We start from the raw sequence: 56,758 nt of genomic DNA, 5'->3' as shown, positions 1-56,758 counted from the left end.
GATGTGGGCGGGTTTGACGGAAAGGAAAGGCGCGGGGTTATCACTTCGTTTCACAGGTTTTTGGACGCGCGTGAGTGAATAGATCCGGGGCTGGGGCAGCGCTGTTCATCGGCTTCTTCGGGCCCCTCAGGTTCTGGTTCGCGCCGAATTGTGATAGGGTGCTTAGGGGCAAAACTCAGGCATGCGACCAATCACCTCGGGCTTTCGGACTGTTCAAAGCAGGAGAAGACCATGGCTTTTACAGATTGGTATGTTGAAGGAGAGAGTTTCGGGAACTGCAACTGCGGCTATGCCTGCCCCTGCCAGTTCGAAGAGTTGCCGACCCATGGCGATTGCCGGGGGTTCGAAGTGCTGGAGGTGACCAAAGGGCATTTCGGTGACACCGACCTCAGCGGGACCAAAGCCGCGCTGATCTATGCCTGGCCGGGGCCGATCTTTGAGGGCGGCGGCGAGATGCAGGTGATCGTTGATCCCGCAGCAACCCCGGCACAGCGCGACGCGCTGGAAAAGGTCTTTCACGGTGAAGAAACCGAAGAGATGGCGACGCATTGGTATGTGTTCAGGGCAATGTGCGAGACGGTTCATGACACGCTTTACCTGCCGATCGAATTCGAGATGGACCTCGAAGAACGCACGGCCAGCGTTACCGTTGGTGATGTTCTGAAATCCACCGGACAGCCGATTCAGGCCCCGCATGGCGGCGGCGCGCATCGGGTGCGCATCGATATCCCCGGCGGGATCGAGTTTTCCATTGCCGAGATTGGCAGCGCCTCGACCCGCTCTGATGCCGCGATAAAGCTGGACCTGAAGGACAGCTATGGCCAGTGGCATCTTCTGAAACATGGGCCCGGCGGGGTTGCTCACTGATCGGCACCCCTGTCAGGCGGCGTGCGCAGATGTGTTCGGGACCGATGACCAGCAGGGCAGCGTCAGATCCGCCTTCAGCACCCGAACCTCAAAGGGTTTCAGCACCGGCAACGCGGTTGACCCATAGCCACCGGCACCGCAGGCCAGATCCGGGAACAGGGTGAACAGCTCGCGCCTTGTGGCGGGAGCCATCGCGCCCAGTGTCGTGTCGCCGGGATAGAAGGATTCGGACCAGACCCCTTCGACATTCACCAACTCATGCCGGTCAAAAAGGATATGGACATACTCGACCCCTTGCGCGGGCAGCTCCTGAACGATTGTCCGCCCGTTGATCAGCCCCTTGGCCGGGGCCAGCATCGCGGTCTCGCAATGCATCAGCTCCATCATCGCCGAGGTGACGGCGATCCGGTGTTGTGGCGAGACGACCAGATCACGGTTGGGGCTGTTTGGCCCGAAACATCCCGCCATGATCCGAACCGGACAGAGATGAGGGTCCTGTTGCAACTCCTGCGCTGACAAGCGACGCCTGCCGACCCAGCGCACCGGGCGGATATGGCCCTTGGCAGTGACAACCGGGTCGCCGGGGTTCAGGGTTTCGACCCGGCGCAGCCCGGCGGGTGTCCGGATCAGGGACCCGGCGGTAAAGCACACGAAAGACGGCAGGGTCTGATAAGTAGTTGGCGCTGCCGTCCCGCCAAAGCTGGTCCCCGTGATCGTATCGTTCAGCTGCGCCTGACCCGAGGTGACGATGATGTAGCGCGGGTTCGAGAACTGAACCAGAATGAAGGTGACAGGCGCCCCGTTCACCGTCCCCGAATAGCTTTCGAAAGTGCTGAAATTCTGGCTTGTCCCGGAAAAACCGGGCAGGGCCGACAGATCAAGCTGCGCGCTGTCAGGGTCGGGATCCTGCAACAGGGCGTCATTGTCGGTGATATCAACGGAATAAGCGGCAGTAATATCGACGCTTTTATTGCTGTAGGGGTCTGCGCTGATTTCGAAAACGGTTATCGAGGCCACGGTCGAAAAGCATCCCTGAATGCAACATGATCATCCTTATGGTTGAGTAAATACACGCATGAAGTGTTAATAATTGATTTACCAAGCCACGGGAGGCCCGACACTCCTGACCGCGCGGACAAAAAAAGCCCCGGTCGAAACCGGGGCCTTTCGCATTCAATCAGAGGGTGGGCAGATTACTCTGCGCTTTCCTCTTTCTTTTCTTTCTTCTCGGGAACGATCTCTTCGCCGGTTTCCTGGTCGACCACTTTCATCGAAAGGCGAACCTTGCCGCGATCGTCAAAGCCCAGCAGCTTGACCTTCACTTCCTGACCTTCCTTCAGAACATCCGACGGATGGTTCAGGCGGCGGTTTTCGATCTGGGACACGTGGACCAGACCGTCGCGCTTGCCAAAGAAGTTCACGAAGGCACCGAAATCGACGATCTTGACCACCTTGCCGGTATAGACCTGACCTTCTTCCGGCTCGGCCACGATCGACCAGATCATGTCATAGGCCTTCTTGATCGATTCCCCATCGGGCGATGCGATCTTGATGACGCCATCGTCGTTGATGTCGACCTTGGCACCCGAAACCTCGACGATCTCGCGGATGACCTTGCCGCCCGAACCGATCACTTCACGGATCTTGTCGGTCGGGATGTTCATGGTCTCGATGCGCGGCGCGTGGACCGAGAACTCGTTGGTCTCGGACAGGGCTTTGCCCATCTCGCCCAGGATGTGCATCCGGCCGTCCTTGGCCTGTGCCAGGGCGGTTTCCATGATCTGAGGCGTGATGCCCGCGACCTTGATGTCCATCTGAAGCGAGGTGATGCCGTTTGCAGTACCCGCAACCTTGAAGTCCATGTCGCCCAGGTGGTCTTCGTCACCCAGAATGTCGGTCAGAACTGCGTAAGACCCGTCATCTTCCAGGATCAGACCCATGGCCACACCTGCAACCGGGGCTTTCAGCGGAACACCCGCATCCATCATCGACAGCGAACCGCCGCAGACAGACGCCATCGAGCTGGAGCCGTTGGATTCAGTGATCTCGGACACCACGCGGATGGTATAGGGGAAGTCGGTCGGCGCAGGCAGAACCGCCTGAAGCGCGCGCCATGCCAGCTTACCGTGACCGATTTCGCGACGGCCGGGCGAACCCACTCGGCCCACTTCACCCACCGAGTACGGAGGGAAGTTGTAATGCAGCAGGAAGTTCGATTTGAAGTTGCCGTGCAGCGCATCGATGAACTGCTCATCGTCGCCGGTGCCCAGCGTGGTCACGGCCAGCGCCTGAGTTTCACCGCGGGTGAACAGGGCAGAGCCGTGTGTGCGCGGCAGCAGCGAGGTTTCGGCTTCGATGGCACGCACATCGGTGGTCGAACGACCGTCGATGCGCTTGCCGCCCTTGACGACGTCACCGCGCAGAATACCGGCTTCCAGCTTTTTCATCGCCGAGCCAAGATTGGCGTCTTCCAGCTGTTCCTCGGTCAGCGCTTCCTTGATCGCTTCACGGGCAGCGGCAACAGCGGCGGTGCGCTCCTGCTTGTCGGTGATCGCGAACGCGGCGCGCATCTGCTCTTCACCGGCAGCCGAAACAGCGGCGTAAAGCTCCGAGTAATCGGGTGCGACGAATTCAAACGGCTCTTTCGCGGCGTCTTCGGCCAGCGAAATGATCAGGTCGATGACCGGCTGGATCTGTGCATGCGCAAAGGTCACGGCACCCAGCATTTCGGCCTCGGACAGCTCATAGGCTTCCGATTCCACCATCATCACGGCGTCTTTGGTGCCGGCAACAACCAGATCCAGACGCTGTTCAGGGTTCAGGCGCAGGTCCTGCATGTCATCCACGGTCGGGTTCAGGACGTATTCGCCATCCACGAAACCAACGCGGGCACCGGCGATCGGGCCCATGAACGGCGCGCCGGAAATGGTCAGTGCAGCCGACGCGGCGATCATCGCGACGATGTCGGGATCATTGACCAGATCGTGGCTCAGCACGGTGCACATCACCAGAACTTCGTTTTTGAAACCGTCAACGAACAGCGGGCGGATCGGACGGTCGATCAGACGCGCGGTCAGCGTTTCTTTCTCGGTCGGGCGCGCTTCGCGCTTGAAGAAGCCACCCGGAACCTTACCGGCGGCGTAATATTTCTCTTGGTAATGTACGGTCAGCGGGAAAAAGTCCTGACCAGGTTTTTGGCTCTTGGCAAAGGTCACGTTGGCCATGACGCTGGTTTCGCCCAGCGTGGCAATCACGGTGCCGTCGGCCTGACGGGCAACCTTGCCGGTTTCCAGTGTCAGCGTTTCCTCGCCCCACTGCATCGATTTCTTCGTTACATCAAACATATGCGTATCCTAGAACGGAGCACTCCCGCCCCTGCGGGTCTCCGGTTTTGCATGGCGGCCCCATTGCCGCCGACCCCATTTATCTTCCGTTCGAGTGCCGGGGTCAGGGCACAACGTCTCAGATACCGCGCGCATACATGAGAATGCGTTGGAAGGAAAGCGAAACCGAAAAAGCTGGCCGGATCATGCTGAGGCAGGTCCTGACCTCTCGCAGCGCGTCGCAAGGCACAGGGGCCGCATGATGGCGCGCTGCGTGCCATTGCCCCCGTCCGGGAAATGGCCTGACAGAACCGGATCACTGCGCTAACCTCACTTTCATCGGGGGTGCGAATGAAAAGACGGCTTACGACAGTGCTGGCGGCTGACGTTGTCGGGTACTCAGCGCTTATGGATCAGGACCGGCAGGGTACACTTGCAGCGCTGAAATCGTTCCGAGACGACACGCTCACTGCCCTGCTGGAATCCCACAACGGCACATTGATCAAAAGCATGGGGGATGGCTGGATCGCTGAATTCCAGTCAACGTCCGACGCGTCGGATTTTGCGATTGCCCTGCAATCCTGCGACAAGCCCGAAGGGCTGCGGCTGCGCATCGGTATTCACACGGGCGAGGTCATTGCGGAAGGCGAAGACATCTTCGGTGATGGCATCAATGTCGCTGCCCGGCTCGAAGCTCTGGCCAAACCCGACCAGATCCTGATCTCGGACACGGCGCATCACAGCCTTGACCGGGGTGATGCGGGCCTGTTCGGCGGCGGCGGGCAGGCCGAGCTGAAGAACATCACGCGCCGCGTTGGTGTCTGGTGCTGGCCAAAGGGCTCAACCGCCAATCTTGCAACACCCGCCGACACCCGCCCGGGGATCGCCGTCCTGCCCTTCGACAACATGTCCGGCGACCCCGAGCAAGAGTTCTTTGCCGACGGCATAACCGAAGACATCATCACGGAATTGTCGCGCTTTCGCTGGCTTAAGGTCGTGGCCCGCAACTCGTCCTTCATCTTCAAGGGAAAAACGACAGATATCCGCCAGGTCGGCCTGGCGCTCGGGGTTCGGTATGTGCTGGAAGGGTCCGTCCGCCGCGCGGGACAGCGTGTCCGGATCACCGGTCAGTTGATCGATGCGGAAAATGGCAGCCACCTGTGGGCCGATCGCTTTGACGGGGTGCTGGACGATATCTTCGAACTTCAGGACAAGGTCACGCAAGAGGTCGTCACGGCGATCGAACCTTCGCTGCGCCACGCCGAAACGAACCGGTCCCGCGCCAAGCCGACCGAAAACCTCGAAGCCTATGAACTCTATCTTCAGGCGCAGTCGCATTTTCATCTGCTGACAGATGACGCCAATCGCGAAGCCATCCGGCTGACGACGCTGGCGCTGGACCGCGACCCGGATTACGCCGCTGCCGCAGGGCTGCTGGCCTGGCTGCACATTCAGCGCCTTGTTCAGGGGCTCGACCCCATCGGCGAAGGGCCCAGGGCCGCCATCAGCGCGGCAGAACGCGTTCTCATGAGCGACCGCGCCGACGGCATTGCCATGGCTTATGCAGCGCATTCAATCTCGATGCTGGCCCGCGACTTGCCGCGCGCGCGGGCGGCGTTCAAACAGGCTCTGGCCGAAAACCCCAATGCTGCAAGCGTCCACATGCTCGCCTCCATCAACCTGTGCATGTTGAACCGGTCGGACGAGGCATTGGAACACGCAACACATGCCATTGAACTCAGCCCGAAAGACCCGATGCGCCATGCGGCACATATCGCCCGGGCAAGTGCGCTTTTTCAGCTGCGCCGGTATGACGAGGCCGCCGCCGCCGCGCGTGACGCTCTGGCCGTTCGGTCCGGATTTGTCATGAGCCACCTGATGCTTATTGCCGCCTTGGGCCAGATGTCCGATGCCGCAGCGGCGCAGGCGGCGATAAGCGACCTGCAAGCGCTGCGCCCCGATATCACCGCTTCCTCGGATCAGACCAGCCTGCCGGTCTTTACCGTTCCGGCCTGTGCGGAAAGCTGGCGCGAAGGGTGGAAAAAGGCCGGTCTTCCCGAATAACGGCTGATCTACAGATACGCGTTCAGCTGCTGTCACGAAACTCCGCGCGCGCGCCGGCTGGCGGCCTCCGGATGTTCAAGTGTGATGTTCACCACAGAGAGAATTCAAAACTCGTCTATTGTGCAGGCTTATTGTGTCAAAGTTAATGAAAGTAGGTTTACCCATGAAGCTCCATTCCGCCTCTGGCATTTCATTTAACCCTGATGTGTTCGACGAGTCATTCATCGAAATGCTCGACAAGCTCCCCGAGGACGCGGTCGAGGACATCGACCTTGATGCAGGCCCGAAGATGCCGCTGATGACAACCCCCGCCGCCGAACCAAGTGCGGCGGACGTGGCCGCGATCATGGAAAGCGCATGGCAAGAGCTTTATGCCTCAGACGAAGGGGCCGATATCCGGGCGCTACCGGCCGACCAGCAGGCGCAGATCAAGGCACGGTTCCTGTCCCCCGACCCGATACCCGAGGCCGAAGCCGCCACGGTTCCCGTCGATGCCGCGCCATTTTCGGTGCAGGAAACCGCGGACAGCCTGATCCTGATGCAGGGGGACACGCCGCTTTTGGGGGCACCGCTGGGCACCAGCAGGAAAAAGCGCAAGAAGGCCGCGCTGAACACCTTTATCGGGGCCGCCGCCAAGGCCTTTGCCGATATCATCACGATGGCCATGGCGGCACTGGGGGTTTATCAGGCGCTCGGAACCAAGACGGTCACGCGGGCCGGGGCCGGGATTGCCGTCAAATGCAGCGGACCGATCAGCCGCCACGCCGGTGCAATCGCCAAGGCCGGAACGGCGGGCAGCGATCTGGCCATGATGAAGGCCATGCTGGGCGTCGCCAAGGCGTCTGTCGGGTTCACCAAACTTGCGGGCATCGTTCTGACCGACATGAGCGGCCTGGAAAAAGCCGCCGCGATTGCCACCTGCGTCGGCGGCATGACTCTGGCCGTCGCCTCGGCAAGCGGGTCGTTCTGGGTGTCGATGCTGGCGATGGTAACCGCAGTTGCGATGTTCGTGATCGACACCGCCTTGGCGGTCGATACCTACAAAAAGTGGCAGGCGATCTGACCCGAAATCAAAAACGCCCGCCAATTGGGCGGGCGTACAAATCTTACAATCCGGGGTTCAGAACCGGTACAAAACGTAACAAATACGTTTAGCGGCGGATGCCCAGCTTTTTGATCAGGTCCTGGTAACGCGCCTCTTCCTTGCCCTTCAGGTAGTCCAGCAGCTTACGGCGCTGAGCAACCATTTTCAGCAGACCACGACGACCGTGGTTGTCTTTCTTGTGGGTCTTGAAGTGCTCGGTCAGGGTGTTGATGCGCGAGGTCAGGATAGCAACCTGGACTTCTGGCGAACCGGTGTCGCCTTCTTTGGTTGCGAATTCTTGCATGACACGTGCTTTTTCAGCGGCAGTGATCGACATCGGGGTCTCCTTTGAAAGGTTAGAGTTGATGGCGCAGGCCGGGATGTCGTCCAGCACAGGCCCATGGAGAAAACCGCACCGATTCCGATGCGGATGGGCGCGTATAAGCGCATTTGACCCAAATGGCAAAGGGTTTCTGCGGGCTCAGACCATCTGCCCGTATTGTGCCAACTGCGCTTCGGTGATCAGCTGAATGTCAGCCGCTGTCATTCCTTCGGCACCATATACCTGCGCAACTTCCTGGCCATCTATGAAAACCCTTGTCAGGTTGGCGTTTTCGGCGTCGGCCTCAACCTCGATTGCCGGGTCGGTCTCATCCTCCCACGTCACCAGCAGCTTGTCTTCGCCGGGTTGAAATCCCATTACGGTCACCTGATCATCACCTGGGTTCAGCACGATGTCATCAGCCCCGTCTCCGCCCGTTACCACGTCTTTGCCGCCTGCCAGAATGGTATCGTCACCCGCTCCGCCGTTCAGGAAATCCCTTTCGGCGGCCCCCTCTTCGATCCCGAAAACAAAGTCGTCTCCATCCCCGCCAAAGACAGTATCCTCACCTTCGCCCCCGTTCAGAACATCATCCCCGAACCCGCCCTGCAACGCATCATCCCCTGCGCCACCGTCCAGCTGGTCGTCGCCCTGACCGCCAAACAACTCGTCCTCACCCGCACCGCCATCCAGAGTGTCGTCCCCAAAGTGACCGTAAAGGGCGTCATCCCCGTCCTCACCGAATAAGAGGTCGTCATCCGCCTCACCGTGCAGGACGTCATTTCCCTGCCCGCCCGATATCTCATCCGCGCCGTCGCCCCCGTGCAGAACGTCGTTGCCCTTGGCACCGTTTATCGTGTCGTCCCCGCCATAGCCGTTGATCTGATCGACACCGTCCTGCCCGGTAATCACGTCCGAACCATCGCCGCCAGCAATCACGAGATCGCCTTCAAATTCCGAGATCACAGTTCCGGTGAAGGGCGCCTCGCTACTGTCCGGTGAGGGTTCGGTGTTAGCGTTTTCCGGGTCTTCGACACCCTCGCCGATGACAAGAAATTCACCGGTACCAACCTCGGCCGAAGGTTCACCTTCCGGGTTTTCATCCGGCGTGTCGTCCTCTTCGATCAGAAAATCGCTCATCGCGTAAGCAGCGCCACCGATGGCGGCCAGTCCAAGCAATCCGGCCAGAAACATGGAACCCCTCCGAAAGCATGATGTTCCGAGGGTGGAATATCCCATGTCGGCCGTCACCGGGTCAAAGGTAAACCTTTGAAATGGTTAATCCTTTGTCACCAGAGTTCTGGCTGCTGAGTATAGGCGATATAAAGCGGATGTTTGGGGTGGCCGTCCTTGGTCAGGCCCAGATGGAACAGCGATTGGCCGGTGCCGCGCAACAGGGTTTCCACCGCAGGGCCACGCTCCAGATGCGCGCCATGCGTGCCCCAGGCCGCGATGACCTGATCGGCCCATTGCACGCCGTCCAGAATGGCCGCGTCATTCTCGGGCCCGACCGGATCGGCGGCAGCCCGCATCTTGCGCGGGTCGGTGTCGCGCCACGCAAAGATGTTCGTGACCTGAAACGCCCCGAACCCCAACGCGCGTGCGCGCCGTTCACAGCGTTCAACCGTCGGATCGTTCTGCACCTCGGTCGCGGTTGACGGGTTCAGCATCACAAATAATGCCTTGCGCCCTTCAGGGTCCCAGATGCGGGTCAGGCTATAGCGGTATTTCTCGCAATTGGAGTATATGGCGGTCGAGGGCGCGTCGCCCTTGGTATGGGAACGGGTGATCATGCCCTTCGCCTAACACGGCTCTCAGTCGACGAACACCCGGCTGGGGTGCAATTCACCGGATTTATAGATGCCAACGGCCACGGCCTTGCCGTCGAATGATGCCCAGGCCTCGTCGCCGTATTCAATGTCTGAGGCCAGCACCATGCCCGGATTGCCATTGCGCAGACGGGTTGCCCCCTCGGCGGTGCATTTCAGCTCGGGCAGGTCGGACAGGCCGGTTTCCAGCGGGTGCAGATATTCGTCCAACGCGGTTGTTTTCGCCATTTCGTCGATCTGTTCGATGCTCAACCCGTCTTCGGCCTCGAACGGGCCGGACCAGATGCGGCGCAGTTCCTTGACGTGGGCGTGACAGCCCAGCGCCTCGCCCAGATCGCGGGCAATCGAACGGACATAGCCGCCTTTGCCGCAGGTCATCTCCAGCACCACATGGTCTTCGTCGGGGCGGTCGACAAGGATCAGTTCCTCGACCCAGAGGGGGCGGGCGGTCAGTTCCACATCTTCCCCATCGCGGGCCAGTTTATAGGCGCGTTGGCCGTCGATCTTAACCGCCGAGAATTTGGGCGGCACCTGCATGATGTCACCCAGAAACGGGGTCAGCGCCTGTTTGATGTCATCATCCGAGGGGCGCGCATCGCTTTGCGCGATCACTTCGCCCTCGGCATCGTCCGTGTTGGTGGCCTGCCCCAGACGCACGGTAAAAGTATAGGCTTTCAACGCATCGGTGATATAGGGAACGGTCTTGGTCGCCTCGCCCAAGGCAATTGCCAGAACGCCGGTCGCCTCAGGGTCCAGCGTGCCCGCATGGCCCGCCTTTTTGGCATCCATCGCCCAACGCACCTTGTTGACCACGGCGGTCGAGGTCATGCCCGCGGGCTTGTCCACCACCAGCCAGCCGGAAATGTCGCGACCCTTGCGTTTGCGTCCCATCATGCACCTTGAATCTTGCTAAGGCGCGCGAGTTAACGGATCACTCTGCCGCTGTCAATTTGCGGGCGTTTCTTCGACGACGCCGACAATCGGCCCCAGCGAGAATCCCAGATCCGAGCGGTTGCTGGCCCGCTCATACATTCGCGAGATGTTGCCGTCGAAAAACAGCGCGTTTGGCGTGCCAAGCACATCGCGGAACAAACGTCCGAACTCGTGGAAGGTGACATAATCTTCCGAGATCGCAAACACCGCCCGTGTACCATCGGAACTGGTGCCGACCCCATTTCGAACATAAAGCGAGGTCGAATCAGGCAGGAAGCGCGGGTGCAGTTCTCCGTCGATCACCAGCATGGGACCGGATTGGGTGGCAAAGCGGCAGGTGGGCGCCTGATCCACGTATTCAAGCGTTTCAAACACATCTGCCCGGCCTTCGCGGATGCAGAACACGCCATTGGGCAGCAAACCGAAGTTGCCGGGGCCGGGGTTGGTGATCACACGCATCTGCTCCTGGCCGTCCTCGACATAATGGCCAACGGGTGAACGGTCGTCGTGGTACATGCCCGCGTTCATCGCAAAGGTCAGCCGTTCGCCTTCCGGGGCCAGCACTTCGTTGACCGCCGAAAAATGCCCCAATACCTGACCGTCTTCACCGTTCAGAAACAGCCGCAGATCTTCATTGGCGGCATCGACGTTGCAAACCGTATAACGTTTGTCCTCATGGGTCAGCTTTTCACAAGTGACCGCGCCTGCCTGCGCGGCCCAAAGAAGCGTCGCCAATGTGACAAACGTGCGGATCACTCGTCCAGATCGCGGCGCACCGCGTCCTGTTCGAACATGCGGCGGGTGTCGTCCAGACGGTCGAACGTGTCATCCAGCCGAAAGCGCAGATCGGGCGCGAATTTCAGGCCGACTTTCTTGCCGACCATGCGCCGCAGCTCACCCTTGTTGCGGGCCAGAAGTTCGATCACGTCCTCCTGCCCTCTGCCGCCAAGGGGCAGCACATAGGCGGTGGCGATCTTCAGATCGGGCGAGGTACGCACCTCACCCACGGTGATCGACATGCGATTCAGGTCGGGGTCGTGGACATCTCCGCGCGCCAGAACTTCGGACAGGGTGCGGCGGATCAGTTCGCCGACACGCAGCTGCCGTTGGGACGGGCCGGGGCCATCATGGAATTTGTTCTTTGCCATAATCCCCGATCTAAGCGCAAAGCGGGGCTTTGCCAAGCGGGCGCGAACCGGGTAGGAGGCTTTGAGCCGACTTAACGAAAAGGACCAGCGCAATGACCCATATTCCGGGGATCGTCATCACAGGGGCTTCGGGCCGTATGGGGCAGATGCTGATCAAGACCGTGTCGGACAGCGATCAGGCGCGTCTGGTCGGCGTGGTCGAACGCAAGGGCCATGACTGGATCGGTCAGGATGTGGGCACGGTCATGGGCGGGCAGGCGCTGGGCGTTACCGTCACCGACGACCCGCTGGAGGCCTTTGCGCAGGCGCAGGCAGTGATCGACTTCACCGCGCCCGAGGCGACACTGGACTTCGCCGCGCTGGCCGCGCAGGCGCGCTGTGTGCATGTGATCGGCACCACCGGCATGTCCGACGAACAGATCGCAGCACTGGAACCCGCGTCGCGCCATGCGGTGATCGTACGAGCCGGAAACATGAGCCTTGGCGTCAACCTTCTGGTGCAATTGACCAAAAAGGTCGCAGCTGCGCTGGATGAGGATTTCGATATCGAGATCATCGAAGGTCACCACCATCACAAGGTAGATGCACCTTCGGGCACCGCCTTGATGCTGGGAGAGGCCGCAGCCGAAGGGCGTGGCGTTGAGTTGTCGGACGTGTCCGACCGGGGTCGGGACGGCATCACCGGTGCGCGCAAGCGTGGAGATATCGGTTTTCACGCTATTCGCGGCGGCGACATCGTGGGGGAACATGATGTCCTGTTCGCCGCCCCTGGAGAACGCATCGTCCTGCGCCATCTGGCCACCGACCGCGCCATCTTTGCCCGCGGCGCGTTGAAAGCGGCGCTGTGGGGGCAGGGCAAATCCCCCGGTCAATATGACATGGTGGATGTGCTTGGGCTGTAAGCCATAGACGGGCCGCTCGACGGCGTTACACTCGGGCGTATGGGGAACCTGACATCACGTGTGATGACCGGATTGGTGCTGGTCCTGTTCTATCTGACCCTGCTGCCCTTCGTCGCGCAGGGGTTTGACATGATCGGCGTCGGGCTGTCTGAGAGCGCGGCACAGAAAAGCTACTTGTTTGCCTATGACCAGAGTGTCGCTAATGCGGCGATGATGTTGCATATCCTTGCCGGAACGGTGTTGGTGGCTCTTGTGCCGCTGCAGCTGCTGAAAGGGCTTCGGCTGAAATACAATCGGTTTCACCGCGGCTTGGGTGTGGCTCTGATTGCGTCGGCTTTGATCACCGGACTGGCAGGAATGACCTATATCCCCCTGCGGGGAACGATCGGTGGACCGATGATGTCTGCAGCGTTTTTCTTGTATGGGCTCTGCCTGTTCACTGCAGCTCTGATGGTGGCGCGCATGGCTATATTCGCGGATCGTGCTGGCCATTGGGCATGGGGTCTGCGTCTGTTCTGGCTGGCGCTGGGGTCGTGGCTCTACCGTGTGCATTATACGGTTTGGTATCTGTTGACCGGCGGGTTGGGGTCAGAGCCTGATTTCTCGGGCCCTTTCGATCAGGTTCAGAACTTCGCGTTCTTCGTACCATACCTGCTGGCTACGCAGATTTGGATCGCGCGTTGCCGATCTGCTCATCGGGGGGCTCTGATCACAAATCCCTGATCTTGTCGGCGCGCAGCGGGCAGGCGAGGTAGACGCCAAATTCCTGACCGATATCAGCGCTGACGCGGGCGTGCACCGCACCCTGCCGATCGAGGAACCGCTGGTTGTCTTCAACCGGGAATATCCCCTCGTGCCAGATACCGGGATGGATATACAGCCCGCGCGAACCGTCGCACCAGAACGCCACCACCTTTTCTGGTGTCAGGTTGTCGCCGGGCAACGCGGCAGGAATGATGAAGGGCTTGTTGTCGAGCGGCCAGAACATCTGCCCGCCATCCGGGTGGTAGTTCATGTGCCACAGCAGCACCTGATCGCGGGGCGCTGTTTGGCGGCTTGTCTGTGCCTGCTGCGGATCGGTGGACCAGCCGAGGACATAGTGGCCATTGACCGCTTCGTTCTCGCCATAAAGCACGTCGCCCTTCCACTCACCGCGAAAGGTGCCTTCGACCCAGCCGCCTTCGTCGCCGGTGCCTTCATCGATCGGCCGCCACCCCTGTTGTGGCCAGCGGGTGATCTCGATCTCGAACCCTTCGGGATCATCGACCAGACACCCATAGCCTTTGACCGAGGCGTCCGTCGCGCGGATCAGGGGAACCTCGTGCCAGGGCAGCGAGGGTTTGGTGCTGGCTTCAAAGATGTATTCCGGGGCGTTCATGCGGCCTCCATGTGCTTGTCGACCATACGCTGCACCATCGGCGCAAAATGTGCAAAGTCCGGGGTTTCCATATCCGCGCGTTTGCCGGCCTCATCCAGATAGCGGACCTGAATGATCTCTTTCAGGTTCGGGTTGGCTTCGAACGCGGCAACTTCTTCGGCGCTCATCGGACCACCTTGCAGTTCCAACGTGTGAACCGACGCCGCGGACAGGCGATTGAAATACTCGGGTTTGGTGGCACAAAGATACCGCTTGGCTGCCACGTGATAGCGGCAGCAATCGGTGATGACCGAGGGGAAGAACTGCTCCAGCACCTCGGCGCCCGCGTCCTCATGATGACGGTCTTCGGTGTCGTCGGGGTGGTAGGTGCCGAACTCGGATGTGAAATGGCCGATGTCGTGCAGCAAGGCGCCCACGATAATTTCCTCGGGCAACCCGTTCTGCTCGGCAATGGTTGCACCTTGCAGCATGTGCTGGGCCATGGTGACAGGCTCGCCCAGATATTCTTCACCGCCGCGGCGCGCAAAGATGTCGCCGATGAAGGCGACGATATTGTCCCGGTTCAGGGTCGAGAAATCAGGTTTCATTCCGCCGCCTCCGGTTGCGCCATCTCCATCGCCGCCAGTGTGGACAGCAACCCGTCCTTGTCGGCGTAACATCCCTGCAACCAGCGCGATCCGGCCCCGGAATAGCCAAGCCGCGCGTGCAGGACGCGGGTGTTGTCGACGATAAAGCTTTCCCCCGGTTCCAGTTTGAACGACACGCCCATCGCCGGATCGTCGATGATATCTCCCAGTTGGCGATAGGCGGCGTAATAAGCCTCCATCTTGTCAAACGGCACATCCACAAAGGGGGCGGAAGAGCGGTTGTTGAAGCGGATGCCGATCAACTCGCCATCCGGCGACAACTCGATCATCGGGCGGCGCGACCGCAGGCAGACCCCGTCCGAGCCCTTGTACTCGAACCGCGCCGGATATCCAGCCAGCAGGGCAAAGCCTTCGGGGTTTGCGTCACGCAGTTTTTCGATGGCGCGGAAGCCGTCAACAACGATGGACTCTCCACCTTCAGCCGAGTTTTCCAGACAATAGAGGATTTGCAAGGTCGGCACCGGGTCGCGATAGGGGTTGTCGGTATGCGCCTGAAGGCCAAGCCCGGTATAGGCAAGGTTGGTCGGGTTCACCTCGGTCCGCACCTCGAAATAGGGGCCATAATTGGTTTCGCGGACATAGCCGAACAGGTCAGCGACCTTCAGCAATGATTCAGGCTCGGTCGGGCCGCCGGTCAGCTTGGCAAAGCCGAACTCGGCCACAGCGGCCAGCCAATTGCGCTTGGCCGCCGGGCTGGCATGGACCTCGTTCCAATCGCCGCTGGGCGCGGCGATGCCACTTTCCCAGGTCGTGATGCCGGGGGCGATGCGACCCAGCGCAATGTCATGATCGCGGTCGTAGCTGTTTTCGGCCAACCAGTCCGCCGGGAAGGTGACGGTTTTGCCCTCAGGCTGGAACGTGACTTGCAGGTCGCCCGCGACCACCTCGGCTGAACTGACCGAGATGTCGGCAGGAATATCGCCGATGGTGATCAGGCGCTGACCGTTGCCCGGCGCTCGGGTATCAGCGTCCAGCGCGTTGTCGCGCAGCCAGATGGCGTGGAAACGGGCCTTGGCCCCGGTGTCAAACGCGACTGTAACAATCGAGGTGTCGTGGGTGGCGGTGCGCAGCATTGGGGGTCTCCTGTTCGGCGCGAGCTTTGGTTGAGCAGATACGCCGTTCGTGGCATTACGACAATTAATCCTTATTTCGGCTGAGGCTTGGAAAAACTAATGGCTAAGAATAAGACCGGATTACCGCCGCTGGATTGGTTGCGCGTGTTCGAAGCCGCTGGGCGGCTTGGCGGGTTCTCGGCGGCTGCGAAAGAGTTCGGGTTGACGCAGGCCGCCGTCAGCCAAAGGATCGGCAATCTTGAGGCGTGGCTGGGCCGGTCCCTGTTTGTGCGCGAGGCGCGCGGCGTGTCGCTGACGGTCGAAGGTGAAAGCTATCTGCCGTTGGTGCAGGACAGCCTGCTGGCGTTGGAACGCAACACTGAGGATCTGTTTGGAAAATCGCCACGCGAACTCAGGGTCGCCGGGTTGTCATCAAACATCCACGCCCTTGTTGTACCAGCCCTGCCTGTGTTCCGAAATCTGCGCCCCGAGGTGCGGGTGATGACCGACTCGGTTGCGCGCCGGTCGTCGCTGGATGAGGAACGCACCTGGCTGCAAATCCGCTATGGTCGCGGCGTGTGGGCCGGGCGCGACGCGGCATTGATCGCGCATGAGGTGCTGGTGCCGATGGCCGCGCCGGGCGTTGAATGGGGTGCCCCCCTGATCGATCTGCGCGGCGAGCGTCCGGGCTGGCGCGAGTGGGTCCGGAAATGCGGGCATGGCGACGTCGCGCTATCACATGTCAGTTTCGATTCGATGGAACATGCCGTTTCGGCGGCAAGGCGCGGGATGGGGGTTGTGCTGGGCTCGGTTCCGCTGGCGTCCGGTGATCTAAGGGATGGCCGGTTGCGCAGGTTAGAGCTGCCAGAGCTGCAGACCAAGGACGGGTATTGGCTGACATGGCCCGAAGATCGGGTGCAGTCCAGAAAACAGCGCGCCCTGATCGATGATTTTCTGAAGGCCCTGCGCGGCTGAGGGCCTAGAAATCGATGGCGATGCCTTTCTTTTCCCAATCGCCGTAACGGGCGGGGTCCAGCCCATCGCGCCCTCCCAGTTCCTTGGGCATTTCCCTGGCCTCGGCCTGGGCTTTTTGGCGGCGTTCTTCCGCTTCGGCCAGCGCGCGTTGGGCGGCGGGGGGCAGGTCTTTGCGGTCGTCACTCATGACATCGGGTTCCTTTCCGTGCATAGCCTTGATATACGCCCGCGTCCGCCAATGGCAATGCGGGCACAGGTCACATGAAGGCAGTACCATGACAAACAGCGCGACAGCAGCACGGCGCAGCGCAATCTATCTATTGGATCAGGTTCTAGGTGAAGGCCGCCTGTTGTCTGAATGCCTGGCCGCGGGTGCTTTGGATCGGTTGGGGCCAGAGGATCGCGCGCGTGCCCAGCGGCTGGCATCCGAAACCCTGCGTGGGCTGGAACGGGCCGACCGTCTGCTGGACAACCACCTGAACCGAACGCCCGCCCTGACCGTACACAACGCGCTGAGGCTGGGCGCGGTCGAACTGTGCAACGGGGAAGCCGCGCATGGGGTGGTGAACTCCATGGTTGAAATCATCAGCCGCTCGCGCAAGCACGGGCGTCTGAAAGGGCTGGTGAATGCCGTTTTGCGCAAGGTGGCGTCCGAGGGTCCCGAGGCATGGCCGAAAATGCGTGTCCCGCGCCTGCCGGAGTGGCTGCGGGACCCCCTGATCGCGGCGTGGGGTGCCGAAGCGGTTGCCGGAATGGAACAGGCGCATTTCGCGGGCGCACCACTGGACCTTACCCTGAAGCCAGGGGCAGAAGGCCCTCCGGGCGAAAAGCTGCCCACCGGGTCTGTGCGTATTCTGGATGCGGGTCAGGTCTCGGCCTTGCCGGGATACAAGGATGGGGGTTGGTGGGTGCAGGACGCGGCAGCCGCGCCGCCGGTGCGTGTTCTGGCACCGAAGGCGGGCGAAAAGGTGTTGGACCTTTGCGCGGCTCCGGGCGGTAAAACCATGCAACTGGCTGCGGCGGGGGCGGATGTGACGGCGCTGGATGTATCCGCGGCGCGCACCGAACGCGTGCGCGAAAACCTCGCCCGGACCGGGTTGCAGGCAGAGGTTATCGTGGGTGACGCGCTGGACCATCAGGGTCAGTACGACGCAATTTTGCTGGACGCGCCCTGCTCGGCCACGGGTACGATCCGCAGGCATCCTGACTTGCCGTTTGCCAAGGATGGCTCGGAATTTGGCGGATTGATCGAATTGCAGGCGCAGATGCTGGCCCATGCGTGGACGCTGCTGAAACCCGGCGGGCGGCTGGTCTATTGCACCTGCTCGCTCTTGCCGGATGAGGGCGAGGTTCAGATCGAAGACGCGCTGGGCATGTATCCGGACATGCGTGTTGATCGCGAGGCACTGAAGCTCTCCGGCATCGAAGACAATTGGATCACCGAGGAAGGCGGCCTGCGTCTGCGGCCCGACTACTGGCCCGATCGCGGGGGTATGGACGGGTTCTATATCGCCTGCCTGAACAAATCCGCCTGAGCGCACGCTTTTCGATGACTTGACGATCGGCGCGGTCTATCGTTGGGTCTCAAGCGCCAGCAGAGCGCAAGGGGCAGAGTAACACGCGCATGTCAAATTCGGACACCATGGCCAGTCGGTGGATGCGGTTTCAAAACCGTTTCTATGCGCGTCTCAGTCAACGGCAAAAGGCCGCCACGGGGTTTGTTGCGCAACCTCAGCCGCGCACCGTTGGTTCGTTTGCGCGCGGGCGGCAGCTGGTTGCGGGGAATCTCTTGTTCGCCGGGTATCTGGTCGAGGCAGACGATACCGCGTTGTGGGATGTTGTTGCCCCCAGCGCCGGCTTTGATGAGGAACGCCATGGTTTTGCATGGCTGGATGATCTGGCCGCTGTCGGTGATATGCGCGCACGGGAAAAAGCGCAGCGCTGGGTCTGGGGCTGGATCGAGGCGCATGGCCGCGGGCAGGGCCCGGGCTGGGTGCCTGACCTGACCGGGCGGCGGGTGATGCGCTGGATCAACCATGCACTCTTTCTGCTGCGCGGGGCAGATGAGAAGCAAAGCAAACTGTTCTTTCGGTCTTTGGCGCAGCAAACATGGTTCCTGTCCAAGCGCTGGCAGGCCGCGACACCCGGGTTGCCGCGTTTCGAGGCGCTGGCCGGTCTTGTGCAAGCCGGGTTGGCGCTGGAGGGGCTGGAGCAGATGGCCGATCCGGCCTTGCGGGCTTTGGCTGGTGAATGTGACCGGCAGGTGGACGCACAGGGCGGTATTCCAACACGCAACCCGGAAGAGCTGCTTGAAGTGTTCATGCTGCTCAGCTGGACGTCGGCGGCGCTCAGCGATCTTGGACGCGGTACACCCGTTGCGCAGGCCAAGGCGATCAAGCGGATCGCACCGACCTTGCGCAGTCTGCGCCATGCGGATGGCGCGCTGGCGCGGTTTCACGGTGGCGGGCGCGGGGTCGAAGGGCGGCTGGAACAGGCGCTTGCGCAAAGTGGCGTCAAGCACAAGGCGGCGACCGAACTGCCAATGGGCTATGCCCGCCTGTCCGCAGCGCGCACCACAGTGATCGTGGATGCCAGCGCGCCGCCGTCCGGAGCGGCTTCATTCAACGCGCACGCATCCACGCTGGCGTTCGAGCTGACCTCGGGGCGCCGCCCTTTGATCGTGAATTGTGGATCGGGGGCCAGTTTCGGGCTGGATTGGCGCCGTGCCGGGCGTGCGACGCCTTCTCACTCAACCCTGTGTCTGGACGGGTTCTCGAGCGCGCGGTTGGCCAACCCGTTGCCGGGCCGCGAAAGTCAGGCGCTGGTCGACGCGCCGCGGGACGTTCCGGTCGATTTTGAAGATGCGTTCGAAGGCATCCGTTTCATGGCCGGGCATGATGGGTATGTCAAAGTCTTCGGGCTGACCCACGCGCGCACATTCGAATTGCGTTTTGACGGGCGTGAGCTGACGGTCGAGGATATTCTGCTGACCGCAACCGACAAGGCCAAGCGTCAGTTCGACAGGGCGATGGACGCCTCGGGCCTCAAGGGCATTGGCTATGACATCCGTTTTCATCTGCATCCTGACGTTGATGCTGCGCTGGATCTGGGCGGGGCGGCAGTGTCGATGGCGCTCAAAAGCGGCGAGATCTGGGTTTTCCGCCATGATGGTGTGGGAAAATTATCTGTCGAACCAAGTGTTTACCTTGAAAAAGGCCGTTTAAAGCCACGCGCGACAAAACAGATCGTTCTATCTGGCCGCGCAATGGAGTATGCGACGCGCATCCGGTGGACGCTGAGCAAGGCGCAGGATACAGCCTATGCCGTGCGCGATACGCACCGGGACGAGCCCAAGTTTGACTGACGCCAAAAGGACCTTTGGACCCATGACCGACCTTCACCCCGTGCGCCGCGCGTTGCTTTCCGTTTCCGACAAGACCGGGCTGATCGAGCTGGGCAAGGCGCTGTCCGAGCGCGGGATCGAACTGCTGTCGACTGGCGGCACTGCCAAGGCGCTGCGCGATGCAGGGCTTGAGGTGCGCGATGTCAGCGAAATTACCGGGTTCCCCGAGATGATGGATGGCCGGGTCAAGACGCTGCACCCGATGGTGCATGGCGGATTGCTTGCGCTGCGTGACAATGACACCCACGTCGCTGCGATGGAGGAACATGGCATCGGTGCCATCGACCTGCTGGTCGTGAACCTCTACCCGTTCGAGGCAACCGTCGCCAAGGGCGCGGGTTATGACGAATGTATCGAGAATATCGACATCGGCGGCCCGGCGATGATCCGCGCGGCCTCAAAAAACCATGCCTTTGTGAACGTGGTGGTGGATGTCGAGGATTATTCCTCCCTGCTGGACCAGCTGGAAGAAAACTACGGCAAGACATCCTATGGCTTCCGCCAGTGGCTGGCGCAAAAGGCCTATGCCCGAACAGCGGCTTATGACGCCGCCGTGTCGAACTGGATGGCCGATGCGCTGCAACTGGACGCCCCCAAGCGCCGCGCATTTGCCGGTGAGTTGAAGCAGACCCTGCGGTATGGCGAAAACAGCCACCAGCAGGCAGCGTTCTATACGGACGGCACCAACCGCCCCGGCGTCGCCACCGCCGTTCAGCATCAGGGCAAGGAACTGAGCTATAACAACATCAACGACACGGACGCGGCTTTTGAGCTGGTGGCCGAGTTTGATCCCGCGAAAGGCGCGGCTTGCGCCATCATCAAGCACGCCAACCCTTGCGGTGTAGCCACAGGTTCAACCCTTCTTGAGGCGTACAAGGCGGCATTTGACTGCGACCGCACCTCGGCTTTTGGTGGCATTGTTGCGCTGAACCAGCCGCTGGATGCAGAAACAGCGCAAGAGATTACGGGCATCTTCACCGAGGTTGTAATTGCCCCCGGTGCCTCGGACGAGGCCAAGGCGATTTTTGCCGCCAAGAAAAACCTGCGCCTGCTGACAACCGAGGCGCTGCCGGATGTAACCGAAGGTGGCAAAACCGTCCGTCAGGTGGCCGGCGGGCTGTTGTTGCAGGACAAGGATAACGGGTTTATCGGCATGGACGACCTCAAGGTCGTGACCAAGAAAGCCCCGACCGACGCGCAGATGCGTGACCTGTTGTTCGCGTGGAAAGTGGCCAAGCACGTCAAATCCAACGCCATCGTCTACGTCAAGTATGGCGCGACCGTGGGTGTTGGCGCGGGGCAGATGAGCCGAGTGGATTCGGCCCTGATCGCGGCCAAGAAAGCCGAACGTATGGCCGAAACGCTGGGCTTGCCGCAACCGCTGACCATCGGTTCCGCCGTGGCATCGGATGCGTTTTTCCCCTTCCCCGACGGGTTGATGGAAGCCGCCGAAGCGGGCGCGACCTGCGTCATTCAGCCGGGAGGGTCCATGCGCGACGATGAAGTGATCGCCGCAGCGGATGAGGCTGGTCTGGCGATGGTCTTCACCGGTATGCGTCATTTCCGTCACTGATGCGGTCACGCCTGCTTCTCTGGGCGGCCTTGGCCGCCTTCGCGATCGACCAGATCAGCAAATATCTGGTCGTTCACGTCCTGCGCGTGGCTGAACGGCCCGACGGTATCGATGTTCTGCCACCGCTGCTGGTGTTCAAATACGGCGAGAATCGGGGCATCAATTTCGGCCTGTTTCAGGGCGACTCTGAGGCTGCGCGCTGGTTTTTGATCGGTGTGTCCGTGGTGATCTGCATCGGTGTGCTTGTCTGGCTTGGTCGTTCGACGCGTTCGAAATACATGTTGTTCTGTGGCGGCCTGCTGATCGGCGGAGCGCTTGGGAATGTGGTCGACCGGCTTCTTTATGGGTTTGTTCTGGATTTCCTGAACATGTCCTGCTGTGGCATCAACAACCCGTTTGTGTTCAACTTGGCGGATGTGTTCATATTCGCCGGAGCGCTGGGGCTGGTTTTGTTTGACGGCAAAAAGCCCTCGTGACGCGCGGAATGATATGCGATAAAAGCGCCTGAAACAGGCTGGAGACACCAATGCGGATGCCGCGCGCCATATTTGTTCTGACAGTTGCCGCTGCGGTTGCGGCATGTTCGAATCCCGGACTGCGGGATCTGGCGCCTCCGGGACAGGGTCCGGATGAGTTTTCGGTATTGCCGGTCAAGCCGCTGACCCAGCCTCAGGATTACGCGTTCCTGCCGGCACCGACGCCGGGTGGTGGAAATCTGACAGACCCGACCCCTCAGGCCGATGCGGTGATCGCGCTGGGCGGTAATGCCGCCGCCCTGAACCCCAATGCCGGTGTGCCGTCGTCGGATGCAGCGCTTGTGACGGCGTCCAGCCGTTATGGCGTGCCAGCCGATGCACGGCAAGTGGTCGAAGCCGAGGATGCCGCGTTCCGCAAACGCCGGGGCCGCTGGACCGGTCTGCGCCTGTTCCCCGTCGACCGCTATAATCAGGTCTACGAACGCCAGTCGATTGATCCGTATTCGGAAACCGATGCCGCCCGCCGGGCCGGGGTCGAAACCCCGACCTCGCCCCCGAATGAATAATTCTTAACTTTCCGTCATCGGGCTTGAACCCGGGCCGCACCACCGTAGTTTGAATGACAGAAACGAAACGGAGGATGCCCCATGGTTCGGGCCCTTGCCTTGTCGGCTGCCCTGATCGCCACCACACCGGCTTTTGCCGGGGGTGGGAAAGAAGCGGTCACCACATTCACTTTGGACAACGGCATGGATGTCGTCGTGGTCGAAGATCACCGCGCGCCTGTCGTGCAGCACATGGTCTGGTACCGCGCCGGATCGGCGGATGAGCCGATCGGATCGTCGGGTGTCGCGCATTTTCTTGAACACCTGTTGTTCAAGGGCACAGATACTTTGGCGCCAGGTGAATTCTCGGCTACCGTCGCGGCCAATGGCGGCAACGACAACGCGTTCACCTCGTATGATTACACTGCCTATTTCCAGCGCGTCGCCGCCGACCGGCTTGAGTTGATGATGCGCATGGAATCGGACCGTATGCGGAACATACGCCTGAGCGATGAGGATATCGTGACCGAGCGCGATGTGATCCTTGAGGAACGCAACCAGCGCACCGAAAACAACCCGCGCGCTCTGTTCGGCGAACAGATGAGCGCGGCACAATACCTCAATCACCGTTATGGCGTGCCGATCATCGGTTGGAAGCACGAGATGGAAGAACTGGAACTGGAAGACGCGTTGTCTTTCTACCAGACCCACTATGCGCCCAATAACGCTATTCTGGTTGTCACCGGAGACGTTGATCCCGCCAAGGTCCGCACTCTGGCCGATCAGTATTACGGTGTGATCCCGGCCAATGCGGATTTGCCGGAACGGGTCCGGTCGCAGGAGCCCCCGCAAACCGCCGAACGCCGTCTGACTTTCAAGGACCCTCGCGTGGCGCAGCCCTATGTCCAGCGCAGTTACCTGGCGCCCGAACGCGATCCGGGCGATCAGGAAAAGGCGGCAGCCCTGTTTCTGTTGGCGGAACTGCTGGGGGGCAGCACGACCTCTTACCTGAACGAAAAGCTGCAATTCGATCAGAAAATGGCTGTTTATACCGGGGCGTTCTATCGTGACGTCTCGCTGGATGACACAACATTCGATCTGCTGGTCGTTCCCGCCGAAGGGGTTTCCCTGCAAGAGGCCGAAGATGCCATGGACCAGGCCGTGGCCGATTTCATTGCCGAAGGTGTCGACGAGGACGATCTGAACCGCATCAAGATGCAGTTGCGGGCCGCGCAGACCTATGCGCGCGACAATGTGGACGGGATCGGCAACCGCTATGGGCGCGCCCTGACCAGCGGCCTGACAATACAGGACGTGCAGGCATGGCCTGATATTCTTCAGGCTGTGACCGGCGACGAAATCATCGCCGCCGCCCGCGATGTTCTGCAACCCGAGGCGTCGGTCACCGGCTGGCTGATGCGCGATGATGAGGTAACGCAATGAAACGGTTTCTCGCAACGCTGATTGCCTGTCTGGTTGCTCTGCCTGCCTTGGCCGAGATCGAGATTGAAGAAGTGACCTCACCCGGCGGGATCACCGCATGGCTGGTCGAGGATCACTCGATCCCTTTCACCGCGCTCGAGCTGCGCTTTCGTGGCGGTACGTCGCTGGACGACCCGGACAAGCGCGGCGCCGTCTATCTGATGAGCGGGCTGATCGAGGAAGGGTCCGGTGAAATGGACGCGCGGACCTATGCGCGCGAGCTTGAGGCGCTGGCCGCATCGTTCCGCTATAACGCCGGTGACGACACGGTTTCGATTTCCGCACGTTTTCTGACCGAAAACCGGGATGAGGTTGCCGACCTGCTGCGTGAGACGATTCACGAACCACGCTTTGATCAGGACGCGGTTGACCGTGTGCGCGCACAAATCCTGTCCGGGCTGCGATCAGATCAAACCGACCCGAACGAGATTGCAGGCCGCAGCTTTGCCCAGATGGCCTATGGCGATCACCCTTATGGTTCCGAAGGCAAGGGCACGATCGAAAGCGTCTCGGCGCTGACACGGGATGATGTGGTAGCGGCGTATGAAAGCGTTTTTGCCAAGGATCGACTTTATGTGGGGGCCGTCGGCGATATCACGGCCGAAGAACTGGGCGCATTGCTTGACACATTGCTCGCCGACCTGCCGGAAACGGGCAAGCCCATCCCGGGCAAGGCCAACGTGACCATCTCCGGCGGGATCAGTGTTGTCGAGTTTGACACCCCGCAATCCGTGGCGCTGTTTGGCCATGCCGGAATAGATCGGGACGATCCTGATTTCTTTGCCGCCTATATCCTGAACCACATCCTTGGCGGTGGCGGGTTCGAAAGCCGTCTGATGCAAGAGGTGCGTGAAAAGCGTGGCCTGACCTATGGGGTTGGAACCTATCTTGTGCCCAAGGATCTGGCCTCGGTTTACCTGGGGTCGGTGTCATCGGCCAATGACCGCATTGCCGAGGCGATAGAGGTTATTCGCAACGAATGGGCGCATGCTGCCACCGAAGGGGTGACGCAGAAGGAACTGGACGATGCCAAGACCTATCTGACTGGCGCTTATCCGCTGCGCTTTGATGGCAACGGGCAGATTGCCGGGATCATGGTGGGGATGCAGATGGAAGGATTGCCCATCGATTATATCGCCACCCGCAATGACAAGGTGAACGCGGTCACACTGGAAGACGTGAACCGCGTTGCATCCGAACTGTTGGACCCGGACGGCCTGCATTTCACTGTTGTTGGAAAGCCGGTTGGGCTGGAAACTACCAACTGAACTGCAAGGGGTGAGTTGCGGCTCACCCCTTTTTCATACTCCGCAGCATATCGCCCATCATCTGGCCGAACTTGCCCGATCCGCGCTGATAAAGTGCCCCATCCACGGCCAGAACCGTGCCGCTGATATAGCTGGCCAGATCCGAGCTGAGGAACAGGCAGGCGTTGGCCACGTCCTGCGGCTGGCCCCAGCGGCCCAACGGCACGTCGCGGCGCAGTTCTTCGTGGGCGTTTTTGGTGGGCGCAAGGCGTTTCGCACCCTCGGTGCCTTCGATGAACCCCGGCACAACCGAATTCACCCTGATCCCTTCGACACCCCATTCCATCGACAGCGTGCGGGTGATCTGATCCACCCCCGCCTTGGCGGCGCAAACATGCGACTGGCCTTCGTACGGCAGGTAGGACTGCGGGGCCGAGATATTGATGATGCTGGCACCGGGGCGTTTGAGGAACGGATACGCCCCCTTCATCACGTGGATCGTGCCCATCAGGTCGATATCGATCACGGTCTTGAACGCGTTGACCGACATCTCGGACGCCAGCGCCGGGAAGTTGCCCGCCGCGCCCGAGATCAGCACATCGAAATCCCCAAAGGCGTCATGGAACTGCTTCAGTCCCGCCGCCACGGCGCCTGCATCGCGCACATCAAACGCAACCCCAATCGCATCCTGTGCGCCTGCGGCTTTCAGCGCGGCGATGGTGTCATCGACCTTTTCCTGCGACCGGCTGGCCACGGCCAGTTTGGCGCCCGAGGCTGCAAAAGCCTCGGCAATGCCGCGATTGATACCGCTGGTTCCGCCAATGACGATGACGGTTTTTCCTGAAAAATCCATGTAACGCCCTTTATCTTTGATCTACTGGGTGAGCGCCATTCTCTTGACTGAGTTCGTTGCGCATCTCCTCAATCATCGGAAGCACAAGAGTTTCGCGATTTGCGAGTAAGAATACCAAGCACGCAAATGCGCCGACCAAAGAAAAAATCACCAAACGAGCGATAGAAGTCCGATTGGTTTTCTCAGTCGGTAGTACCAAAGTAAACGCTCCCTTGGCAGGGAGCCCTACTCGCCGTAGGGCACCCAGATGTTTTTGACTTCGGTTGCAGCCTGAAGGAAGCGGCGGGAATGGTCCATGCTCCAATCAAATGCCGTCGCGTTATTGACCCAGGTCCGCTTCAGGTTCCCGGCTGAAACGACCTCGATCTCTTTCGACAGGTCGGTGGACGAGAACGACCAGACCGCGTCGACGTTCAGATGCGAGGCCAGCGGTTTCGCCAGTTCAGCATGGCTGCCGGTCAGGATGTTGACCACACCGGCAGGGACGTCCGAAGTCTCAAGGATCTGGTAGAAATCCGTCGCCGCCAGCGGGAAGGGCTCAGAAGCCACCAGAACCGTCCGGTTACCCATGGCAATCGCAGGCGCCATGGCCGAGACCAGACCCAGCAGCGGTGCCTCATCCGCGCAAAGCGCACCGATCACGCCAACGGGTTCCTTCATGGCGATGGCCACGCCCCGGATCGGAACACCATGGACCTGGCCGTCATACTTGTCGGCCCAGGCGGCGGCAGTGAACAGGCGCTGGATCGAAGCCTCAACTTCTTTCGCGCCGTCTTTCCTGCCGGTCATGGCGTCGATCCGCGCCGCGAATTCACCGGCGCGGGCCGAGAGGTTTTCGCCGATGTAATACAGGATCTGGGCCCGCAGATGGCCGGTGGTCCTGGACCAGCCTTTTGCACCTGCCGCGGCCTCGACCGCGTTGCGCACGTCCTTGCGGTTGGCAAGACCCACATGGCCCAGCAGGCCGGACTTGCCCCAAACCGGTTTCGAATATCCACCATCGGGCCGCGCCTGCTTGCCGCCGACATACAACTTGGCAGTGCGGTCGATCGGATCGACCGGGGCCCCTTCGCCCATGGCTGCCTCGACCTTTGCCAGCGGCTTGGCCTTACCCTTGGGTCTGGTATAGGCGGTCAGCCCTTCCCAACCACCTTCGCGGCCAAAGCCGCTTTCGCGGACCCCACCGAACCCGGCAGCGGCGTCAAACAGATTGGTGGCATTCACCCAGACGACGCCCGCAACCAGCTTGGGCGCGATATCCAGCGCAAGGTTCACATTCTCGGTCCAGACAGTCGCCGCCAGACCGTACCGGGTGTTGTTGGCCAGCTCGACGGCCTCTTCCGGTGTGCGGAAAGTCGAAGACACCAGCACCGGACCAAAGATCTCTTCCTGCATCAACGGGTCCGAGGTCTCGAGCCCCGAGATCAGTGTCGGCGGGTAGTAGCAGCCGTTTGCGGGAAGATCGCAGGCAGCTTGATGCACATGGCCCGCTGTGTTGCTTTCGACCATTCCTTTGATGGTCTGCAACTGAACCGGGTCCACAACCGCGCCCACGTCGATACATTTGTCCAGCGGATTGCCGACGCGCAGCGTGTCCATCCGGGCGCGCAGCTTGTCGTGGAAACGGTCGGCGATGCCTTCCTGCACCAGCAGGCGCGAACCTGCACAGCAGACCTGACCCTGATTGAACCAGATCGCATCCACCAGCCCTTCGATGGCCGAGTCGATATCGGCGTCATCAAAGACGATGTACGCGGATTTGCCGCCCAACTCCAACGTCAGTTCCTTACCAGATCCGGCGGTGGCCTCACGGATGCGACGGCCCACAACGGTCGAGCCGGTAAAGGCAATCTTGTCCACGTCCGAGGCCACGATCATCTCACCCACGGCACCGTCTCCGGTGACGATGTTGACGACACCTTTCGGCAGACCGGCCTGTGTGCAGATATCGGCAAATAACAGCGCCGTCAGCGAGGTATATTCAGCCGGTTTCAGAACCACCGTATTCCCCATCGCCAGCGCAGGCGCGATCTTCCACGCCAACATCAGCAAGGGGAAGTTCCACGGAATGATCTGACCGCACACACCCAGCGCTTCGGCGTCGGGCAGCTCGCTTTCCATCAGCTGCGCCATGCCGGCGTGATAATAGAAATGCCGCTGCGCGAGCGGAATATCGATGTCACGCGATTCCCGGATCGGTTTGCCGTTGTCGAGGCTTTCCAGCACCGCAAACAGACGCGAATGCTTTTGCAGCAGTCGCGCAATTGCATAGAGATACCGCGCACGGCCCGCGCCGCCCAGTTTCTCCCATTTCGGCTGAGCCTTGCGCGCGGCGGCAACAGCGGCGTCCACGTCGGCCTGCTTGGCCTGCGTCAGCTTGGCCAGAACCTCCCCGGTCGCAGGGTTGCGGCTGTCAAACCCTTTGCCCGGCTTGGTGAAAGCACCATCGATATAGTGTCCGAACTTGTCGCCCTGATCGACCAGCCAGGCCAGTGCCTCGGCGGCGCTTTCGGGGGCGGGGCCGTATTCCATGGTCTCAAAAATCTCTTTGACTGTCATGACTTCATCTTTTCCCAAATACTCACTGTCCAGACATACCCACAGGCTCAGCCCATCGAATGCCTGTAACCAGCCGAGTAAGCCCCGGTGACATAGTGTTCCAACTGCCGTTCGATATCGCCCAGCAACGACGACGCACCAAAGCGGAACAGATCGGGTTCCAGCCAGCGGTCGCCCAGTTCGTCCTTGATCAGCGACAGATAAACCAGCGCGTCCTTGGCTTTCGAAATACCACCCGCAGGTTTATACCCGACCCGGTATCCGGTGCGGTCATAGTAATCGCGGATCGCACGGATCATCACCAGCGACACGGGCAGGGTGGCGTTGACGCTTTCCTTGCCGGTCGAGGTCTTGATGAAATCCGCCCCGGCCATCATGCACACCAGCGAGGCGCGCGCGACATTGCGCAGGCTGCCCAATTCTCCGGTCGCAAGAATGGCTTTGACATGGGCATCGCCACAAGCCACGCGGAACGCCTTCATCTCATCATACAGGGCCTGCCAGTCCCCCGACAGCGCATGACGGCGCGAGATTACGATGTCGATTTCCTCGGCCCCGGCTTTCACGCTTTCCTCGATCTCGGCCACGCGCAGATGGAACGGGGACAGTCCGGCGGGAAAGCCGGTGGACACGGCAGCGACCGGAATGCCAGTGCCTTTCAGAGCGTCTACGGCGGTTTCGATCATGTCGTGATAGACGCAAACCGCCCCGGTCGTGATCGGTGGCATGTCCAGCGCCTGAAGGACCGAAGGTGCAACCGGCTGACGGGCCTTTGCACACAGACGGCGCACCCGGCCCACTGTATCGTCGCCCGACAGCGTGGTCAGGTCGATCATCGTGATGGCTTTCAGCAGCCACGCAGCCTGATATTCCTTCTTGACCGAACGGCGGCCCGGCAATGTGGCCGCACGCCGTTCAATCGCGGAAGTATTGGCCTGAATGGCGCGCACCCAGTCCAGATCCAGTTCCATTCCGGGGTTCCGGGGTTCGGTCACTTGCGGCAGATGCGCGGTGCGCACGGGGCTTTCTGAGCTCTGCGTATCCATGGTTACGTCCTTTGGGAGGTTTGCGACAAAATCGCACGGGTGGGCCGGGAATGGAAGGTGTTCCGGCGCAACGATCGAATATTTTTGACCATTTGGACAAATAATCGAGGTTTTCTTGCGAATAATTCTCATTAGCGTTGACTTAGTTGCGAATGGTTCTCATATTTGATCCAACACGCATCCAAATCGAGGTTGGAAATGATTCGTCGGCATTGCCTTGCACTATTGGCTCTGGCCCTTTCGGTGCCAGCTATGGCTTTTGCCGGGGCACCGCTGAAAGTGGTGGCCACGACGGGCATGATTGCAGATGCGGCGCGTCAGGTCGGCGGTGATCTGGTTGAGGTCAGAGGGCTTATGGGCCCCGGCGTTGATCCCCATGCCTATCGCCAGACGCGCAGCGATATCGTGGCGATGACTCGGGCAGATCTGGTTCTGTGGCACGGCCTGTATCTCGAAGCGCAAATGGAAGACTTCTTTCATGATCTCGAGCGGAAACGGACCGTCATTGCGGTTGCAGAGGGCGTAGATAAGTCCATGCTGCGTGCGCATGATGATTATGCCGACAAGTATGATCCGCATGTCTGGATGACACCCGCGCTGTGGCGCGAAGTTGTTGTGGAAGTGCAGCGTGCGCTGACCGAAGCCCGCCCCGAAGCAGCCGAGGTTTTTGCGGCCAATGCACAAGCCCATCTGGCCGACATAGACCGTCTGACGGCCTATGCCGAGAAAACCCTGTCTTCGGTACCGGACCACAACAAGGTTCTGGTCACCGCCCACGACGCCTTTGGCTATTTCGGCGAAAGTTTCGGGTTCGAGGTACTGGGCATTCAGGGCATCTCGACCCAATCCGAGGCGGGCCTGAACCGGATCGGAGAGTTGGTTGACCTGTTGGTTGATCGCCGGATCACGGCGGTCTTCGTCGAAAGCTCGGTTTCTGACCGGTCGATCCGCGCGCTGATCGAAGGGGCCACAGCCAAAGGGCACGAGGTGAAGGTCGGGGGCGAGTTGTTCTCGGACGCCATGGGCGAGGATGGCACCTACGAAGGCACTTACATCGGGATGCTTGATCACAATGTCACCGTCATCGCAGGCGCATTGGGCGGGGATGTTCCCGATCGCGGCATGGACGGCAAACTGTCAGCGGGGTTCTGAAAGATGCTGGGGCTGATCAGCAACGAAGGTGTGACGATCCAGGAACATAATCTGGATGACAGCCCTCTGGCTGTGCGGGGCCTGACGGTTTCCTACGGGCAGAAGCCAGCGGTCTTTTCGGTTGATATGACAGTAACGCCCGGCGCGATGACCGCCATTATCGGGCCGAACGGTGCTGGAAAGTCAACGCTGCTCAAGGCGGCGCTGGGCATCGTTACGCCATTGTCGGGGCAGGTGACCGTATTTGGTCAGCCGCTGAATTCGCAACGCGCACGTGTCGCCTATGTTCCCCAGCGTGCCAGCGTGGACTGGGATTTCCCGACACGGGTGATCGACGTGGTTCTGATGGGTCTGTCGCGTGAACTGGGCCTGTTGGGCCGCTTGCGCGCGCGCCACAAGGCCCGTGCGATGGATTGCCTGAACCGTGTCGGAATGCGCGATTTCGCGGATCGCCAGATTGGCCAGCTGTCCGGTGGCCAGCAACAGCGTGTGTTTCTGGCGCGTGCTCTGGCTCAGGATGCAGATCTGTACCTGCTGGACGAGCCGTTTGCCGGTGTCGACGCTGCTACCGAAAAAGCCATCATCGCGGTGCTGAAATCCCTGAAAGAGGCCGGTAAGACAGTCGTTGTCGTGCATCATGATCTGGCCACCGTGACCGACTATTTCGACCACGTTTTCCTGATCAACACTCGCAAGGTGGCCGAAGGGCCGGTGGCCGAGGCCTTCACGGCGGAAACGCTGCAATCGGCCTATGGTGGCAGGTTGGCAACGGCCCAGATCGATCAGATTTCACGCGCGCTGGGATAGTTCATGCTTTGGGATGCTCTGACCCTTCAGCTTGGCTATAACGCCACGCTGGTTGCCATCGGTGCAACATTGCTGGGCGTGTCGGCGGGCGTGACGGGGACATTCCTGTTTCTGCGCAAGCGCGCCCTTGTCAGCGACGCAATCAGCCATGCAACCCTGCCGGGCGTCTGTATCGCTTTCATGGTGCTGGTCGCGCTGGGCGGGGACGGGCGCAACCTGCCGGGCCTTTTGGTGGGGTCCGCTATTTCCGCCTGGGTTGGTCTGTTGTGCATGAATTGGCTGACACGGCGCACCCGCCTGGCCGAGGACGCCGCGATCGGTGCGGTTCTGTCCGTGTTCTTCGGCTTTGGGATCGTGCTGCTGACGGTCATCCAGACCATGGGGGTTGGCCGTCAGGCCGGGCTGGAAGGTTTCCTGTTGGGTTCAACCGCCGGAATGCTGTGGGCCGATGCGGTGATCATCGCACTTGGTGGCGCCTTGACGTTGGCGCTGGTGCTGATCATCCGCCGTCCGATGACCCTTGTCGCATTCGACCCCGAATATGCAGCTGCGCGCGGGTTGCCAGTGCATCGTATCGACCTGGCCATGATGGGGCTGGTCATGGCCGTGACCGTGGTCGGCCTGAAAATCGTCGGCCTGATCCTGATCGTGGCTTTGCTGATCATTCCGGCAGTGACCGCCCGGTTTTGGTCTGACCGCTCGGAACGCGTTGTTCTGTTGGCCGGGTTGGCCGGTGGGCTGGCCGGATATATCGGCGCTGCCATATCCGCATCCGCGCCCAATCTTCCAACCGGCCCGATTATCGTGCTGGTCAGCTTTGCCTTTTTCCTCGCCTCCCTCTTCTTCGCCCCGATGCGCGGCGTTCTGGCGGCGGTGCTGCGGCATCTGCGGTTTCAGCGCCGGGTGCATATTCGCCAGGGACTTCTGGCGATGGCGCAAGGGCAGAAGATCTATGAGCCCCTGACCCTGCGTTTGCTGCGGCGTGCCGGGTTGGTCCGGGCGGATGGCGTCGCGACAGACACCGGTAAGGCCCGCGCGGCCAAGGCCCTGCGGGATGAAAAGCGATGGGAAATCGTGCGCGCCGATCAGGCGCACGAGGCGACAGCTGCGCTCTATGACGGGTTGCGTGATATCGAGACCGTTCTGACACGCGACCAGATTGATGAGATCGACCGCCAGATTGGCGGGCCGCAGGGGATACCGGCATGAGTGGTGAAGAATTCGTCCCGCTGTCTCTGACGCCGCTGCTGATCGGAACATGTGCGGCCATCGCCTGTGCCTTGCCCGGCAACTTTCTTGTGTTGCGAAAACAGGCGCTGATCGGCGATGCGATCAGCCATGTGGTGCTGCCGGGTATCGTTGTTGCGTTTCTGCTGACAGGTGCCATATCCACCTGGCCGATGATGTTGGGTGCGGCCGGGGCCGCGGTTCTGGCTGTTGTCCTGATCGAGGCCATTCGCCGACTGGGGCAGATCGAACCCGGGGCTGCCATGGGCGTGGTCTTTACCACCATGTTCGCAGCAGGCGTCCTGCTGCTTGAGCAGACGGATACGTCAACCGTGCATCTGGATGTGGAACATGCGCTTTACGGCAATCTCGAAAGCCTGATCTGGCTGGACGCGTCCGGGTGGTCCTCGGTGCTGGACGCTCAGGCCCTTGCCGGATTGCCCCCGGAACTGCCCCGTATAGCGCTGACACTGGTGGGTGTGATGCTGTTTACATGGCTGTTCTGGCGGCCGCTGAAAATTTCCACCTTTGACGAAGGTTTCGCCCGCACGATTGGTATTCGCACGGGGCTTCTGGGCATGGCGCTCGTCATCACTGCAGCCATCGCGGCGGTTGCCGCTTTTGACGCTGTGGGCTCGATCATCGTGATCGCGATGTTTATCTGCCCTCCGGCAGCTGCGCGGATGCTGACCAACCGGCTTGAGGCGCAGATTGGCTGGAGTGTCGTGATCGCTATAACCTCTGCCGTGACGGGGTATGTGCTGGCAGGCTACGGGCCCCTGTGGCTGGGCGCGGCGGATGCGGTCAGTGCGGCAGGGATGATCGCAACGATGTCCGGGCTGATCCTGGCGCTGGCGGCCATGTTTGGCCCATGCCGCACACGCATTGGTGTTCAGACGTCAGCCTGAGACGGCATTTTCCTGCCGCAGATGCCTATGCGTCATCGGCCAAACTCTGCCCAGATGCCGTTAAGGTTAATCTTAAGCAGATTTTTGGGAAGTCTCGTGCTAGAGGGCTGTCCATTGATTAGCTGAACACACCACTCACTTTGGTACGCCCGGATGGTACGGAATGGGGATTCATTCACGGCCATCCGGGCGCCCCTTTCCGATCAGAAGACATGCTCAAACCGGTGGCAGAATCGTGCGCGGTTGTGCTAGGTCTAGGGGTATGGCGCAGACAAACCCCAATATCAGCGAAAATCGCCCCGTGATCAGACAGCTTGACGATGCTGCCATCAACCGTATTGCGGCGGGTGAAGTGGTGGAACGCCCGGCCTCGGCGGTCAAGGAACTGGTCGAGAATGCGCTTGATGCTGGGGCCGCGCGTGTAGCCGTCGAAATCGCCGACGGGGGAAAGACACTGATCCGCGTGACCGACGATGGGTGCGGCATCCCGGCCCAAGATTTGCCGCTTGCCCTGTCGCGCCATGCCACATCAAAGATCGACGGATCGGACCTGCTGAATATCCACACCTTCGGGTTTCGAGGCGAAGCTTTGCCCTCGTTGGGGGCTGTCGGACGCCTGACCATAACCAGTCGCGTGCCCGGTGCGGACGCGGCGCAGATCCATGTTGCGGGTGGCAAGATGGGTTCGGTCAAGCCTGCCGCCCTGCGCGCGGGCACGGTGGTCGAGCTGCGCGATCTGTTTTTCGCCACCCCCGCACGGCTGAAATTCATGCGCACCGACCGGGCCGAGGCGCAGGCGATCACGGACATGGTGAAACGGCTGGCTATGGCCGAACCATCCGTCACATTTACCCTGCGCGATGTCTCGGGCGGTGGCGAAGGCCGTGTTATCTTCCGCGCGGATCGCGAGAATGGCGACCTGTTTGATGCCCTGCACGCCCGTCTTGCCCGTGTGATAGGGCGCGAGTTTGCCGAGAATGCGCTGCGGATCGATGCCACGCGCGACGGTCTCAGGCTTTTTGGTTATGCGGCCCTGCCGACCTATTCCCGTGGCGCTGCGGTGGCGCAGTACCTTTTCGTCAACGGGCGTCCCGTGCGCGACAAGATGCTGACCGGCGCTTTGCGGGCGGCCTATTTCGATTTCCTCAGCCGGGACCGTCACCCGGCCGCGGCATTGTTCATCGACTGCGACCCGACATTGGTTGACGTGAACGTTCACCCTGCCAAGTCCGAGGTCCGGTTCCGCGATCCCGGCGTTGCGCGCGGGCTTATCGTGTCCAGCCTGCGCCACGCTTTGGCCGAGGCAGGGCATCGTGCGTCATCGACCGTGGCCAATGCGACCCTGGGTGCAATGAGACCGGAGCCTGCGCAGTCTGCACCAGCGCGGGTCTATCAGATGGATCACCCGTCGCCCGCAGCGCGCCAGGCCGCGTACCGGGCGCAGGCTCCGGGTTTTGCGGAACTGGCGCATGATTACAGCGGCAGCATTGTCGATCCGACCCCGGTTGCACCCGTATCACAGGGTCAGGAGCCTGATGCGCAAAACCTTCCGCTGGGCGCTGCGCGCGGGCAGGTGCATGAAAACTACATCATCGCCCAGACTGCCGATGGAATGGTGATCGTTGATCAGCACGCCGCGCATGAACGGCTGGTCTATGAAAAGCTGAAAACACAGATGGCCGAGACAGGCGTCGCGGCGCAGGCACTTTTGATCCCTGAGATTGTTGAGTTGTCCGAAGGCGACTGCGCCCGTCTGATGGCGGTCTGTGATGATCTGTCCCGTTTGGGGCTGACCATCGAACCCTTTGGCGGAGGCGCAATTGCCGTGCGCGAAACCCCGGCCATTCTGGGCGAGGTCGATGCGCGCGCGATGATCCTGGATATCCTCGACGAACTGGCCGATCAGGGCGAAACACAGATGGTGCAGGCAAGGATCGAGGCGATCCTCAGCCGGGTTGCCTGCCACGGCTCGGTCCGGTCCGGCCGCCGGATGCGGGCCGAGGAAATGAACGCCCTGCTGCGCGAGATGGAGGCGACGCCGCATTCCGGCCAGTGCAATCACGGGCGACCCACATATGTGGAACTGAAGCTAAGCGATATCGAACGCCTGTTCGGGCGCTGTTGATTTGGTGTCAAACAGGCCTTAAGAAGATAGAAACAAAACGAGAACATACTGAACCCCATGATCCAGATTGCAGGTATTGAAATAGCGCTGAATGATCCCGTGATTCTGATTGCGGGCGGAACAGTCGCGCTGATCCTGCTGCTGCTGTTCCTGTCGTTGCGCGCTGCCAATCGCTCGGCCCGGATGGCGGAACCGCTGGTGCGGCAGATGGCGCTTCTGGGTCAGCATGTGCAGAAGCTGGGGCAGGGGCAGGAACAGTTGCGCGGCGGCTTGCAGCATGTCTCGGACACGCAGGCCAACGCGCAGGTACAGGTAATCCAGACGGTCGAGGCGCGCTTGTCCTCGGTTCAGCAGCAGATGAATGACCGGCTGGCGGACAACGCGATGAAATCGGCGCGCGCGCTGGCCGAAATGCAGGAACGGATGAAGGAAACCCTGCACGGTTCGTCAAAGCAGACGGCGACATCACTGACGCAGCTGCAGGAACGTCTGGCCGCCATCGACAAGGCGCAGGACAATATCACGAAACTGTCGGGCGATGTTCTCAGCCTTCAGGATATCCTGTCAAACAAGCAGCGGCGCGGGATGTTTGGTGAGATTCAGCTGAACGATATCGTGTCCAAGGCACTGCCCGCAGACAGCTATTCGCTGCAGGCCACCTTGTCGAACGGCAGGCGTGCGGATTGCCTGGTGCATCTGCCGAACCCGCCCGGCCCGATCGTGATTGACGCGAAATTCCCGCTTGAGGATTTCGAGGCACTTGCCGCCGCGCAGACCAAGGCGGATGTTGAAAGATGCCTGCGGGCTTTTGGCGCTGCCGTGAAAGTGCATATCAAGGCGATTTCCGAGAAATACATCCTCGACGGGGAAACCGCTGACGGAGCCCTGATGTTCGTCCCGTCCGAAGCGATCTATGCCGAGCTACACGCCCGCCTGCCCGATGTGGTGCGCGAAGGGTTTGCCGCAAGGGTCTGGATCGTCTCGCCCACCACCTGTATGGCCACGCTGAACACGATGCGGGCGATCCTGAAAGATGCGCGCATGCGTGAACAGGCCGGTGCGATCCGCAAAGAACTGGGATTGCTGCACAAAGACGTGGACCGTCTGGGCGACCGCGTTTCAAACCTCGACCGTCACTTCGGGCAGGCGGCCAAGGATATCTCGGAAATCAAGATCAGTGCCGAAAAGGCCGGCCGCCGGGCGCAGCGGCTGGATAATTTCGACTTCGAAGAAATCGCGCCCGATACTGAAACAGAGGTTGTGCCACTGGCACGTCACGAAGGCTGAACATCCTGTTGAAGAACTGAACCGGCACCGGGCCGGTTCTGATGGACCAGTGCCTGCAAGCGTTCAGATACGCAGAAAGGGCTGGAAAAGGCGCGGCATCAGCTTGTTGAATTTCAGCGGCGCATCCGTAACCGCCAGGCATATGCAGTCTTCCGAGATATCCGCGACAGGTGTGTGTTCCAGATCCTCGTCAGCGATTTCAACATCGCCACGGGCAAAATGGTCAACCTCGTCCGAGAAAGCCCCTTGCAGAACCATTGTCAGCTCCATGCCGTTGTGGCCATGATCCGGCACGGCAGCACCGGCCGGAATGAAAAGCAAGCGGGCGGTGGCGTCTTTGGTGGTCGGCAGGATCGCCTGTTTGACGCCCATACCTATCGACCTCCAGCGGATGTCCTTGACTGTTCCGCCCACGTAATCCTGCAACGGGGCCGGCAGAACTGCACATCCCGGGCGAACGGGCTTGGGCGCCGGAGCACCTTGGGAGATCAAAGCCATCGTGGCCGCCAGTGAAGTTTCACTCATGCTGACACCCTCACTCTGCTCGTCCAGAACATGCCCGCCAACGGCGTCATAGCTTTCTGCGCGCGCGCGGCAGTGGTCGCACAGGGACAGATGCGTGGCGACCATCAGATCGAAGGCTTCGGGCAGACCGCCTGCGGCATAGGCCATCAGCAGGTCATCTGTCAGGTGATGTTTGATCAACTTGCTCATCTTACTCATCTCAGTTCATCGCGTGGCGCAGGCGGTCCAGCGCCAGCCGTATCCGTGATTTGATCGTTCCCAGCGGCAACCCGGTCTGCGATGCGATTTCCCGGTGACTCAGGTCGCCGAAATATGCCTTCTCGATCAGGTCCCGCTGTGCATCCGGCAACGCTTTCAAGGCGGTGCGCAGTTGCGCGGTTTCCTGTTGCAGCGCGATGACGTCATCCTGATCGGGCTCAGCCTCGGGCCCCCAACCCAGATCTTCGGGTTCAGGGCGGCGTTGCTTGCGCAGCACGTCAATGCGCTTGTTCCGTGCGATGGTGAACACCCATGTGGCCACGGTGGCACGCGTCGGGTCGAACAGGTGGGCCTTGTGCCACAAGGTCGCCATCACCTCTTGTGCGCATTCTTCTGCCATGGCGGCATCCGCCCCTGACTTCATCAGGAACGCCTTGATACGCGGCGCGAAGTGCTGGAACAGCTCGGCAAATGCCGCCTGATCCTGCGCATCCCGGATGCGTCTGACGTGGTCCACCCATTCGGCCCTGGTCTCGCGCTTGCCGTTGATGTCGTTCACCCGCCTACCCTTGATGCGTTTGTTGATGCGCCAAGATTGAGGGGCGGGTGTTTCAACCGCTGGTCCGTCCAAGGTCGCTGTATTGATCTGGGTAAACATAACCACAATACGGCGCATGTCCCAAGCCGGATCACTTTATCGGAACATTTTGATCCGCTCCCGGCCAAGTCTCGTAATATGAACACCAGCGGCAAAAAAGAAATCGCGACTGCTCTGGCGGGTGTGCAAGGACCAGAAGACATCGGATGGCAAAAACGATAGATCATGTTGCAGGCCACACCTATCACGGCCGCAAGGGGGCAATCGACAACGCCTTCCGGTATTCTGTCGATTACATCCTGTTTGATCCCGAAGCCCGGTTGACCACGCCTTTTCTGTTTTCAATGGACCGGACGAATGTCACCAACTGGCGAACCCGCGATCACGGAGGAGAGCCGGGTCAAGGCCATGGTGCCGCCTGGCTGCGCGCGCGATTTACCGAGATGGACATTCCGCAACCCGCGCAGGTCATGCTGCTGACCCAGCCAAGGGTGCTGGGCCACGTATTTAATCCCGTCAGTTTCTGGTTCTGCTTTGACCGCGATGATCAGCTTTACGCCGTGGTGGCCGAGGTGACGAACACCTTCGGAACGCGTCACAGTTATCTGTGCCATAAGCCGGATTTTTCGACCATCAGACCAACCGACCGATTGACGGCCGAAAAGGTGATGCATGTCTCGCCCTTCCAGAAGATTGAAGGCAGCTATACGTTCCGCTTCGACTACAGCCCGGATCGGGTCGGTGTGTGGATCGACTACACGCGCGCGGATGGCGGGTTGATCGCGACGCTGACCGGACCGCGCCAGCCATTGACCAGCCGGGTGATCCTTTGGTCTTTTCTGCGTCGCCCTTTCGGTTCGCGTCGCACTTTTGCGCTGATCCTCTGGCAGGCCTTCAGGTTGTGGCTGAAAAAAGCCGCCTTCCGCCCGTTTCGCAGGGAACCGGTGCCTGATCACCCAGTAACGCGTGTGGGGCAGTGACCAGCCTGTTTGTTCAAGATCAAAGACGCGGGCCCCTGTCGGTGGTTGTGATGGCGTAACAACCGCGAACACGAGGAGTCGAAGAGATGATGGAAATCTCGGCAAGAAAAGTCGCCCAGGTCGCCATGATGGGCCGCGAACTGAACCGGGCCGAGGGCGAATTGCGGGCGTTCATCGACCGCATGAGCGAAGACGAGCAGGCCGAACTGGTAGCCATCATGTGGATCGGGCGCGAGAGCTTTTTTGCGGAAGATCTGGCCGAGGCCATCGCCACCGCCAAGTCCGAGGCATCGACCCCTTGTGCAGATTACCTGATCGGAACACCGCATATGTCTGACCACCTTGAGAATGGTCTGGACGCATTGGGAATATCTGCAGAAGACGTGGAAAACGATCTGATGTAGGCCCCTCGTCGGCATCGCTGCCCGGTGCCTGCGTCTGGCGGCACCGGATATTGCCCGCCAAGGCAGACTAACAGCGACGGGGGTGTCAAGCTTTCGAGCGAGGTTGGTGAAAGTCTGTATTCGGTTTCTCTTTGCCTTCGAAGCCGCCGCGAATGGGTTTCTATGTGATCTTCTTGAAAAGCCGCCACTTTCCCAAAGGTGTGGCTTTGTAAGCCGTGTATTTCTACTGAGGTAGACTGTTTTCTGTCGCGGCCTTGAGGAGATCATGGCGAACGGGGATTGCGCGTGGACCATGCTACATAGAACATGTGGGTCACGCGGTTTTCGCCGATGATCGCTGCGCGCGCAATCGATGAAGCGTCCTACACTGAATTCTTGGCGCATGGACGCCACATAGGTCCGTGTGCATGTCCATGGAAAGTGGATGGATCTCTACCGCGCTTTAGACAAAGCGGGAAATACTCTTCATCTCATGCACCAAAACGAAAGCTCTGCCTAACTTTCTCAAGACTTTGCGGAACAACCACCGCGGTTGTGGCTGGACTGTGGATCCGTTTCAGTTGCTGGATGTCAGCCTGATCGAAAATGCTGCGCCAGAAAATCAATCAACGCGCGCACCCGGGCCGTCAGGTGACGATTGGGTGGATAGAGCGCATAAAGGCCGAAATTTTCCGTTTCATAGTCCTGAAACAGGCGCTCTAGGGTACCCTCTTCCAGACTGCGGGCAATCACATAGTGCGGGCAACGCGCAATACCCAGCCCGGCAATCGCCATGTTGGCAATCGCCGCCGGGGCATTGGCATGAAACATTCCCGCCACCTTGACCACAATATCCCTTGTCCCGGCTCGAAACCTCCATGCTGTTGCGTCGGCCGGATTTTCGTCAATCAGGCAGTTATGTGTGGCCAGTGCCATCGGATCACCCGGACGCCCCCTTTCCGCTAGATAATCAGGCGACGCGCAGACGATCAGCGGCATATCGGACAGCTTCCGCGCAATCAGGGTCGAATCCCGCAACACCCCGATCCGTATGGCAAGATCGAACCCCTCTTCAACAAGCGCCACGCGCGAGTCCGACAGTTTAAGGTCGATATCGACCTTCGGATGCGCCCGCAGAAACGAAGCCAAAGCCTGAGTCAGGTTGATGCTGCCGAACCCGGTTGGTGCGGTTATTCGGATTGGCCCGGCCAGTGCCGATTGCCGCTCCTGAACAAGGTCTTCCAGCTCGTCGATTTGTTCCACGATCGGGCGGCAGCGTTCAAGGTACGCGATGCCGACGTCCGTCAACGAAACGCTTCTGGTTGTCCGGTTGAACAGTTGCGTCGATAGCTTGGCCTCCAACTGGGCAACATACTTGCTGACCAGTTTGGTAGACAGGCCCAGCCGCCGCCCCGCGGCAGTGAACGATCCCTCATGAGCAACCGCCATAAATGCCCGCATCGTGTCAATTGTATCCAACGCAGCGCTCCTTCGTCAGGTTGGTGTTTGGTCAATTATACCCAATTTGTTCATAGTTACTGAATAAAACACAGGATTATAACTAAGAAAGGTTTTGCCATGTTCTAGCCAGTGACCGCTGACGAACATCGCCAGCTCGCTCCCAAGAAACTCCTCCGAAAGGAAACAGACATGCCAAACGCAATCCGTATCCACCGTCATCCCTTGTCCGGGCATTCACACCGGGTGGAACTATTCGCCAAGCTTGGCGGCATCAATCACGAGCTGATCGATGTCGACCTGCTGTCTGGCGAACACAAGAAAGAGCCGTTTCTTTCCCTGAACCCTGCCGGGCAGGTGCCGGTGATTGAGGACGGTGAAATCGCGATCGCCGACTCCAACTCTATCCTCGTGTACCTTGCGCGGAAATACGCGCCTGATTGGCTGCCGACTGATCCGGTGCGCGAGGCGGAAGTTCAGAAGTTCTTGTCGCTGGCCGCCGGCGACATCGCCCACGGCCCTGCGGCAGCACGATTGATCACCGTTTTTGGCGCTCAACTGGATGCAGAACGTGCCAAGGCCATCGCCAAATCCGCCTTTGACCGGCTTGAGGCGCATTTGAACGGACGCGACTGGCTGGTCGGAACCAGCCCATCCATCGCTGATGTCGCGATCTACAGCTATACGGCCCATGCGCCTGAGGGAAACGTTTCACTGGATGATTATCCCAATATCCGCGCCCTGCTGGCCCGGGTTGAGGCGTTGCCCGGCTTTGTGGCCATGCAAAGCACCAAGGTCGGCCTCGCCGCCTGACACCAGAGCGCGCCCGGCCGTCAGGACCGGGCGCATGCGTCCAAACTTTGCCGCCCCAGGAGAGACCCCATGATTTCCATCGAACCCAGCGACAGCAGCACTTCCCCTTTTCATCGGGGTGAACACATGGCGCAGGCGCGGCTGGGTGTCCGCGACATTGAACACTGGGCACGGAAAGTTGTCCGCGACCACATGCCCGAACAGCATCGGGATTTTCATACCGCCCTGCCGTTTCTTGTGATGGCCGCGCGCGATGCGCAAGGTCGGCCCTGGGTTACGTTATTGGAAGGGCCAGACGGGTTCGTCTCTGCACCAGATAACAAAACGCTTTCCATTACTGCCTTGCCAGCCCAAGGCGATGCATTGCACGGTGCCCTTCACCCCAAAAGCGATGTTGGCATCCTTGGTATTGAACTGGCCACGCGTCGGCGCAACCGTATCAATGGCCGCGCCGGACGCGTCACTCCGACCGGTTTTGATTTTCACGTTGACCAGACCTTTGGCAACTGCCCGCAGTATATCCGTGAACGCGCGTGGCACCGGGTTGATGACTCGAGGCCCGGACCGACAACACTCGGCCAATACTTGACGCCGGATCAGGTCCGGTGGATCGAAACAGCCGATACTTTCTTTATCGCCAGCGGCTATCGCGAAGAGGGCGAAAGCCCGACTTACGGGATGGATGCGTCCCATCGCGGTGGCGACCGTGGTTTCGTGCAGGTTCTGGACAACCGGCGGCTGCGGTTTCCCGACTATGCCGGCAATAACCACTTCAACACTATCGGCAACCTGTTGCTCGACCCAAGGGCGGGATTTCTGTTCGTCGATTTCGAAAGCGGCAGCTTGCTGCAACTGACCGGCGTCGCCTCGATCGACTGGGCCAGCGATGAGATCACAAATTTCCCGGGGGCGCGGCGGCTGGTGACACTGGAGATTGACGAGGTCGTGGAAATCCGCGCGGCAGTCAGCCTCAGATGGACTTCGGATGCAGAATCTGTCCGATCTCTCCGCCTGATCGAAAAGATCCGTGAAAGCGTCGATGTCGCCTCGTTTGTTTTCGAAGCTCGCGACGGTGGCCACTTGGCTGGGTTCGAGCCCGGGCAATACCTGCCAATCGAGCTTGAAATTCCAGGGATCGCCGAACCGGTGCGCCGGACCTATTCGCTCAGTAACGGACCGAACAATCATCGCTATCGGATTACGGTCAAGCGTGAGCCAAAAGGGATCGCATCGCAGTTTCTGCACGATCATCTGGAACTGGGCGCAATCATCAACAGCCGTCGGCCAGCGGGTGATTTCACAATGACTTGCGACCGGTGCCCATTGGTTCTGGTCAGCGCAGGTGTTGGTATCACACCGATGTTGAGCATTCTGAATAAGGTCGCAGACGAGCGCGGCAACCGCCCTGTCTGGTTCATCCACGGTGCTCGGGACGGTCAGCACCATCCAATGGCCGGTGAAGTTCACGATCTGGCCTCCAGGCGGCCGGGGATCACGACGCATGTGGCCTATAGCCAACCAACGCCAGAGGATGAGTTCGGAATGGACTATGACTCGCATGGCCGTGTCGATGGGGCGCTTCTGGCGCAACTGATCAACGATGCCAGCGCGCATTACTTTCTGTGCGGCCCTGTCAGTTTCATGGCCGAGATCCAGGCCGATCTGGAACGCCGCGGCATCTCTCCGGAACATATTCACACCGAAAGTTTTGGCCCCACTGGGTGATTTGACGTGATCCTGCGTGGGCAAATGAAGCTCAAACCACCAGAGCAAGGACATACGTGCCTTTTGTTCGTTTCGTTTGCATTGTGTTGTTGGGATAGCGTTCACCGGCCGGAATGATTTCGCCATTCCAGCTTTCAATCGAAACTCACCGGCTTGTATTTGAGTAGTTCGAGTTTTTAGGCGTCAGACACCAACTCCTCAGTTCCTCTCGCTGTTATTCCTAAGTCGTTCCTACGATTGCATATACGCCTTAAGAAAAGTGTGACGCCTTCGGCCGCCTGCCGACACAGAAACCTCCCCAAGCTGCGGTAAAAGTGGCAGGTCGAAGTTCGACGCTTCAGTATTCCAGTGCTGCCTCACGTTTCAGGCGGCTTGCGGCAAAATCGACAAATGCGCGAATCTTTGCGGACACCATCCGCCCTTCGTGGTGCACGATGTGAACCGGTGCAGGAGCCGGTTCAAAATCAGATAACACTGCCTTTAGCCGTCCGTCCGCCAGATATGGTGCGACTTGATAGGACAAAAGCCGGGCCAGACCCTGACCGCGAAGTGCCATTTCGATTACAGCATCGTTGGTATTCATGCTGATCCGTGGATGAACACGCACAAGCTTCGGGTTGCCCAGGTGGTCAAACTGCCACTGGCCTGACGGCGACAGGGCTAGGGAATTGATCAGGACATGTCTGTTCAGGTCATCCGGGCTTTCGGGTTCGCCTGCTTGTTCAAGGTATTCGGGTGCTGCAAAAACAACCTGTCTGACAGAACCGCAACGCACCGCCATAAGGCTGGAATCCGCAAGCGGACCTATCCTGACGCCAACATCCACACCTTCGTCTATTAAATTCACGATCCGGTCCACGTACAGCGTTCGCGCCTCGATTTTGGGATAGTGCCCCAGAAAATCAGCAAGAATTGGTGTGATGAACAATCTGCCAAACAACACAGACGAAGTGAGGTTGAGCAATCCTTTAGGTTCCGCATAGGTCCCGACCGCAGCGTTTTCTGCCTGTTCCAGATCAACGAGAATGCGCTTGGCATCTTCCAGAAATCTGCGCCCGCTTTCGGTCAGCATGACAGATCGTGTCGTTCTTACGAATAAACGGGCGCCCAACTCGCCCTCCAGTACCGAAATGGTGCGCGTCACAGCCGGTGGCGACATGTTCAGGTTGCGCGCAGCAGCAGCAAAGCCACCCAGGTCGGCCACCTTCGAAAAGACCAGAAGCGCGCGAAACTTGTCCATGTAATTATTCCAAAATAGTGAATAATAAATTCAAGCTTAATATCATTCTGCCAACAATTGAAACACACTATGTCTCAGGCGAAGACACAATCACTCCGCTAAGGCAAAAGCGCCCGCAGGAAATGGGAGAAATGCCATGAATGTAAGCCAAGCCATCGGCCAAAACGTGACTGTTCAGATCGTGCACGGTTTTGTGGACAACGGGCTAGGGGGCAACCCTGCTGGGATTGTTCTGGATGCCGACGGGTTAACCGAGGCGCAGATGCTGAAGGTCGCGTCACAGGTTGGCCTGTCCGAAACCGCTTTTGTCTCGCAATCCGCGACCGAAGGTTTCAAACTGGACTTCTTCACCCCGAACCGCAGGATCGCGCATTGCGGCCATGCGACCATTGCCGCTTTTTCCCATCTGGAAGCACTTGGCCGTATTCCTGATCCTGTAACCTCAAAAGAAACTGTGGACGGCCCGCGCCGGATTCTGATCAAGGATGGTGCCGCGTTTATGGAACAGTTGGCCCCTAGATATGAAACGCCAGAAGATTGGACCTCTCAGGGTGTCAGTTTGCAGGACGTTTTGGGCTCTTTGGGGTTGTCCCCGAGCAATCTGGATCACGAAATGCCGCCCGTTCTGGTCAATACCGGCAACAGTTTTGTCGTGATCGGAGTAGCTGACAGGGAAACTCTGGCTTCGATCAAACCCGATTTCGAGCAGATCAAAACGATCAGCGACCGTCTGGACCTGATAGGATATTATGTGTTCACAACGGCCCAATGCTCGGACGGGCGCGACGCTACTGCACGCATGTTCGCCCCCCGATATGCCATTGATGAAGAGGCCGCGACGGGAATGGCCGCAGGGCCGCTGGCCTGTGTCCTGCACGACCTGGGTCACCGCCGTCAGCACGGGTTTCTGATTGAACAGGGCATGTTCATGGAAACCCCTTCGCCCAGTTTGATTCAGGTTGAACTGGAAGTTCGTGACGGCGCAATCGCCAGCCTAATGGCAGGCGGGCAAGGCAAAGTCATGCGGTCCTTTCAATTGTCGGTGTGACTAAAACAGCGTTTGGGGCGGCATGTAACATTGCGCGCAGCTTTGTCGAGCAAGTTGAAGAGCGGTTTCACGCAAATCTTGCCGCGACCCTTCAAAACAACGAACTCTCTCCGAGCGCGGATATCGCAGCTTTTGCTGGGGCGCTCGTTCAGATTGTGACGTTCACGTTGAATAGTCGGGCAACCCAATCAGATCACATGATCAGAGCGCCAGGTATCCAGAATCTCCAAGGTCTTGTCTGAAAACTCGACATCGTTGATATGGCTGTCAATTTCCACAAGTGTTACGTTTTCCGGACAGTTTTTTCTCAGCTCTTCGATGAATCCTGCAAGTCCCTCTGCATCTTCCAAAATCGCCCCGGCCCTGTCCCATTCGTTACCGCCTCTGAGCGGCACAAGCAGAACAGTCGGGCCGGTTGCTTCAGAAAGTTTTGCGCACATGGTGCGTGCCATCTCGCGCCTTTGCTCGGCGCTCATGCTGACCGCAGTAATTAGTCGGTTGTGGTCATGAAGGTCATGATCCGCCAACGCTGGAGGAACGGGATGCCAGCCTACCAAATCGACTAGATCATAACACCCAATCGAAACAATCTGCGGCACACCGGCCTTGCCCGCATTGGTCATGCGATCTTCGCCGGCGCTGATGGCTGATCCCAACATGTGGTTGCCGACTTCTTGCGGTGCAAAGTCCAAAACGGCGGCGAATTCACCTTTCGAAGCAAGGCTTTCAAATGCGCGCCCTCCCATGCCCGTAGCATGGAAAACGGCCAGTTCAAACCCGCGCGCCTCAAGGGCGGGCTTCAGGTGCACCATATAGCGCAAGACTGTTTTACCGAAGGATGTCATCCCGATTAGAGGACGGTCTTTCTTCATCGGACGGGCAGCGCGTGCGGCCCCCAGAACCGCGCCAGCAGCTTGCCGGAGAGAGGCTTCGCAGACCGAGTTAAGCCCGTAAAGACCACCAGCCCAAAGGATCATCTGAACGTCTGCCGGCAGCCGCTCGGGCGGGATCATCGGCGAGAAAGAGACAGTTGAGACGATGTATTTAGGCACACCAATGGGCAAGGCACAGCACAGATCAAGGGCCAGATCGGTCCCCATTGAACCGCCCAAAACCAAAACGCCATCGAACACGCCCTCATGGTGCAGCCGTGCAACCAGCAGGGCTGCACCTTTGGCCATGATCTGCATCGCAAGGTTTTCGTCACCGCCATCAATGGCTTCCTGTATTGTGTGGCCACCCTCCTCTGCCACCTGATGCTTGGAGTAATCAGTGGGGTGACTGGGGTCGCCAAGCACACTGATGTCCATGGTTTTCACCAATCCACCCTGTTCACGGATCACGTCAGAGATGAAGTTCAGTTCATCATCTTTGGTGTCATAGGTCCCAACGACAAGAATAGTTCGATTGGTCATAGGCCGCCTTTCAGGTTCAAAGTTTGATCCAAGCTGTTTTCAGCTCGAAATACTTGTCAAAGGCGTGCAGCGATTTGTCATGACCGTTGCCAGACTGCTTGACGCCACCCAATGGAACCGTTGTGTCGGCCCCTCCATAGGTGTTTACATGGACAACCCCTGCCTGAATGGCCCGGATCATGCGGTGGGCGCGCGACAAGTTCGACGTCCATACTGCGGATGCCAGACCGTAATCGGTTCCATTGGCAATTTTGATTGCCTCTTCTTCGGTGTCAAAGGGAATGACCGCAAGAACCGGGCCAAACACTTCATCCGTTGCCAGCCGATCGGTGGGGTGAACCCCCGTTACAACCGTCGGGGCCATGTGTCTAACGTCAGCGCATATGGGACCATTTAGGCCAATTTGATAAGAGAGAGTTTCTGGGTCATCGTAACCACCAAGGAGTGGACGATGAGAAAGACAACGAGGAGCCCTGGCGAGAAGATCGTCAAAGATATCAAGCGGGCAACACGCAAGCAGTATTCCAGCGAAGAGAAGATCAGGATCGTGCTTGATGGGCTGCGTGGCGAGGACAGTATCGCGGAGCTGTGCCGTCGCGAGGGTATATCCCAGGGCCTGTATTACAAATGGTCCAAGGACTTCATGGAGGCCGGGAAGAAGCGCTTGGCTGGCGATACAGCCCGGGCTGCGAACACGGACGAGGTCAAAGAGTTGCGCCGTGAGGTAAAAGACCTCAAGGAAGTGGTCGCTGAACAGACGCTTGAGCTGCGTCTTCTCAAAAAAAGCATGCTCGGGGATGGGGACGACCACGAATGAGGTATGCCGCATCAGAGAAGTTGGAGATCATTAGGCTGGTGGAAGAAAGTCATCTGTCGGCGCGTCGGACACTGGCCAAACTGAGCATTCCCCGCACCACATTTTACCGCTGGTATGACCGGTACCTGCAACGTGGCGAAGCTGGTCTCGCGGATCAATCTCCCAAGCCAAAGCACGTCTGGAACCGCGTTCCCACCGACGTGAAGCGTAAGGTTGTGGATCTTGCGCTAAAGGAGACAGAGCTGTCGCCACGCGAGTTGGCGGTGACCTTCACCGATCAGGAACGCTATTTTGTGTCGGAATCCACGGTCTATCGCACGCTCAAGGCGCATGACCTGATCACCAGCCCGGCGTTCATCGTGCTCAAGGCAGCAGATGAGTTCCAGCATAAGACGACGGCCATCAACCAACTCTGGCAGACGGACTTCACTTACATCAAGGTGCTGGGATGAGGCTGGTTTTATCTCAGCACGGTTCTGGATGATTACAGCCGCTATATCGTCTCTTGGAAGCTTTGCACGAACATGCGGGCGCAGGATGTGACGGATACTCTGGATCTGGCGTTGCAGGCTTCGGGTTGCGATCAAGTTCATGTCGTTCACAAGCCACGTCTGCTCAGCGACAACGGCTCAAGTTAAGTGTCCGGTGACTTGGCTGAATGGTTGCAGGACAAAGGGATGAAGCACTCTCGCGGTGCGCCGTATCATCCGCAGACTCAAGGCAAGATCGAACGCTGGCACCAGACCCTCAAGAACCGCATCTTGCTGGAAAACTACTTCCTACCCGGTGATCTTGAAGCCCAGATCACGGCCTTCGTCGATCACTACAATCATCAGCGCTTCCACGAGAGTATCAACAACGTCACGCCCGCCGACGTCTACTTCGGCCGAGACAAAGCCATTCTCTAAAAAAGCGAAAGGATCAAACAAAACACATTCGAAGCCCGGCGCTTGCATCATCGCAAACAGGCCGCATAATCAAACCAACCAGATGAGCCAAACCCTCCTCTAGTTTAGGCAGCCTTTGGTCCCAAAAACCCTGACGACGGACAGAGCGACTGCTGGGACAGCCTTGAGAAGAAGTTCGACGGGACTCCGGGTAAGAAATGATGGGTCTTAAGTTATATACCTATTGGAGATCGACCACATCCTATCGGGTGCGTATTGCATTAAACCTGAAGGGTGTGCCGTTCGAAAGCTGCCCGGTCAATCTGGTGAAAGGCGAGCAAAGAAGCGCAGCCTATCAAGCGATGAACCCCGGCAAGGGCGTCCCTGTGTTAGAGCTTGAGGATGGCACCAAGTTGACCCAATCTCTGGCTATCCTTGATTATCTTGACCGCGCCTATCCCGACCCGGCGCTTCTGCCGGACGACCCGATTGCGCGGGCCAAGGTGATGGCGGCGGCGCATGTGATTGCGCTGGACATCCATCCGGTGAACAACCTGCGCGTTGTTCAACATTTGGACGGGATGGGGCACAGCAAAGCGGAAAGTGTGGACTGGATGGTCCACTGGATGAACGAAGGTCTGACCGCGTTTCAGGCTATGCTGCCCCAAGGCACCCGCTTTGCCTTTGGCGACATGCCATCGCTTGCGGATATCTGCCTTGTATCGCAGCTTTACAACGGGCATCGCTGGGGTGTGGACATGACGCCCTTTGCGCGTCTGACCGAAATCGAAGAAACCTGTCTGGCTCTGTCCGCCTTCGCCGATGCGCGACCCGAGGTACAGCCGGATGCCGAGTGAGGATCACATGAGCCAACTGAAAAAGTCATGGGTGGACAGCGCGAACTCTGCCGAGACCCCCTTTCCCCTGAACAACCTGCCTTATGGTGTGTTTTCGACCTCAGACAGCGCACCGCGCTGTGGCGTGGCCATCGGGGATATGATCCTTGATATGCACGCTGCCGAAGAAGCTGGCCTGATCGAGATTGGTGATGAACCCGTTTTCGACGTGCCCTTCTGGAATGAATTGATGGAGCAGGGATCGGACGCATGGGCCGCCCTGCGCGCCCGTCTGGAACAGCTGCTGGGCGAGGCTTCGACCGAACGTGACACTGTTGAGCCTCTGTTGGTCGCCCAAGCCGATGCCGAGCTGCACATGCCGTTCCTTGTGTCCGAATACACCGACTTTTATGCCGGTCGTCAGCACGCCGCGAACATGGGCGCGATCCTGCGCGGCTCGCCTGAACTGCCGGCCAACTGGCTGCACATTCCGATCGGTTATAATGGTCGCGCGTCCTCGGTTGTGATCTCGGGTACGCCGATTCACCGCCCGAACGGTCAGCGCAAAGCGCCCGACGCCGAGATGCCCAGCTTTGGCCCCTCGATGCGTCTGGATATCGAGCTGGAAATGGGCGCCATTGTTGGCAAACCGTCCGAGTTAGGCCAGCCGATCACCGTGGATGAAGCCGACGACATGATCTTCGGCTATGTGCTGCTGAACGACTGGTCCGCGCGTGACATCCAAGGCTGGGAATACCAGCCGCTTGGACCGTTTCAGGGCAAGGCGTTTGGCACCTCGATCAGCCCCTGGATCGTGACCGCCGCCGCGTTGGAAACGTTCCGTGTGCCAACGCCCGAACGCGAGAGAAAGCTTCTGCCCTACCTCGACGGCTCAAAGGACGGCCTTTACGACATTGAGCTTCAGGTGCTGATGCAGCCTGATGGAGCCGAGAAGGCGAGCGTCGTTGGCGAAACCAACTACTCCCGCATGTATTACTCGGCCGCCGAACAGCTCTGCCACCACGCCATCGGCGGCTGTGCGATGAATGTGGGCGACCTTCTGGGGTCTGGCACGATCTCAGGCCCAACCAAGACGGAATACGGTTCTCTGATGGAGATGAGCTGGGCTGGTCGCGAGCCCTTCACGCTCGATACCGGCGAAACCCGGACTTTCATCGAAGACGGAGACACCCTGACCCTGCGCGGTGCGGCCAAGGGCGAAGGCTTCCAGATCGGCTTTGGCGATTGCGTCGGGCAAATCCTGCCCGCCGTTAACTGGCCCAGGTAAGTGGCGAGCAGGGCAACATCGGTAGTTCCGCACCCGCTGTTTGAAAACCTGTGATCCCACTCGATCATGTTGTTCAAAAAGCCATTCCAGAAACTCTGGAATGGCTTTTTGGGTGCGATCAGGCCGTATGATCCACGATCTGTAAGTGCTGGGCCAGTCGGTCGATCTCGGCCATCCAGCCTTGTACCAGTTTTGGGTCGCTTGGGGCTGCGTGAACACCTGCGGGGATGGCGCGGTTCATAACGGCCTCGACGGCAAGTGAAACCGGGATCGATACCAGGCGCGCCATTGCTGTACCGCGCTCGTCGCCCCAGGCGTCCATGACATAGGTCTTGTGCCAGACAGGAACGCCGTCTTTCTCGGCTTTCAGTCCAACACACAGCACAACGCGGTCGGGCTCACCCTCGTCATAGGCGTTTTCGCTCCAGAACTGGTCGGACATCTCTTTCAGACGCGCATCCCCTTCCGGGCCCGACAGGGTTTCGATTTCACGGAACACGTCCGACCACGCATCCGCCCAGCCGTTCAGGCGCAGGGTGCCGCGGACAAATTCCCTGACGGGCCAGTGATCCTCGAACTGGTACTGCGCCTTGAACGGGATCGAGTCGCGGTTGGGATAGACCTCGAAACTTTCAGGCGTTGGCAGCGGCGCGATATAGCTGCTGATCGCATCCCACGGCCGAGCAACGTCCAGCGAGGCATAGTCTCGGATCGACTTTGAAGGCGACCGAAGTGCCTTGAGCACACCCAACGGCGACCAGCTGAACTTGTAGCGGAACGGGTTCGGGATTTTGGGAATGCCACCGCAATACGAAATAAAGCTCAGGTGGTTTTGCGGATCGAACACATCCGAGGCGCGATAGTCATCGACCAGCGCATGCGCCATCAGGTGGTCGATGCCCGGGTCCAGACCAACTTCGTTGACCAGCGCCACACCGGCCTCGCGCGCCTTGTCGTCCAGTGCGCGCATTTCGGGCGCGATGTAAGACGACGACACGAAATTGGCCTGCTTGGCAATCGCCAGTTCCGCCAGTGGTACGTGCCAGTCGCCCGGCAACATGGACACGATCACGTCGCCCTTTCCAAGCACATCACCCAGAGCGTCAGTGTCGAAGGCGCGAATATCGTCGGTCAGGTCTCCGACCTCGGCCTTGGCTTTTTCGATCGTCCGGTTCCAGACGGTGACCTTGTGGCCACCTTCGATCAGACGGCGCAGGCCGGGGATGGCCGACAGGCCGGTGCCACACCAGTGAATCGTCATCGCTCAGATCCCTTCGATATGTGTTTTGTAAGTTGCTTCTGCCCGACCCCAGACGCCACTGTCCAGATCAGTCAGGGTCAGAAGGGATGGCAGAAGTTGCGCCGCATAGTCTTCCGAACTTTCGACCGGCAGCATCGACGGCAGGTTGTCGATGGCCATCACGTCCATCACCGGATCGGTTGCCACGCGCAAAGCAGGCGCGTCCCATGTGGTTGCACGGTCATAGACCGGCACCGGGTTGTAATCACTGTCCGGGTCGCAGGCGACATCGCCGATGGCGGTCAGGTTGCGCGGGGCAGTCAACGCCTCACGCGGAACAAAGACCGGGGTTCCGGGGCGCGCGAAAATGCAGTTCAGGAACAGGTCGTGGTCCAGAATTTCGGGAAACGGCCCGCCGCTTGCGGTTTCCGCCATGTCCCATTTGGTGACGTCGACGCCCATCGCGTCGCACAGGTCTGCGGCCCCCGTACCCACGCGACCCAGTGCACCGATGACGATGGCGCGGGGGCGTGGGGCTCCGGTCGCGTCCAACTCGGCCAGCAATTCGGCGTTCAGAACGTCTTTGCCTGCATACACCCCAACCGGCGGGCATTCCTCGCCCCGTTGTTGCGACGCCCATGTCTTGAGCGTTACCGCAGCGCCTGCATAACCAGCCCAATAGCCAAAGGCGGCAACCCGGCGGCCGTCTTCGCTCACCAGATATTCCAGATCATAAAGAGTACCGCCCCCTGCCTTGAACCGCTCCAGCAGCGCGCGACCCGAATGCTGGCCCTTGTAGGCGTGGCCGAACATGATGTGGCGATGGGGCAGTGGGGTGCCATCTTCGGGCAGTTCCTTGAGGCCAAAGATGATCGCATCCAGCGGGGCTTCGGGCCACGAATTCTCAGCCGCGATTGCACAGCCAGCGTCCTTGTAACCATCAATCGGAATGGCGCGGACATGGCTTTCCTCGACCGTCACGCGGAGACCTGCGGCGATCAGTGCCGCGGCCCCTTCGGGTGTCAGCCCCACCCGTTCCTCGTTCGGGCGCTGTTCCGCCCTGACCCAGAGATGTGTCATCTTACTTCCTTTTGTCAGAGCATCCCGGCAGCGCGCACCGCCTGAACCGAAGGCCGTGCCTCCATCGCCTTGCGGAAGGCGAGAATTTTGGGGAAGGCCGAGACATCGACGCCGTCACCTTCCAGCCAGCTGCAAACCACATAAAGATAGGCATCGGCCAGAGAGAACGCGTCCCCCAGAACAAACGGCCCGCGCAACCCGTTTGACGAGATATAGTCGCAAGATGCGGTCATCGTTTGCGCCACCTTGTCCGTCATGTCTTTCCAGCTGGATTTCTTGTCGGCCCAGCGATGCCCGCGCAGCTTGTGGGCGTGGTTCACATGCATGGTCGAGGCCAGATAGAACATCACCTCGCGCATGCGGGCGGCCATGACCGGATCAGCTGGCACCAATTCGGTCTCGGGTGCCTTGGTCGCAATATATTCCAGCAACGCGCCGGTCTCGGTCAGGATGCCGCCATCGACCACCAGTGCCGGAACGCGCCCCTTGGGATTGATCTGCTTGTAGGCCGGTTTTGTCTGTTCCCCATCGGCAAAGTCCAGCTTGATTGCTTCATAGTCCAGCCCGGCCTCTTCCAGAGCAATCGCAACAGCGACCGAGATGGTTCGGGGTGCATAATAAAGCTGCATCAGGGATCTCCGATCTGGTTAGAGGTGGGTTTGCGCGAACTGCCGGTCGGGTGCTTCCAGATGCGGCACCGCGTTGAACAGAACCGGGCTCAGCTGCGCGCCAATCGGGTGCAGACGATGCATCGACGTGTTCATGATGGCAAGGGCCACCCGTGCCATCGACGGGATGTCCAACCCCATCGCCTGCCGCACCACCATCGAGATCAACCCGCCCGAGGTCACGACGATGGCCGGTCCGCCCTCGGTCCCGATCTCGTGCAATGCATCGCGGACGCGGGCTTCAAACGCGTCGAAGGATTCCGGCGCGTTCTCGATCTTTCCGCTGGCCCAGGCCGCGAAGGTTTTGGGCAGGTGTTCGACAAATCCCTCGCGATCGGTCGGGATTTCGACGCCGTGTTGTTCTTCGAACAACTGTGCAAGGGTGAAATACTCAATCTCGTTCAGCCGTGCGTCGCAGACAGGATCGGTCAATCCCATGCTGGTGACCGTCTCGGTGTGGCGGGTCAGGGTGCCACAATAGACGCGTGTATAGTGGCTGCGGGTGTCACGCAGATGCGCGCCCAGCCAGCGGGCCTGTTGATGGCCCAGTTCGCTCAGCTTGTCATAGCTTGCTTCGTCGCGCGCCGTCGTGTTTGCCTGCCCGTGGCGCACCAATGTGATATGTGACATGTCGCTCCCTCTTGCGCCGAAGTCTTAGGGCAGGTTCCTTGCCGGGACCAGAGGGGTTTCTTGATCTCACCGGAAAAACATTCGCAGCCGTCCGGTTTCTGGCTATGGTCGCCCTGACCAACCACGCCCGGAGGGATTCATGGCCGTCGATCACACGCGTTTTCTGGAGGATCTGCACAAGCTGCGTGAATTCGGTGCCTCAGGTGTGGGCAAAGGGGTCATCCGCCCGGCCTATTCAAAAGCGGATTTTGCGGCGCGCCAATGGTTGGCGGACCGTATGGCCGATGCAGGTCTGACACCGCATTTCGACCCGGTCGGCAACCTGTTCGGGCTGGCGCCTGGCCGCTCTCTGCTCATGGGGTCGCATTCTGACAGCCAGCCCGAAGGCGGCTGGCTGGACGGCGCGCTCGGCGTGATCGCCGCGCTCGAGATCGCGCGGTCCAGCGACCAGCCGATCTCGGTCGTCAGTTTTCAGGACGAAGAAGGCTGGTTCGGTGTGACCACGGGCTCGGCGGTCTGGTCCGGCGGTCTGCCGCTGGACAAGGCCGATGTGTTGACCGACGGTTCTGGCGTCAGCTTTGGCGAGGCCCGATCTTCCATGGCGGATCTGTCGCAGGGTTTTGTCGATCCCGCGCGGTTCAGCGGTTTTGTCGAGATGCATATCGAACAGGGCCCTTCTCTGGACGCTGCGAACGAGCAAATCGGTGTCGTCACCGATATCGTCGGCATCCGGGACATGTCGGTCACTTTCGAAGGGCAGCAGAATCACGCGGGCACCACACCGATGCATTTGCGCCGGGACGCGTTTCAGGCGTTGTCACTGTTCAACACGCGCCTCAACGAACGGTTTCGCAACGTGGTGACACCACAAACCGTTTGGACCATCGGGCGGGTCGATCTTCACCCCAATGCGTCGTCCATCGTGCCGGGTCGGGCGCGGTTCTCGATGCAGTGGCGCGATGGCGATCCGGATCGGCTGTCGCGGATGGAGGAGATCATCCGTACCACAGCGCAGGAAATAGCCAGCGAACAGGACATGGTGCTGACCTACGGCCCTTTGCTCGGGTTGGAACCCGTCACGATGGATCAGACGCTGCGCGCGGCGCTGGAACATGGGGCCGAACAGGTGGCCCCCGGCAAATGGCGCAGGATGCCGTCGGGCGCGTTGCACGATGCCACAAACGTGTCGCGCCTGATGCCCGTTGCGATGCTGTTCGTGCCCTCAATCAACGGTATCAGCCACGATTTTGCCGAAGATACCGCCGAAAGCGATCTTGTCGCCGGGCTGAGGGTGCTGGATCTCGCAGTGCAGTCACTTGACGGACAGGCGCGATAAGGTGCAGGCAAAATACCGTTTTTTCAGGCCATTGCAGTCGGCTTGCCTGGTGTTATCGTCGCGTTCAAAGCTTTGATCGGCAAACCCTTGCAGAGGCCAAATGACAAATGTTGCCTAACGGAAAAAAGTTTCCTATAGGAACGCAATGGATGCATACGCCCGTATACAGACTTGCCCCACAGGCGGCGCGCCGGTTCGCAAGTTGACCGGAATCGTTGCAATATTGACTACTTGAGGCAGACTGACGGGAATGCGTTCCAAACCGAAAGATACGAAAAGGTATCCAAGATGACCGAGATTAGACGCACGCCGTTGTATGGGCTTCACGTTGAGTTGGGCGGCAAGATGGTTGATTTTGCCGGGTGGGAGATGCCGGTTC

Annotated in this window: 51 protein-coding genes and 2 pseudogenes; 28 read left to right on the top strand and 25 right to left on the bottom strand. The window is 59.8% G+C overall.

Annotated elements, in window-relative coordinates; all coding sequences use genetic code 11:
• The first annotated feature begins 231 nt into the window (after positions 1–231).
• Entirely contained in the window at positions 232–867 is a 636-nt protein-coding gene (locus ACR0M3_RS16845) for a DUF1326 domain-containing protein (RefSeq protein WP_480482813.1), read from the top strand.
• A 12-nt stretch (positions 868–879) separates the two neighbouring features.
• Here ACR0M3_RS16845 and ACR0M3_RS16840 read toward each other — a convergent pair whose 3' ends face one another.
• Positions 880–1,884: a Hint domain-containing protein gene (locus ACR0M3_RS16840; protein ID WP_480482815.1), complete on the bottom strand. Its 1,005-nt coding sequence runs from the start codon at positions 1,882–1,884 to the stop codon at positions 880–882.
• 176 nt (positions 1,885–2,060) lie between these two features.
• Positions 2,061–4,211, bottom strand: a complete 2,151-nt coding sequence (gene pnp / locus ACR0M3_RS16835) for a polyribonucleotide nucleotidyltransferase (RefSeq protein ID WP_209505097.1) — start codon at positions 4,209–4,211, stop codon at positions 2,061–2,063.
• A gap of 330 nt (positions 4,212–4,541) precedes the next feature.
• Between pnp and ACR0M3_RS16830 the strand changes: the two genes are divergently transcribed.
• Together ACR0M3_RS16830 and ACR0M3_RS16825 are read left to right on the top strand one after the other, a co-directional pair.
• The gene (locus tag ACR0M3_RS16830) at positions 4,542–6,254 is read left to right on the top strand and encodes an adenylate/guanylate cyclase domain-containing protein (protein ID WP_480911804.1); all 1,713 of its coding nucleotides are present in this window, start codon (positions 4,542–4,544) and stop codon (positions 6,252–6,254) included.
• Between the two features lie 163 nt (positions 6,255–6,417).
• Positions 6,418–7,317 carry a hypothetical protein gene (locus ACR0M3_RS16825; RefSeq protein WP_480487794.1) on the top strand — a complete coding sequence of 300 codons (900 nt, stop codon included), beginning with the start codon at positions 6,418–6,420 and terminating at the stop codon, positions 7,315–7,317.
• Positions 7,318–7,405: 88 nt separating this feature from the next.
• On the opposite strand, the gene rpsO is transcribed toward ACR0M3_RS16825, so the two are convergent.
• The 6 genes from rpsO to rbfA form a co-directional block, all read right to left on the bottom strand.
• Positions 7,406–7,675 carry a 30S ribosomal protein S15 gene (gene rpsO / locus ACR0M3_RS16820; RefSeq protein WP_170329634.1) on the bottom strand — a complete coding sequence of 90 codons (270 nt, stop codon included), beginning with the start codon at positions 7,673–7,675 and terminating at the stop codon, positions 7,406–7,408.
• Between the two features lie 144 nt (positions 7,676–7,819).
• The gene (locus tag ACR0M3_RS16815; RefSeq protein ID WP_480911802.1) at positions 7,820–8,854 is read right to left on the bottom strand and encodes a calcium-binding protein; all 1,035 of its coding nucleotides are present in this window, start codon (positions 8,852–8,854) and stop codon (positions 7,820–7,822) included.
• A gap of 95 nt (positions 8,855–8,949) precedes the next feature.
• Positions 8,950–9,453 carry a DUF1643 domain-containing protein gene (locus tag ACR0M3_RS16810; protein ID WP_480911800.1) on the bottom strand — a complete coding sequence of 168 codons (504 nt, stop codon included), beginning with the start codon at positions 9,451–9,453 and terminating at the stop codon, positions 8,950–8,952.
• A gap of 21 nt (positions 9,454–9,474) precedes the next feature.
• Positions 9,475–10,380, bottom strand: a complete 906-nt coding sequence (gene truB, locus ACR0M3_RS16805) for a tRNA pseudouridine(55) synthase TruB (RefSeq protein ID WP_480911813.1) — start codon at positions 10,378–10,380, stop codon at positions 9,475–9,477.
• Positions 10,381–10,434: 54 nt separating this feature from the next.
• Positions 10,435–11,178 (bottom strand): phosphodiester glycosidase family protein, encoded by a 744-nt coding sequence (locus ACR0M3_RS16800; protein WP_480482831.1) that lies wholly within the window; start codon positions 11,176–11,178, stop codon positions 10,435–10,437.
• Complete coding sequence (rbfA, locus tag ACR0M3_RS16795; RefSeq protein ID WP_209505090.1) at positions 11,175–11,570, bottom strand: 30S ribosome-binding factor RbfA; 396 nt, start codon at positions 11,568–11,570, stop codon at positions 11,175–11,177. The genes ACR0M3_RS16800 and rbfA overlap by 4 nt, the downstream gene beginning before the upstream one ends.
• Before the next feature lie 92 nt (positions 11,571–11,662).
• On the opposite strand from rbfA, the gene dapB reads away from it, so the two are divergent.
• Both dapB and ACR0M3_RS16785 read left to right on the top strand, forming a co-directional pair.
• Entirely contained in the window at positions 11,663–12,472 is an 810-nt protein-coding gene (gene dapB, locus ACR0M3_RS16790) for a 4-hydroxy-tetrahydrodipicolinate reductase (RefSeq protein WP_480482833.1), read from the top strand.
• 39 nt (positions 12,473–12,511) lie between these two features.
• On the top strand, positions 12,512–13,195 hold the full coding sequence (locus ACR0M3_RS16785; protein WP_480482835.1) for a DUF2306 domain-containing protein: 684 nt from the start codon (positions 12,512–12,514) through the stop codon (positions 13,193–13,195).
• On the opposite strand, the gene ACR0M3_RS16780 is transcribed toward ACR0M3_RS16785, so the two are convergent.
• The 3 genes from ACR0M3_RS16780 to tmpA are packed head-to-tail and all read right to left on the bottom strand — an operon-like array spanning position 13,182 to position 15,570.
• Positions 13,182–13,850 carry an ureidoglycolate lyase gene (locus tag ACR0M3_RS16780; RefSeq protein WP_267363508.1) on the bottom strand — a complete coding sequence of 223 codons (669 nt, stop codon included), beginning with the start codon at positions 13,848–13,850 and terminating at the stop codon, positions 13,182–13,184. The genes ACR0M3_RS16785 and ACR0M3_RS16780 overlap by 14 nt on opposite strands.
• A complete protein-coding gene (gene tmpB / locus ACR0M3_RS16775; RefSeq protein WP_480560513.1) occupies positions 13,847–14,437 on the bottom strand; it encodes a (R)-1-hydroxy-2-trimethylaminoethylphosphonate oxygenase in 591 nt (196 codons plus the stop codon). The genes ACR0M3_RS16780 and tmpB overlap by 4 nt, the downstream gene beginning before the upstream one ends.
• Positions 14,434–15,570, bottom strand: coding sequence for a 2-trimethylaminoethylphosphonate dioxygenase (gene tmpA, locus ACR0M3_RS16770; RefSeq protein WP_480774268.1), 1,137 nt, complete (start codon positions 15,568–15,570; stop codon positions 14,434–14,436). Before tmpA ends, tmpB begins: the two co-directional genes overlap by 4 nt.
• Before the next feature lie 99 nt (positions 15,571–15,669).
• On the opposite strand from tmpA, the gene ACR0M3_RS16765 reads away from it, so the two are divergent.
• Positions 15,670–16,524 (top strand): LysR family transcriptional regulator, encoded by an 855-nt coding sequence (locus tag ACR0M3_RS16765; protein ID WP_480911797.1) that lies wholly within the window; start codon positions 15,670–15,672, stop codon positions 16,522–16,524.
• 4 nt (positions 16,525–16,528) lie between these two features.
• Here the strand turns inward: ACR0M3_RS16765 and ACR0M3_RS16760 are convergent, their stop codons facing one another.
• The gene (locus tag ACR0M3_RS16760; protein WP_209505084.1) at positions 16,529–16,711 is read right to left on the bottom strand and encodes a DUF1674 domain-containing protein; all 183 of its coding nucleotides are present in this window, start codon (positions 16,709–16,711) and stop codon (positions 16,529–16,531) included.
• An 88-nt stretch (positions 16,712–16,799) separates the two neighbouring features.
• On the opposite strand from ACR0M3_RS16760, the gene ACR0M3_RS16755 reads away from it, so the two are divergent.
• From ACR0M3_RS16755 to ACR0M3_RS16725, 7 genes are all read left to right on the top strand, one after another.
• Positions 16,800–18,059, top strand: a complete 1,260-nt coding sequence (locus ACR0M3_RS16755) for an RsmB/NOP family class I SAM-dependent RNA methyltransferase (RefSeq protein WP_480911795.1) — start codon at positions 16,800–16,802, stop codon at positions 18,057–18,059.
• A gap of 89 nt (positions 18,060–18,148) precedes the next feature.
• The gene (locus tag ACR0M3_RS16750; RefSeq protein WP_480911792.1) at positions 18,149–19,888 is read left to right on the top strand and encodes a heparinase II/III family protein; all 1,740 of its coding nucleotides are present in this window, start codon (positions 18,149–18,151) and stop codon (positions 19,886–19,888) included.
• 22 nt (positions 19,889–19,910) lie between these two features.
• Positions 19,911–21,500: a bifunctional phosphoribosylaminoimidazolecarboxamide formyltransferase/IMP cyclohydrolase gene (gene purH / locus ACR0M3_RS16745; protein ID WP_480911789.1), complete on the top strand. Its 1,590-nt coding sequence runs from the start codon at positions 19,911–19,913 to the stop codon at positions 21,498–21,500.
• Positions 21,500–21,976 carry a signal peptidase II gene (gene lspA / locus ACR0M3_RS16740; RefSeq protein ID WP_480482851.1) on the top strand — a complete coding sequence of 159 codons (477 nt, stop codon included), beginning with the start codon at positions 21,500–21,502 and terminating at the stop codon, positions 21,974–21,976. The genes purH and lspA overlap by 1 nt, the downstream gene beginning before the upstream one ends.
• A 50-nt stretch (positions 21,977–22,026) precedes the next feature.
• Complete coding sequence (locus tag ACR0M3_RS16735; RefSeq protein WP_480482853.1) at positions 22,027–22,542, top strand: DUF3035 domain-containing protein; 516 nt, start codon at positions 22,027–22,029, stop codon at positions 22,540–22,542.
• A gap of 81 nt (positions 22,543–22,623) precedes the next feature.
• Positions 22,624–23,964 (top strand): M16 family metallopeptidase, encoded by a 1,341-nt coding sequence (locus ACR0M3_RS16730; RefSeq protein WP_480911786.1) that lies wholly within the window; start codon positions 22,624–22,626, stop codon positions 23,962–23,964.
• Positions 23,961–25,271 (top strand): M16 family metallopeptidase, encoded by a 1,311-nt coding sequence (locus ACR0M3_RS16725; protein WP_480774265.1) that lies wholly within the window; start codon positions 23,961–23,963, stop codon positions 25,269–25,271. The genes ACR0M3_RS16730 and ACR0M3_RS16725 overlap by 4 nt, the downstream gene beginning before the upstream one ends.
• Positions 25,272–25,293: 22 nt before the next feature.
• Here ACR0M3_RS16725 and ACR0M3_RS16720 read toward each other — a convergent pair whose 3' ends face one another.
• From ACR0M3_RS16720 to deoC, 3 genes are all read right to left on the bottom strand, one after another.
• Positions 25,294–26,103: an SDR family oxidoreductase gene (locus ACR0M3_RS16720; RefSeq protein ID WP_480911784.1), complete on the bottom strand. Its 810-nt coding sequence runs from the start codon at positions 26,101–26,103 to the stop codon at positions 25,294–25,296.
• A 225-nt stretch (positions 26,104–26,328) separates the two neighbouring features.
• Complete coding sequence (locus ACR0M3_RS16715; protein WP_480911781.1) at positions 26,329–28,662, bottom strand: aldehyde dehydrogenase family protein; 2,334 nt, start codon at positions 28,660–28,662, stop codon at positions 26,329–26,331.
• Positions 28,663–28,709: 47 nt separating this feature from the next.
• A complete protein-coding gene (deoC, locus tag ACR0M3_RS16710) occupies positions 28,710–29,708 on the bottom strand; it encodes a deoxyribose-phosphate aldolase (protein ID WP_209505074.1) in 999 nt (332 codons plus the stop codon).
• A gap of 198 nt (positions 29,709–29,906) precedes the next feature.
• Between deoC and ACR0M3_RS16705 the strand changes: the two genes are divergently transcribed.
• The 6 genes from ACR0M3_RS16705 (at position 29,907) to ACR0M3_RS16680 (ending at position 37,214) form a co-directional block, all read left to right on the top strand.
• Positions 29,907–30,860, top strand: coding sequence for a metal ABC transporter solute-binding protein, Zn/Mn family (locus ACR0M3_RS16705; protein WP_480911778.1), 954 nt, complete (start codon positions 29,907–29,909; stop codon positions 30,858–30,860).
• A 3-nt stretch (positions 30,861–30,863) separates the two neighbouring features.
• On the top strand, positions 30,864–31,667 hold the full coding sequence (locus ACR0M3_RS16700) for a metal ABC transporter ATP-binding protein (protein WP_480560493.1): 804 nt from the start codon (positions 30,864–30,866) through the stop codon (positions 31,665–31,667).
• A 3-nt stretch (positions 31,668–31,670) separates the two neighbouring features.
• On the top strand, positions 31,671–32,876 hold the full coding sequence (locus ACR0M3_RS16695) for a metal ABC transporter permease (protein ID WP_480506491.1): 1,206 nt from the start codon (positions 31,671–31,673) through the stop codon (positions 32,874–32,876).
• Positions 32,873–33,802, top strand: coding sequence for a metal ABC transporter permease (locus ACR0M3_RS16690; RefSeq protein WP_480911774.1), 930 nt, complete (start codon positions 32,873–32,875; stop codon positions 33,800–33,802). The genes ACR0M3_RS16695 and ACR0M3_RS16690 overlap by 4 nt, the downstream gene beginning before the upstream one ends.
• Before the next feature lie 262 nt (positions 33,803–34,064).
• Positions 34,065–35,927 carry a DNA mismatch repair endonuclease MutL gene (gene mutL, locus ACR0M3_RS16685; RefSeq protein ID WP_480911772.1) on the top strand — a complete coding sequence of 621 codons (1,863 nt, stop codon included), beginning with the start codon at positions 34,065–34,067 and terminating at the stop codon, positions 35,925–35,927.
• Between the two features lie 57 nt (positions 35,928–35,984).
• Positions 35,985–37,214: a DNA recombination protein RmuC gene (locus tag ACR0M3_RS16680; protein WP_480911771.1), complete on the top strand. Its 1,230-nt coding sequence runs from the start codon at positions 35,985–35,987 to the stop codon at positions 37,212–37,214.
• Between the two features lie 63 nt (positions 37,215–37,277).
• Here ACR0M3_RS16680 and ACR0M3_RS16675 read toward each other — a convergent pair whose 3' ends face one another.
• Positions 37,278–37,928 (bottom strand): ChrR family anti-sigma-E factor, encoded by a 651-nt coding sequence (locus ACR0M3_RS16675; protein ID WP_480482874.1) that lies wholly within the window; start codon positions 37,926–37,928, stop codon positions 37,278–37,280.
• A gap of 10 nt (positions 37,929–37,938) precedes the next feature.
• Complete coding sequence (locus ACR0M3_RS16670; RefSeq protein ID WP_480482905.1) at positions 37,939–38,595, bottom strand: sigma-70 family RNA polymerase sigma factor; 657 nt, start codon at positions 38,593–38,595, stop codon at positions 37,939–37,941.
• A 146-nt stretch (positions 38,596–38,741) separates the two neighbouring features.
• Between ACR0M3_RS16670 and ACR0M3_RS16665 the strand changes: the two genes are divergently transcribed.
• Both ACR0M3_RS16665 and ACR0M3_RS16660 read left to right on the top strand, forming a co-directional pair.
• Positions 38,742–39,515 (top strand): DUF1365 domain-containing protein, encoded by a 774-nt coding sequence (locus tag ACR0M3_RS16665; RefSeq protein WP_480482875.1) that lies wholly within the window; start codon positions 38,742–38,744, stop codon positions 39,513–39,515.
• A gap of 86 nt (positions 39,516–39,601) precedes the next feature.
• Positions 39,602–39,919 (top strand): DUF3775 domain-containing protein, encoded by a 318-nt coding sequence (locus ACR0M3_RS16660; RefSeq protein WP_267363482.1) that lies wholly within the window; start codon positions 39,602–39,604, stop codon positions 39,917–39,919.
• Between the two features lie 570 nt (positions 39,920–40,489).
• Here ACR0M3_RS16660 and ACR0M3_RS16655 read toward each other — a convergent pair.
• Entirely contained in the window at positions 40,490–41,377 is an 888-nt protein-coding gene (locus ACR0M3_RS16655; protein WP_480911768.1) for a LysR family transcriptional regulator, read from the bottom strand.
• 171 nt (positions 41,378–41,548) lie between these two features.
• Here ACR0M3_RS16655 and ACR0M3_RS16650 point away from each other — a divergent pair, with 171 nt between their 5' ends.
• Both ACR0M3_RS16650 and ACR0M3_RS16645 read left to right on the top strand, forming a co-directional pair.
• Entirely contained in the window at positions 41,549–42,169 is a 621-nt protein-coding gene (locus ACR0M3_RS16650; protein ID WP_480774255.1) for a glutathione S-transferase family protein, read from the top strand.
• Positions 42,170–42,238: 69 nt separating this feature from the next.
• Positions 42,239–43,894, top strand: a complete 1,656-nt coding sequence (locus tag ACR0M3_RS16645) for an FAD-binding oxidoreductase (protein ID WP_480911766.1) — start codon at positions 42,239–42,241, stop codon at positions 43,892–43,894.
• Positions 43,895–44,231: 337 nt separating this feature from the next.
• On the opposite strand, the gene ACR0M3_RS16640 is transcribed toward ACR0M3_RS16645, so the two are convergent.
• Positions 44,232–45,134, bottom strand: a complete 903-nt coding sequence (locus ACR0M3_RS16640) for a LysR family transcriptional regulator (protein ID WP_480911765.1) — start codon at positions 45,132–45,134, stop codon at positions 44,232–44,234.
• A gap of 136 nt (positions 45,135–45,270) precedes the next feature.
• Here ACR0M3_RS16640 and ACR0M3_RS16635 point away from each other — a divergent pair, with 136 nt between their 5' ends.
• Positions 45,271–46,182, top strand: a complete 912-nt coding sequence (locus tag ACR0M3_RS16635) for a PhzF family phenazine biosynthesis protein (RefSeq protein WP_480911763.1) — start codon at positions 45,271–45,273, stop codon at positions 46,180–46,182.
• A gap of 188 nt (positions 46,183–46,370) precedes the next feature.
• Here the strand turns inward: ACR0M3_RS16635 and ACR0M3_RS16630 are convergent, their stop codons facing one another.
• Positions 46,371–47,597, bottom strand: coding sequence for a Tm-1-like ATP-binding domain-containing protein (locus ACR0M3_RS16630; protein WP_480911760.1), 1,227 nt, complete (start codon positions 47,595–47,597; stop codon positions 46,371–46,373).
• Positions 47,598–47,613: 16 nt separating this feature from the next.
• Positions 47,614–47,964, bottom strand: a pseudogene (locus ACR0M3_RS16625) (aldehyde dehydrogenase family protein); the annotation flags it as partial.
• Between the two features lie 84 nt (positions 47,965–48,048).
• On the opposite strand from ACR0M3_RS16625, the pseudogene ACR0M3_RS16620 reads away from it, so the two are divergent.
• From ACR0M3_RS16620 to fahA, 3 genes and pseudogenes are all read left to right on the top strand, one after another.
• A pseudogene (locus tag ACR0M3_RS16620) lies at positions 48,049–49,391 on the top strand (IS3 family transposase).
• Positions 49,392–49,522: 131 nt separating this feature from the next.
• Positions 49,523–50,158, top strand: a complete 636-nt coding sequence (gene maiA / locus ACR0M3_RS16615; RefSeq protein ID WP_480774251.1) for a maleylacetoacetate isomerase — start codon at positions 49,523–49,525, stop codon at positions 50,156–50,158.
• A 7-nt stretch (positions 50,159–50,165) separates the two neighbouring features.
• Positions 50,166–51,425, top strand: a complete 1,260-nt coding sequence (gene fahA, locus ACR0M3_RS16610; protein ID WP_480774250.1) for a fumarylacetoacetase — start codon at positions 50,166–50,168, stop codon at positions 51,423–51,425.
• Positions 51,426–51,543: 118 nt separating this feature from the next.
• On the opposite strand, the gene ACR0M3_RS16605 is transcribed toward fahA, so the two are convergent.
• From ACR0M3_RS16605 to ACR0M3_RS16590, 4 genes are read right to left on the bottom strand one after another with little or no spacing between them, the layout of a single operon-like run.
• Complete coding sequence (locus tag ACR0M3_RS16605) at positions 51,544–52,686, bottom strand: saccharopine dehydrogenase family protein (RefSeq protein WP_480911758.1); 1,143 nt, start codon at positions 52,684–52,686, stop codon at positions 51,544–51,546.
• Between the two features lie 3 nt (positions 52,687–52,689).
• Positions 52,690–53,745 carry a saccharopine dehydrogenase gene (locus tag ACR0M3_RS16600; RefSeq protein WP_480911757.1) on the bottom strand — a complete coding sequence of 352 codons (1,056 nt, stop codon included), beginning with the start codon at positions 53,743–53,745 and terminating at the stop codon, positions 52,690–52,692.
• Between the two features lie 14 nt (positions 53,746–53,759).
• A complete protein-coding gene (locus tag ACR0M3_RS16595) occupies positions 53,760–54,374 on the bottom strand; it encodes a glutathione S-transferase family protein (protein WP_480911754.1) in 615 nt (204 codons plus the stop codon).
• Between the two features lie 18 nt (positions 54,375–54,392).
• Positions 54,393–55,043, bottom strand: coding sequence for a histidine phosphatase family protein (locus ACR0M3_RS16590; protein WP_480506483.1), 651 nt, complete (start codon positions 55,041–55,043; stop codon positions 54,393–54,395).
• A 139-nt stretch (positions 55,044–55,182) separates the two neighbouring features.
• Here ACR0M3_RS16590 and ACR0M3_RS16585 point away from each other — a divergent pair, with 139 nt between their 5' ends.
• Positions 55,183–56,379 carry a Zn-dependent hydrolase gene (locus ACR0M3_RS16585; protein ID WP_480911751.1) on the top strand — a complete coding sequence of 399 codons (1,197 nt, stop codon included), beginning with the start codon at positions 55,183–55,185 and terminating at the stop codon, positions 56,377–56,379.
• Positions 56,380–56,758 lie beyond the last annotated feature (379 nt).

It is taken from the genome of Ruegeria sp. O5, assembly GCF_056535105.1.
The sequence above is the reverse complement of the archived record's forward strand: the minus strand, read 5'-3'. Positions and strand labels throughout refer to the sequence as shown.

Coding starts and splice junctions, on each gene's coding strand:
- ACR0M3_RS16845 (WP_480482813.1), top strand. CDS start 232: ATGGCTTTTACAGATTGGTATGTTGAAGGAGAGAGTTTCGGGAACTGC.
- pnp (WP_209505097.1), bottom strand. CDS start 4,211: ATGTTTGATGTAACGAAGAAATCGATGCAGTGGGGCGAGGAAACGCTG.
- ACR0M3_RS16830 (WP_480911804.1), top strand. CDS start 4,542: ATGAAAAGACGGCTTACGACAGTGCTGGCGGCTGACGTTGTCGGGTAC.
- ACR0M3_RS16825 (WP_480487794.1), top strand. CDS start 6,418: ATGAAGCTCCATTCCGCCTCTGGCATTTCATTTAACCCTGATGTGTTC.
- rpsO (WP_170329634.1), bottom strand. CDS start 7,675: ATGTCGATCACTGCCGCTGAAAAAGCACGTGTCATGCAAGAATTCGCA.
- ACR0M3_RS16815 (WP_480911802.1), bottom strand. CDS start 8,854: ATGTTTCTGGCCGGATTGCTTGGACTGGCCGCCATCGGTGGCGCTGCT.
- ACR0M3_RS16810 (WP_480911800.1), bottom strand. CDS start 9,453: ATGATCACCCGTTCCCATACCAAGGGCGACGCGCCCTCGACCGCCATA.
- truB (WP_480911813.1), bottom strand. CDS start 10,380: ATGGGACGCAAACGCAAGGGTCGCGACATTTCCGGCTGGCTGGTGGTG.
- rbfA (WP_209505090.1), bottom strand. CDS start 11,570: ATGGCAAAGAACAAATTCCATGATGGCCCCGGCCCGTCCCAACGGCAG.
- dapB (WP_480482833.1), top strand. CDS start 11,663: ATGACCCATATTCCGGGGATCGTCATCACAGGGGCTTCGGGCCGTATG.
- ACR0M3_RS16785 (WP_480482835.1), top strand. CDS start 12,512: ATGGGGAACCTGACATCACGTGTGATGACCGGATTGGTGCTGGTCCTG.
- ACR0M3_RS16780 (WP_267363508.1), bottom strand. CDS start 13,850: ATGAACGCCCCGGAATACATCTTTGAAGCCAGCACCAAACCCTCGCTG.
- tmpB (WP_480560513.1), bottom strand. CDS start 14,437: ATGAAACCTGATTTCTCGACCCTGAACCGGGACAATATCGTCGCCTTC.
- tmpA (WP_480774268.1), bottom strand. CDS start 15,570: ATGCTGCGCACCGCCACCCACGACACCTCGATTGTTACAGTCGCGTTT.
- ACR0M3_RS16765 (WP_480911797.1), top strand. CDS start 15,670: ATGGCTAAGAATAAGACCGGATTACCGCCGCTGGATTGGTTGCGCGTG.
- ACR0M3_RS16760 (WP_209505084.1), bottom strand. CDS start 16,711: ATGAGTGACGACCGCAAAGACCTGCCCCCCGCCGCCCAACGCGCGCTG.
- ACR0M3_RS16755 (WP_480911795.1), top strand. CDS start 16,800: ATGACAAACAGCGCGACAGCAGCACGGCGCAGCGCAATCTATCTATTG.
- ACR0M3_RS16750 (WP_480911792.1), top strand. CDS start 18,149: ATGTCAAATTCGGACACCATGGCCAGTCGGTGGATGCGGTTTCAAAAC.
- purH (WP_480911789.1), top strand. CDS start 19,911: ATGACCGACCTTCACCCCGTGCGCCGCGCGTTGCTTTCCGTTTCCGAC.
- lspA (WP_480482851.1), top strand. CDS start 21,500: ATGCGGTCACGCCTGCTTCTCTGGGCGGCCTTGGCCGCCTTCGCGATC.
- ACR0M3_RS16735 (WP_480482853.1), top strand. CDS start 22,027: ATGCGGATGCCGCGCGCCATATTTGTTCTGACAGTTGCCGCTGCGGTT.
- ACR0M3_RS16730 (WP_480911786.1), top strand. CDS start 22,624: ATGGTTCGGGCCCTTGCCTTGTCGGCTGCCCTGATCGCCACCACACCG.
- ACR0M3_RS16725 (WP_480774265.1), top strand. CDS start 23,961: ATGAAACGGTTTCTCGCAACGCTGATTGCCTGTCTGGTTGCTCTGCCT.
- ACR0M3_RS16720 (WP_480911784.1), bottom strand. CDS start 26,103: ATGGATTTTTCAGGAAAAACCGTCATCGTCATTGGCGGAACCAGCGGT.
- ACR0M3_RS16715 (WP_480911781.1), bottom strand. CDS start 28,662: ATGACAGTCAAAGAGATTTTTGAGACCATGGAATACGGCCCCGCCCCC.
- deoC (WP_209505074.1), bottom strand. CDS start 29,708: ATGGATACGCAGAGCTCAGAAAGCCCCGTGCGCACCGCGCATCTGCCG.
- ACR0M3_RS16705 (WP_480911778.1), top strand. CDS start 29,907: ATGATTCGTCGGCATTGCCTTGCACTATTGGCTCTGGCCCTTTCGGTG.
- ACR0M3_RS16700 (WP_480560493.1), top strand. CDS start 30,864: ATGCTGGGGCTGATCAGCAACGAAGGTGTGACGATCCAGGAACATAAT.
- ACR0M3_RS16695 (WP_480506491.1), top strand. CDS start 31,671: ATGCTTTGGGATGCTCTGACCCTTCAGCTTGGCTATAACGCCACGCTG.
- ACR0M3_RS16690 (WP_480911774.1), top strand. CDS start 32,873: ATGAGTGGTGAAGAATTCGTCCCGCTGTCTCTGACGCCGCTGCTGATC.
- mutL (WP_480911772.1), top strand. CDS start 34,065: ATGGCGCAGACAAACCCCAATATCAGCGAAAATCGCCCCGTGATCAGA.
- ACR0M3_RS16680 (WP_480911771.1), top strand. CDS start 35,985: ATGATCCAGATTGCAGGTATTGAAATAGCGCTGAATGATCCCGTGATT.
- ACR0M3_RS16675 (WP_480482874.1), bottom strand. CDS start 37,928: ATGAGCAAGTTGATCAAACATCACCTGACAGATGACCTGCTGATGGCC.
- ACR0M3_RS16670 (WP_480482905.1), bottom strand. CDS start 38,595: ATGTTTACCCAGATCAATACAGCGACCTTGGACGGACCAGCGGTTGAA.
- ACR0M3_RS16665 (WP_480482875.1), top strand. CDS start 38,742: ATGGCAAAAACGATAGATCATGTTGCAGGCCACACCTATCACGGCCGC.
- ACR0M3_RS16660 (WP_267363482.1), top strand. CDS start 39,602: ATGATGGAAATCTCGGCAAGAAAAGTCGCCCAGGTCGCCATGATGGGC.
- ACR0M3_RS16650 (WP_480774255.1), top strand. CDS start 41,549: ATGCCAAACGCAATCCGTATCCACCGTCATCCCTTGTCCGGGCATTCA.
- ACR0M3_RS16645 (WP_480911766.1), top strand. CDS start 42,239: ATGATTTCCATCGAACCCAGCGACAGCAGCACTTCCCCTTTTCATCGG.
- ACR0M3_RS16640 (WP_480911765.1), bottom strand. CDS start 45,134: ATGGACAAGTTTCGCGCGCTTCTGGTCTTTTCGAAGGTGGCCGACCTG.
- ACR0M3_RS16635 (WP_480911763.1), top strand. CDS start 45,271: ATGAATGTAAGCCAAGCCATCGGCCAAAACGTGACTGTTCAGATCGTG.
- ACR0M3_RS16630 (WP_480911760.1), bottom strand. CDS start 47,597: ATGACCAATCGAACTATTCTTGTCGTTGGGACCTATGACACCAAAGAT.
- maiA (WP_480774251.1), top strand. CDS start 49,523: ATGGGTCTTAAGTTATATACCTATTGGAGATCGACCACATCCTATCGG.
- fahA (WP_480774250.1), top strand. CDS start 50,166: ATGAGCCAACTGAAAAAGTCATGGGTGGACAGCGCGAACTCTGCCGAG.
- ACR0M3_RS16605 (WP_480911758.1), bottom strand. CDS start 52,686: ATGACGATTCACTGGTGTGGCACCGGCCTGTCGGCCATCCCCGGCCTG.
- ACR0M3_RS16600 (WP_480911757.1), bottom strand. CDS start 53,745: ATGACACATCTCTGGGTCAGGGCGGAACAGCGCCCGAACGAGGAACGG.
- ACR0M3_RS16595 (WP_480911754.1), bottom strand. CDS start 54,374: ATGCAGCTTTATTATGCACCCCGAACCATCTCGGTCGCTGTTGCGATT.
- ACR0M3_RS16590 (WP_480506483.1), bottom strand. CDS start 55,043: ATGTCACATATCACATTGGTGCGCCACGGGCAGGCAAACACGACGGCG.
- ACR0M3_RS16585 (WP_480911751.1), top strand. CDS start 55,183: ATGGCCGTCGATCACACGCGTTTTCTGGAGGATCTGCACAAGCTGCGT.